The organism is Mesorhizobium sp. M0800, assembly GCF_040320095.1.
GTDB lineage: Bacteria > Pseudomonadota > Alphaproteobacteria > Rhizobiales > Rhizobiaceae > Mesorhizobium.
The window spans coordinates 228,450-283,387 of record NZ_JAMYOZ010000004.1; the positions used below are offsets into that span (position 1 = coordinate 228,450).

Annotated in this window: 58 protein-coding genes, 1 tRNA gene and 2 pseudogenes (2 of these 61 cut by a window edge); 26 read left to right on the top strand and 35 right to left on the bottom strand. The window is 60.4% G+C overall.

The window, feature by feature from the left end; all coding sequences use genetic code 11:
- On the top strand, positions 1 to 1,107 hold the 3' portion of the coding sequence (locus NKI18_RS07665) for an alpha-hydroxy acid oxidase (RefSeq protein WP_352615894.1). 51 nt of this gene lie to the left of the window's left edge; the window shows 1,107 of its 1,158 coding nt (coding positions 52–1,158); its start codon lies off the left edge, out of view; its stop codon occupies positions 1,105 to 1,107.
- Between the two features lie 123 nt (positions 1,108 to 1,230).
- Here the strand turns inward: NKI18_RS07665 and NKI18_RS07670 are convergent, their stop codons facing one another.
- The 10 genes from NKI18_RS07670 to NKI18_RS07715 all read right to left on the bottom strand — a co-directional run bounded on the left by NKI18_RS07670 (position 1,231) and on the right by NKI18_RS07715 (position 11,762).
- Entirely contained in the window at positions 1,231 to 2,604 is a 1,374-nt protein-coding gene (locus NKI18_RS07670; protein WP_352615892.1) for an FAD-binding oxidoreductase, read from the bottom strand.
- Positions 2,601 to 4,247: a 5-guanidino-2-oxopentanoate decarboxylase gene (locus tag NKI18_RS07675; RefSeq protein ID WP_352615890.1), complete on the bottom strand. Its 1,647-nt coding sequence runs from the start codon at positions 4,245 to 4,247 to the stop codon at positions 2,601 to 2,603. The genes NKI18_RS07670 and NKI18_RS07675 overlap by 4 nt, the downstream gene beginning before the upstream one ends.
- Position 4,248: 1 nt before the next feature.
- The gene (locus NKI18_RS07680) at positions 4,249 to 5,445 is read right to left on the bottom strand and encodes a M20 family metallopeptidase (RefSeq protein ID WP_352615888.1); all 1,197 of its coding nucleotides are present in this window, start codon (positions 5,443 to 5,445) and stop codon (positions 4,249 to 4,251) included.
- A 115-nt stretch (positions 5,446 to 5,560) separates the two neighbouring features.
- Positions 5,561 to 6,235, bottom strand: coding sequence for a GntR family transcriptional regulator (locus tag NKI18_RS07685; protein ID WP_352615886.1), 675 nt, complete (start codon positions 6,233 to 6,235; stop codon positions 5,561 to 5,563).
- A 170-nt stretch (positions 6,236 to 6,405) separates the two neighbouring features.
- Complete coding sequence (locus tag NKI18_RS07690) at positions 6,406 to 7,695, bottom strand: class-III pyridoxal-phosphate-dependent aminotransferase (protein WP_353019281.1); 1,290 nt, start codon at positions 7,693 to 7,695, stop codon at positions 6,406 to 6,408.
- A 21-nt stretch (positions 7,696 to 7,716) separates the two neighbouring features.
- On the bottom strand, positions 7,717 to 8,091 hold the full coding sequence (locus NKI18_RS07695; RefSeq protein WP_023741891.1) for a nuclear transport factor 2 family protein: 375 nt from the start codon (positions 8,089 to 8,091) through the stop codon (positions 7,717 to 7,719).
- Positions 8,092 to 8,126: 35 nt separating this feature from the next.
- Positions 8,127 to 9,089, bottom strand: coding sequence for an agmatinase (locus NKI18_RS07700; protein WP_352615882.1), 963 nt, complete (start codon positions 9,087 to 9,089; stop codon positions 8,127 to 8,129).
- 57 nt (positions 9,090 to 9,146) lie between these two features.
- Entirely contained in the window at positions 9,147 to 9,902 is a 756-nt protein-coding gene (locus tag NKI18_RS07705) for an ABC transporter ATP-binding protein (RefSeq protein ID WP_352615880.1), read from the bottom strand.
- 8 nt (positions 9,903 to 9,910) lie between these two features.
- A complete protein-coding gene (locus NKI18_RS07710) occupies positions 9,911 to 10,753 on the bottom strand; it encodes an ABC transporter permease (RefSeq protein ID WP_352615877.1) in 843 nt (280 codons plus the stop codon).
- Positions 10,754 to 10,790: 37 nt separating this feature from the next.
- The gene (locus NKI18_RS07715; protein WP_353019286.1) at positions 10,791 to 11,762 is read right to left on the bottom strand and encodes an aliphatic sulfonate ABC transporter substrate-binding protein; all 972 of its coding nucleotides are present in this window, start codon (positions 11,760 to 11,762) and stop codon (positions 10,791 to 10,793) included.
- A 183-nt stretch (positions 11,763 to 11,945) separates the two neighbouring features.
- Between NKI18_RS07715 and NKI18_RS07720 the strand changes: the two genes are divergently transcribed.
- Positions 11,946 to 12,878: a LysR family transcriptional regulator gene (locus tag NKI18_RS07720; protein ID WP_352615872.1), complete on the top strand. Its 933-nt coding sequence runs from the start codon at positions 11,946 to 11,948 to the stop codon at positions 12,876 to 12,878.
- A gap of 6 nt (positions 12,879 to 12,884) precedes the next feature.
- On the opposite strand, the gene argE is transcribed toward NKI18_RS07720, so the two are convergent.
- Complete coding sequence (gene argE / locus NKI18_RS07725) at positions 12,885 to 14,042, bottom strand: acetylornithine deacetylase (RefSeq protein ID WP_352615869.1); 1,158 nt, start codon at positions 14,040 to 14,042, stop codon at positions 12,885 to 12,887.
- Positions 14,043 to 14,476: 434 nt separating this feature from the next.
- Here argE and NKI18_RS07730 point away from each other — a divergent pair, with 434 nt between their 5' ends.
- The 7 genes and pseudogenes from NKI18_RS07730 to dpdD all read left to right on the top strand — a co-directional run bounded on the left by NKI18_RS07730 (position 14,477) and on the right by dpdD (position 23,235).
- Entirely contained in the window at positions 14,477 to 15,160 is a 684-nt protein-coding gene (locus NKI18_RS07730; protein WP_352615867.1) for an ABC transporter permease, read from the top strand.
- Positions 15,157 to 15,777 (top strand): ABC transporter permease, encoded by a 621-nt coding sequence (locus NKI18_RS07735; RefSeq protein ID WP_352615865.1) that lies wholly within the window; start codon positions 15,157 to 15,159, stop codon positions 15,775 to 15,777. Before NKI18_RS07730 ends, NKI18_RS07735 begins: the two co-directional genes overlap by 4 nt.
- Positions 15,744 to 16,112: a hypothetical protein gene (locus tag NKI18_RS07740; protein ID WP_352615862.1), complete on the top strand. Its 369-nt coding sequence runs from the start codon at positions 15,744 to 15,746 to the stop codon at positions 16,110 to 16,112. The genes NKI18_RS07735 and NKI18_RS07740 overlap by 34 nt, the downstream gene beginning before the upstream one ends.
- A gap of 364 nt (positions 16,113 to 16,476) precedes the next feature.
- Positions 16,477 to 20,421, top strand: coding sequence for a protein DpdJ (gene dpdJ, locus NKI18_RS07745; RefSeq protein ID WP_352615860.1), 3,945 nt, complete (start codon positions 16,477 to 16,479; stop codon positions 20,419 to 20,421).
- Positions 20,418 to 20,957: a phospholipase D-like domain-containing protein DpdK gene (gene dpdK, locus NKI18_RS07750; RefSeq protein WP_352615857.1), complete on the top strand. Its 540-nt coding sequence runs from the start codon at positions 20,418 to 20,420 to the stop codon at positions 20,955 to 20,957. The genes dpdJ and dpdK overlap by 4 nt, the downstream gene beginning before the upstream one ends.
- Positions 20,954 to 21,847: pseudogene (locus NKI18_RS33380) on the top strand (hypothetical protein); the annotation flags it as partial. The gene dpdK and the pseudogene NKI18_RS33380, both read left to right, overlap by 4 nt.
- Positions 21,796 to 23,235, top strand: coding sequence for a protein DpdD (dpdD, locus tag NKI18_RS07755; protein ID WP_352615854.1), 1,440 nt, complete (start codon positions 21,796 to 21,798; stop codon positions 23,233 to 23,235). The pseudogene NKI18_RS33380 and the gene dpdD, both read left to right, overlap by 52 nt.
- 306 nt (positions 23,236 to 23,541) lie before the next feature.
- On the opposite strand, the gene NKI18_RS07760 is transcribed toward dpdD, so the two are convergent.
- Positions 23,542 to 24,723 (bottom strand): site-specific integrase, encoded by a 1,182-nt coding sequence (locus NKI18_RS07760; RefSeq protein WP_352615851.1) that lies wholly within the window; start codon positions 24,721 to 24,723, stop codon positions 23,542 to 23,544.
- 112 nt (positions 24,724 to 24,835) lie between these two features.
- On the opposite strand from NKI18_RS07760, the gene dusA reads away from it, so the two are divergent.
- On the top strand, positions 24,836 to 25,849 hold the full coding sequence (dusA, locus tag NKI18_RS07765) for a tRNA dihydrouridine(20/20a) synthase DusA (RefSeq protein WP_352615850.1): 1,014 nt from the start codon (positions 24,836 to 24,838) through the stop codon (positions 25,847 to 25,849).
- Positions 25,850 to 25,857: 8 nt separating this feature from the next.
- On the opposite strand, the gene NKI18_RS07770 is transcribed toward dusA, so the two are convergent.
- Entirely contained in the window at positions 25,858 to 26,562 is a 705-nt protein-coding gene (locus tag NKI18_RS07770; RefSeq protein ID WP_352448873.1) for a TIGR02281 family clan AA aspartic protease, read from the bottom strand.
- Between the two features lie 13 nt (positions 26,563 to 26,575).
- Positions 26,576 to 26,809, bottom strand: coding sequence for a DUF1289 domain-containing protein (locus NKI18_RS07775; RefSeq protein ID WP_352471906.1), 234 nt, complete (start codon positions 26,807 to 26,809; stop codon positions 26,576 to 26,578).
- A 197-nt stretch (positions 26,810 to 27,006) separates the two neighbouring features.
- Between NKI18_RS07775 and NKI18_RS07780 the strand changes: the two genes are divergently transcribed.
- Positions 27,007 to 28,005 (top strand): nicotinate-nucleotide--dimethylbenzimidazole phosphoribosyltransferase, encoded by a 999-nt coding sequence (locus tag NKI18_RS07780; RefSeq protein ID WP_352616171.1) that lies wholly within the window; start codon positions 27,007 to 27,009, stop codon positions 28,003 to 28,005.
- 4 nt (positions 28,006 to 28,009) lie between these two features.
- Here NKI18_RS07780 and NKI18_RS07785 read toward each other — a convergent pair whose 3' ends face one another.
- On the bottom strand, positions 28,010 to 29,524 hold the full coding sequence (locus NKI18_RS07785) for a sensor histidine kinase (RefSeq protein WP_352615847.1): 1,515 nt from the start codon (positions 29,522 to 29,524) through the stop codon (positions 28,010 to 28,012).
- Positions 29,525 to 29,599: 75 nt separating this feature from the next.
- Here NKI18_RS07785 and NKI18_RS07790 point away from each other — a divergent pair, with 75 nt between their 5' ends.
- From NKI18_RS07790 to NKI18_RS07805, 4 genes are all read left to right on the top strand, one after another.
- Positions 29,600 to 30,223 carry a thermonuclease family protein gene (locus NKI18_RS07790; RefSeq protein ID WP_352615844.1) on the top strand — a complete coding sequence of 208 codons (624 nt, stop codon included), beginning with the start codon at positions 29,600 to 29,602 and terminating at the stop codon, positions 30,221 to 30,223.
- A 41-nt stretch (positions 30,224 to 30,264) separates the two neighbouring features.
- Positions 30,265 to 30,876, top strand: a complete 612-nt coding sequence (locus tag NKI18_RS07795) for a glutathione S-transferase (protein WP_352615842.1) — start codon at positions 30,265 to 30,267, stop codon at positions 30,874 to 30,876.
- Positions 30,877 to 30,889: 13 nt separating this feature from the next.
- On the top strand, positions 30,890 to 31,507 hold the full coding sequence (locus NKI18_RS07800) for a uracil-DNA glycosylase family protein (protein ID WP_502894919.1): 618 nt from the start codon (positions 30,890 to 30,892) through the stop codon (positions 31,505 to 31,507).
- A gap of 201 nt (positions 31,508 to 31,708) precedes the next feature.
- Positions 31,709 to 32,200: an Lrp/AsnC family transcriptional regulator gene (locus NKI18_RS07805; RefSeq protein WP_023675006.1), complete on the top strand. Its 492-nt coding sequence runs from the start codon at positions 31,709 to 31,711 to the stop codon at positions 32,198 to 32,200.
- Between the two features lie 11 nt (positions 32,201 to 32,211).
- Here the strand turns inward: NKI18_RS07805 and NKI18_RS07810 are convergent, their stop codons facing one another.
- The 11 genes and pseudogenes from NKI18_RS07810 to NKI18_RS07860 form a co-directional block, all read right to left on the bottom strand.
- Positions 32,212 to 32,784 carry a DUF3299 domain-containing protein gene (locus tag NKI18_RS07810; RefSeq protein WP_352615840.1) on the bottom strand — a complete coding sequence of 191 codons (573 nt, stop codon included), beginning with the start codon at positions 32,782 to 32,784 and terminating at the stop codon, positions 32,212 to 32,214.
- Positions 32,785 to 32,852: 68 nt separating this feature from the next.
- Complete coding sequence (locus NKI18_RS07815; RefSeq protein ID WP_352615837.1) at positions 32,853 to 33,434, bottom strand: GNAT family N-acetyltransferase; 582 nt, start codon at positions 33,432 to 33,434, stop codon at positions 32,853 to 32,855.
- Entirely contained in the window at positions 33,394 to 34,098 is a 705-nt protein-coding gene (locus NKI18_RS07820) for a DNA alkylation repair protein (RefSeq protein WP_352615835.1), read from the bottom strand. The genes NKI18_RS07815 and NKI18_RS07820 overlap by 41 nt, the downstream gene beginning before the upstream one ends.
- Before the next feature lie 9 nt (positions 34,099 to 34,107).
- Positions 34,108 to 34,983: pseudogene (locus NKI18_RS07825) on the bottom strand (NAD(P)-dependent oxidoreductase); the annotation flags it as partial.
- A gap of 58 nt (positions 34,984 to 35,041) precedes the next feature.
- A complete protein-coding gene (locus tag NKI18_RS07830) occupies positions 35,042 to 35,869 on the bottom strand; it encodes an ABC transporter permease (protein WP_352615834.1) in 828 nt (275 codons plus the stop codon).
- Positions 35,866 to 36,579: an ABC transporter permease gene (locus NKI18_RS07835; protein ID WP_023675013.1), complete on the bottom strand. Its 714-nt coding sequence runs from the start codon at positions 36,577 to 36,579 to the stop codon at positions 35,866 to 35,868. The genes NKI18_RS07830 and NKI18_RS07835 overlap by 4 nt, the downstream gene beginning before the upstream one ends.
- 118 nt (positions 36,580 to 36,697) lie before the next feature.
- Positions 36,698 to 37,480 carry an ABC transporter substrate-binding protein gene (locus NKI18_RS07840; RefSeq protein WP_023717637.1) on the bottom strand — a complete coding sequence of 261 codons (783 nt, stop codon included), beginning with the start codon at positions 37,478 to 37,480 and terminating at the stop codon, positions 36,698 to 36,700.
- Positions 37,481 to 37,693: 213 nt separating this feature from the next.
- Entirely contained in the window at positions 37,694 to 38,203 is a 510-nt protein-coding gene (mobB, locus tag NKI18_RS07845) for a molybdopterin-guanine dinucleotide biosynthesis protein B (RefSeq protein WP_023675015.1), read from the bottom strand.
- Complete coding sequence (mobA, locus tag NKI18_RS07850) at positions 38,200 to 38,829, bottom strand: molybdenum cofactor guanylyltransferase MobA (RefSeq protein ID WP_023675016.1); 630 nt, start codon at positions 38,827 to 38,829, stop codon at positions 38,200 to 38,202. Before mobA ends, mobB begins: the two co-directional genes overlap by 4 nt.
- 58 nt (positions 38,830 to 38,887) lie before the next feature.
- Positions 38,888 to 39,808, bottom strand: a complete 921-nt coding sequence (locus NKI18_RS07855) for a DMT family transporter (protein WP_352615828.1) — start codon at positions 39,806 to 39,808, stop codon at positions 38,888 to 38,890.
- 122 nt (positions 39,809 to 39,930) lie between these two features.
- Positions 39,931 to 40,287, bottom strand: a complete 357-nt coding sequence (locus tag NKI18_RS07860) for a hypothetical protein (RefSeq protein ID WP_352615826.1) — start codon at positions 40,285 to 40,287, stop codon at positions 39,931 to 39,933.
- A gap of 135 nt (positions 40,288 to 40,422) precedes the next feature.
- On the opposite strand from NKI18_RS07860, the gene NKI18_RS07865 reads away from it, so the two are divergent.
- A complete protein-coding gene (locus NKI18_RS07865) occupies positions 40,423 to 41,214 on the top strand; it encodes a DUF1579 family protein (RefSeq protein WP_353019300.1) in 792 nt (263 codons plus the stop codon).
- 50 nt (positions 41,215 to 41,264) lie between these two features.
- On the opposite strand, the gene NKI18_RS07870 is transcribed toward NKI18_RS07865, so the two are convergent.
- Together NKI18_RS07870 and moaA are read right to left on the bottom strand one after the other, a co-directional pair.
- Entirely contained in the window at positions 41,265 to 41,738 is a 474-nt protein-coding gene (locus tag NKI18_RS07870; RefSeq protein ID WP_352615820.1) for a hypothetical protein, read from the bottom strand.
- Positions 41,739 to 41,793: 55 nt separating this feature from the next.
- Positions 41,794 to 42,789, bottom strand: coding sequence for a GTP 3',8-cyclase MoaA (gene moaA / locus NKI18_RS07875; protein WP_352568644.1), 996 nt, complete (start codon positions 42,787 to 42,789; stop codon positions 41,794 to 41,796).
- 199 nt (positions 42,790 to 42,988) lie between these two features.
- Between moaA and NKI18_RS07880 the strand changes: the two genes are divergently transcribed.
- Positions 42,989 to 43,342: a gamma-butyrobetaine hydroxylase family protein gene (locus NKI18_RS07880; protein ID WP_352456745.1), complete on the top strand. Its 354-nt coding sequence runs from the start codon at positions 42,989 to 42,991 to the stop codon at positions 43,340 to 43,342.
- 23 nt (positions 43,343 to 43,365) lie between these two features.
- On the opposite strand, the gene NKI18_RS07885 is transcribed toward NKI18_RS07880, so the two are convergent.
- Entirely contained in the window at positions 43,366 to 43,794 is a 429-nt protein-coding gene (locus NKI18_RS07885) for a nuclear transport factor 2 family protein (protein ID WP_352615818.1), read from the bottom strand.
- A 159-nt stretch (positions 43,795 to 43,953) separates the two neighbouring features.
- On the opposite strand from NKI18_RS07885, the gene NKI18_RS07890 reads away from it, so the two are divergent.
- Complete coding sequence (locus NKI18_RS07890) at positions 43,954 to 44,565, top strand: pyridoxamine 5'-phosphate oxidase family protein (protein ID WP_023675024.1); 612 nt, start codon at positions 43,954 to 43,956, stop codon at positions 44,563 to 44,565.
- A gap of 27 nt (positions 44,566 to 44,592) precedes the next feature.
- Here the strand turns inward: NKI18_RS07890 and NKI18_RS07895 are convergent, their stop codons facing one another.
- The gene (locus tag NKI18_RS07895) at positions 44,593 to 45,045 is read right to left on the bottom strand and encodes a MarR family winged helix-turn-helix transcriptional regulator (RefSeq protein WP_352448891.1); all 453 of its coding nucleotides are present in this window, start codon (positions 45,043 to 45,045) and stop codon (positions 44,593 to 44,595) included.
- A gap of 47 nt (positions 45,046 to 45,092) precedes the next feature.
- On the opposite strand from NKI18_RS07895, the gene NKI18_RS07900 reads away from it, so the two are divergent.
- Positions 45,093 to 46,001, top strand: coding sequence for an alpha/beta hydrolase (locus NKI18_RS07900; protein ID WP_352456749.1), 909 nt, complete (start codon positions 45,093 to 45,095; stop codon positions 45,999 to 46,001).
- A gap of 34 nt (positions 46,002 to 46,035) precedes the next feature.
- Here the strand turns inward: NKI18_RS07900 and NKI18_RS07905 are convergent, their stop codons facing one another.
- Positions 46,036 to 46,650: a TetR/AcrR family transcriptional regulator gene (locus NKI18_RS07905; RefSeq protein ID WP_352615816.1), complete on the bottom strand. Its 615-nt coding sequence runs from the start codon at positions 46,648 to 46,650 to the stop codon at positions 46,036 to 46,038.
- A gap of 98 nt (positions 46,651 to 46,748) precedes the next feature.
- Between NKI18_RS07905 and NKI18_RS07910 the strand changes: the two genes are divergently transcribed.
- Entirely contained in the window at positions 46,749 to 47,495 is a 747-nt protein-coding gene (locus NKI18_RS07910; RefSeq protein WP_352615815.1) for an SDR family NAD(P)-dependent oxidoreductase, read from the top strand.
- Between the two features lie 220 nt (positions 47,496 to 47,715).
- Positions 47,716 to 49,620, top strand: coding sequence for a L,D-transpeptidase family protein (locus NKI18_RS07915; RefSeq protein WP_352615812.1), 1,905 nt, complete (start codon positions 47,716 to 47,718; stop codon positions 49,618 to 49,620).
- Positions 49,621 to 49,631: 11 nt separating this feature from the next.
- Here NKI18_RS07915 and NKI18_RS07920 read toward each other — a convergent pair whose 3' ends face one another.
- On the bottom strand, positions 49,632 to 50,108 hold the full coding sequence (locus NKI18_RS07920; RefSeq protein WP_352615809.1) for a hypothetical protein: 477 nt from the start codon (positions 50,106 to 50,108) through the stop codon (positions 49,632 to 49,634).
- Between the two features lie 125 nt (positions 50,109 to 50,233).
- A complete protein-coding gene (locus NKI18_RS07925; RefSeq protein ID WP_023675031.1) occupies positions 50,234 to 50,485 on the bottom strand; it encodes a PepSY domain-containing protein in 252 nt (83 codons plus the stop codon).
- Positions 50,486 to 50,743: 258 nt separating this feature from the next.
- Between NKI18_RS07925 and NKI18_RS07930 the strand changes: the two genes are divergently transcribed.
- Positions 50,744 to 50,956, top strand: coding sequence for a hypothetical protein (locus tag NKI18_RS07930; RefSeq protein WP_352615808.1), 213 nt, complete (start codon positions 50,744 to 50,746; stop codon positions 50,954 to 50,956).
- A gap of 175 nt (positions 50,957 to 51,131) precedes the next feature.
- The gene (locus NKI18_RS07935) at positions 51,132 to 51,812 is read left to right on the top strand and encodes a hypothetical protein (RefSeq protein WP_353019309.1); all 681 of its coding nucleotides are present in this window, start codon (positions 51,132 to 51,134) and stop codon (positions 51,810 to 51,812) included.
- A 262-nt stretch (positions 51,813 to 52,074) separates the two neighbouring features.
- On the opposite strand, the gene NKI18_RS07940 is transcribed toward NKI18_RS07935, so the two are convergent.
- Both NKI18_RS07940 and NKI18_RS07945 read right to left on the bottom strand, forming a co-directional pair.
- Positions 52,075 to 52,149, bottom strand: a tRNA-Val gene (locus NKI18_RS07940).
- Between the two features lie 103 nt (positions 52,150 to 52,252).
- Positions 52,253 to 52,936, bottom strand: a complete 684-nt coding sequence (locus NKI18_RS07945) for a phosphoglycolate phosphatase (protein WP_352577869.1) — start codon at positions 52,934 to 52,936, stop codon at positions 52,253 to 52,255.
- A gap of 144 nt (positions 52,937 to 53,080) precedes the next feature.
- On the opposite strand from NKI18_RS07945, the gene rpiA reads away from it, so the two are divergent.
- The 3 genes from rpiA to gor all read left to right on the top strand — a co-directional run.
- A complete protein-coding gene (rpiA, locus tag NKI18_RS07950; protein ID WP_352577868.1) occupies positions 53,081 to 53,812 on the top strand; it encodes a ribose-5-phosphate isomerase RpiA in 732 nt (243 codons plus the stop codon).
- On the top strand, positions 53,799 to 54,377 hold the full coding sequence (locus NKI18_RS07955; protein ID WP_352448901.1) for a DUF2059 domain-containing protein: 579 nt from the start codon (positions 53,799 to 53,801) through the stop codon (positions 54,375 to 54,377). Before rpiA ends, NKI18_RS07955 begins: the two co-directional genes overlap by 14 nt.
- Before the next feature lie 117 nt (positions 54,378 to 54,494).
- Positions 54,495 to 54,938, top strand: partial view of a glutathione-disulfide reductase gene (gene gor / locus NKI18_RS07960; RefSeq protein WP_352577867.1) — the beginning only. The gene runs 945 nt beyond the window's last position; only the first 444 of its 1,389 coding nucleotides appear in the window; the start codon lies at positions 54,495 to 54,497; the stop codon falls past the right edge of the window.

The window sequence follows — 54,938 nt, forward strand, 5'->3', positions numbered from 1 at the left end:
AAACGCCGCCTGCCGCGAGGGATTTTCGAATACATTGACCGGGGAACCGAAGACGAGCGGGCGCTTGTTGGGAACAGAGCTGCCTTCGATCGGATCAAGATTACACCGTATGCCTTGCGAAGCAGTTCAAACAGATCGACGACGATTTCGCTCTTCGGTCACGAATACAGCGCGCCACTGGTGGTCACGCCGACGGCTTTCGCAGGATTGGTCTACTTCAATGGCGAGATGGAACTCGCCAAGGCTGCGGCGGAGTTCGGCATTCCGTTCACGGCTGCGACAGAGGCGATAACTTCGATTGGGGTCGTCGCGCGAGCAAGCTCAGTACCGATATGGTTTCAACTCTATTTGTGGGACAAAGAGGAAATCTCGTTCAACCTGATGGAGAAGGCTTGGAGTTCAGGCGTCCGAACGATTGTCGTCACCGTAGATACTCCCGTTCTGCCGAACCGAGAGTTCAATGTTAGAAACGGTTTCGATGTTCCGCTGCGATTTTCGCCTCGCAATGTTTTTGACGGGGCCATGCATCCGCGCTGGGCTCTTGGCGTTTTGGGGCGCTATGTCATTACGGAAGGGATGCCCAGTTTCGCCAACTATCCGGACCAATACCGGAAGAATCTACTCAGGAGAGACCGGGGAGACTCCCTGGACTTTATGCCGAACCTAGGTTGGGATCACATGGCCAGAATTCGCGACCGCTGGAAAGGGACCATGGTGATCAAAGGCCTCCTTCGGCAAGAGGACGCGCTCGAGGCCAAACGCGTCGGCGCCGACGGCATCGTTGTATCGAACCATGGCGGACGTAATCTGGACAGCGCGATTGCGCCAATCGATGTACTCCGCGGAATAGTTGACTGCGTTGGCCCCGGAATGACAGTGCTGGCCGACAGCTCGGTTCAGCGCGGCAGCGATGTCTTCAAGCTGCTGGCTAGTGGTGCGAAGGCGGTCCTACTGGGACGTAGCATGCTGTATGGCACTGCGGCTGGTGGAAAGGCAGGAGCTATTGCGATGATGAGCATTCTTAAGGAAGAACTCGCACGGACAATGGACATGAGCGGCTGCCAAACGATCGCCGACGTCAATCAGGATTTGATCGCGGTGAGCTGAACATGAGGTAGACCGCAGAACCAGAAATACTTGCTTTTACTCTTCCTGCCCATGTGCGACTAGGGAATGCCGCGCCCTCGACTGGGCGGTGCATTCACGATTCGTCACGATGCGCTTTGGGATTCAGGATGCCCGCGCACCAATAGATTTGGGTTCGTACGATATATGCGGATTTAGAATTCCTGCAGGATCGAGAGCCGCGCGGATGCGGTTCATCGCAGCGATTTCGGCGGTTGACCGCGATCGCCAAAGATGCGCCGCCTTCTCTCGGCCGATCCCATGTTCCGCAGAGATCGAAGACGGTTCGTAGTACGCCAAGGGGTCATAGACGCATTCCTCGATAACGCGTGTCGCGTCGGACGAATACCCGTCGTGTCCGATCATGAAATGAATATTGCCGTCAGCGAGATGCCCGAAATAGTAGGCAATGGCGTCTGATACCCGGGCTTTGAGGCGCGCTTCTACCTCTGCGATGTAAGCCGCATACTTATGTGGTCGCATGCTGACGTCAAAGGAAAGCACATGTTTATGGGCTCGCTCGATGACATCGGACCCATCACGGATGGACCAGAGACGGCTCTCCTGGACAGGTGTCGTTGCCAGCGCGCTATCAACAATGTCGTCGATGCTCTCCAAAGCCCCGATCAAACTATCGACTGCCTGTTCGCCATTATCCAAGCCCTCGACCTGCGCGAGCAAATAAATGGGATGGCCCGGTGGAAGCGGGGGCGTTTCTGCCGACAGTGCGGTGCTCACTTTCTCGAAATAGCGGTTCCACATGATTTCCAAGGCCAACAAGGAATGGCCGCAGGCACGCTCTATTGCCTCCATCACCGCGAGGGCGCTGTCCAGGTGGTTGAGCGCCAACAGAACACTCGCCGTGCCGGCCGGGCGTCGGCTGAGCTTCAGCAACGCTTTGGTCACTATACCCAGCGTTCCCTCGGAGCCGATGAATATCTGCTTCAGGTCGTAACCCGCGTTGTTCTTGGGTAAACCCCTCAGATCGGTAAGGATCGACCCATCGGAAAGGACCACTTCAAGCCCGACAACGTTGGATCGTGTCATACCGAAGCGGATGACGGAATTCCCGCCCGCGTTCGTGGCGATGTTTCCACCTATGGTGCAACTGCCCCGAGCGCCGAGATCAACGCCATAACGTAGATCGTGGTCCGCAGCGAAATCATGGACCGCCACCAACTTCGTTCCCGCCCCTACCACAACGAGGCGCGTGTTCGGGTCGAAGCTCTCGAACATATTTAGCCTCTCGGTGGAAATTCCGAAGTAGTGCGATGGCGTGTGGGTACCGTGCACGAGCCCGGTGAGCCCACCCAGCGCAACCACTGGCGCCTGTTGCCCATGAAAGAGCTTCAGGCACTCCGCCACTGCCTCGGTGGTCCCGGGTCTGACAACAAGCGCCGGGCCACCTGGCGGCCCGGCAAGGACATTCGATCCGCCCACGAGCTGCCGAAGGCTAGCCTCAAGGGTCTCGCTGTTCATGACACGCCTGCGCCTGAAAACATTGCCGCGTCATTGTCTATCTGGAGCAGGGTCGGTCTGTTTCTCTTGAAAGCTTCCTTGAGCTCACGGCTGAGTTGTTCGAGTGATTCAATTTGAACGGCATGGCATCCAAACCCCGTCGCAATCATCTGGAAGTCGGGCGTGTAGAGGTCTACGCCCACCGTGGGGATGTCCGACGCAATCATGGCATCTCTGATTTCGCCATATGCTCGGTTGTTCCAGAGAATGATCGGAAGGCTGACTTCATTCTCGACTGCTGAGGTGAGCTCCTCGATCGTGTAGAGGAAGCTGCCGTCGCCGACGATCGCGACCACCTGGCGATTCGGGCAGCCGATCTTCGCTCCGATGGCGGCGGGGAGGGCGCTTCCGAGCGTGCCGTAGCCGTTCGGGAACAGCCATGTGCCGGGCTCTTTAGAGGGGAAGAAATGATTGCCTGTGTATGCAAGTTGAGTGGAGTCGGCGCAGATGACGGCATTCGGATCAAGCGCTGCCGCTATCGCCCTCAAGATCGGCTTGTGCTTGTGGGACTCTGCGGACCAACCCGCGTCTTTTCCCACTGCCGCCCTGATGCCGGTGACGCGTCGCTGAGCGATTTCTCTCTTAGCCGCGTCGGCACCGCCGCACCCTTCGATTATCGCCTGGAGCGCGACCTTCGAGTCGGAGAGCATGGCGATGCGCGGGAGATAGTTCATGGTCAACTGTCGCGGATCGACGTCGATCCTGATCAACGCGCCATTTATCCGGTAGCTCTTGCAGGTGTAGAGCAGGTCCGTCTCACTGAGTTCCGTCCCCACTGCCAGCACTACGTCGGCATCCTCGATCGCGCGGTGCATCGGAGGGAAAGGAAGACTTGAGCCAAGGGAGAGGGGATGGGTTTCCGGTAGGATTCCCTTACCAGTATTCGTCGTCACCACGGGAATGCCAAGTTGCTCCGCGAGCGTCCGGGCTTCTCGGTTCGCGCTGCGAGCTCCTCCGCCGACGATCATGATGGGACGCTTGGCGCCCATTAGCATCGAGGAGACTCGGCTGATCACATCCGGGTGCGGCCCGGGTCTATACAATTGGAGCGCTTGCTCGCCGGGCACCGGCACCTTCGAACTGAGGAGGTCTCTCGGAACTTCGATCAGGGCCGGCCGCGGACGCGACACCTCCATTGACGACATGGCCCGGTGGAAAACCTCCTCGATGTTTGAAGGCTCGAGCAAGGTATGGGTGAAAGCAGCAATCTGCTCCTGGACAGCGGACTGCGACTTGGTCTCGTGCAGGGCGCCGCGGCCCACTCCGATTTCTCCGCGCAAGTTGTTCGCGGCGATAACGAACACCGGAATGGAGTCCGAATAGGCTTCGGCAATACCTGTGGCTGCATTGAGCACACCGGGCCCAGTTATGAGCATGCATGCGGCCGCTCGGCCAGTCGCGAAAGCGTAGCCGTAAGCCATGAACGCTCCACCCTGCTCGTGCCGAGGCGTCACGTGCCTGATCCGTCGTTCGGGAAGAGACTTATAGAAGTCTACGGTGTGGACCCCGGGAATGGAGAAAATCGTGTCGATCCCATAGGATTCCATGAGACGAAGAATGGCGTCCGCCACCGTCGTCTCGCCGATTTGCTTTTTGTCGCCCATATCAGGCCTCCCCGCCTTTGGTCAGAACCATGACGGCCCTGGCAATCTTGCGCGCGGAATTGACGAGGTCTGCCGTCCCGACGTGTTCCTCAGGGGTATGCGCCCACTTCTCGTCACCGGGACCGAGGCCGATCGTGGGGATGCCGGCCGCGTTCATGAACGTGCCGTTCACGCCGAAACGCCAGGCGGAGATGGCCGGGGCGGTGTCGTCGACGTCGAGTGCGGCGACCATGGCAGCCTGAGCCACCAGGCTGGTTTGTGGGGTGAACATCAACGGGTAATGGTTGGTGACTTCGGCGGTCCACTTGACCCCCTCGGATTCCCCGTATGCGGACTTTAGGATTTGACGGATTTCCGACAGGCAGCTCTCTTCATCCTCTCCCCTGATGTAGCGACGGTCGACCCTCATCTTCACGAGGTCCGGTACGACGGCCGTGCCATTGTCCGGGAAGGAATGCATGCCGGTCACGACTACCGTGGCAGGGCCAAGAAGCTCGTCTTCCGGCAGCGTAGACGCGTATTGCTCCAAAGCACCGATGAACGCCGTCGAAAGATAGATCGCATTGATGCCGTTCGACGGCTCCGACGCATGGGAGGTTCGCCCATGGAAGCAGACCTCGAACTCCAGCTTGCCGCGGTGACCGAGATAGACTTGCCCCCTCGTTGATTCCACGGAGATTCCATAGTCCGCGCGAATTCCTCCTTCGATAACCGACTTCACACCCAAGGGAGAGTCCGTCTCTTCCTCGACGTCGGCGACAACGATCACATCGCCGCCCGGCTTCAGCCCGCTGCGCTGCAGGGCACCCACCGCATAGACGGCCGAGATGACGTTGCACTTCATGTCACACGATCCACGGCCGAAAATGGCCTGACCGCTTTCGCCCCAACGGGCGGCGTCCACGAGTTCACCGGAGAACGGATTCTGCATAGCGCCAACCGGGACGTGATCGATGTGGCCGTTGATCATGACGGATGGCCCGGTCCCGTCGCCGAAAACCGTCCCGATAACATTTCCGTTCGCATCGATTTTTACGTCGTCAAAGGAAAGCTCGATCATCTTTTCGGCGACGAATTTCGCGACATTCGCCTCTTGGCCGGTGAGGCTCTCGATGCGTACCACCTCCTGGCAAGCCGCGATAAGCGCAGGAGCGTCGATCGCTTTGTCAATGGCCGCACCAACTGAATTTCTGAGCATGATGAAGTCTCTTCTGTCTACTGTCGACATTTTTGGCCTTTAGAAACGGCCTCATGTCGGGATTGATGGGAAATTTGGTGCTGAGCTCGCGACGCTGCCGTCCGGCCGCGTTGAGCTATTTCGTGGAAGCAAAGGCGTCCAGTGATGTCATTATGTGCTCAGCGAGCGCTTCGGCGGCCTTGTCTGGATCGCCGCTTTCTATCGCTTGCACGAGAGGCTCATGCTCCTGCGCAACGTCCATGAGATTCTTGTAACCTGCATTGTCGATCGTAAGTGCGAGGCGAAGATGGTCGAACAGAAGCCCGGCGACCTTTTCGATGTACGGGTTCTTGGCCATCCGCCAGAGAGCTTCGTGGAATTCAAGTTCTGCGTCGACCAAGCCAGGCAAATCGCCATTCTTCGCAAAATTCGACATCGTTTTGATGAGCTTGCGCAGCTTCTTGACGTCTTCGGCGGTATGGCGCTCGGCCACCGCCCTGATCGCTAACGCCTCGATGGCATTCCTCACGACATACAACTCGCGAATTTTCTCCGCACTCATCTGGATAACCGAGGTCCCGTAATGGGTGCGGCTCTCAAGAAGCCCGGCTTCGGTCAGGCGGTTGACGGCTTCGCGGATTGGCGCGCGGCTGATGCCGAGAGATTTGGCGATGCTCGCTTCGACAATGCGCTCCCCCTGGGCGATCTGTCCTGAAAGAAGTTTGGCACGGAGGTCGAAGTACACCTGATCAGCAACCGAATTACGCTGGATCACCAAGCCGTTGGTTTCATCTTGTTTCACGACACCCATGGCGGGCCTTTCTTCATGGTTGGCGCAGCCTACCGAATTCGGTCCAGCATCAGCGCAGGCAACTTAGCGGAACTTGCGAAAAAAGAATACGAAACCGTGCAACGATACGGATCCGCTCCGTTTTCCAATGTGGAGAACCTCCCCGGCTTTTCGCCGGGGAGTTGGGCGGATTACGCAGCAGGTTTCACAGATTTACGCAGCAAAGAGGTGGCACGGTCAAAAGCTTCAACGATGGTATCGGCTTCCACTTCGGTAAGCACCAGCGGAGGAAAGAACTTCAGACCGGGTGGATCGATTTCCGCGACGCTGTGGCATAAAACGCCATCGGCGAGGATCTCTCTGTAGAGTTCACGCCCGACATCCCGGTTGGCAACTTGAACAGAGACGGCGAGCCCGAAGGATGTGACGCCCCTGAGAACATCGGAATGTTTCGAGCAGAGCGCTTGGAAGCCGTTGTGGAGGTACGCTCCGACTTTGCGGACGTTCTCCAACAAAGCTGGACTTGAGGCGACGTCAAGCACCTTCGCCGCGACAATACAGCTGATCTCGTTGCCGCCGAGGCTGGAGATGTACGCGAACCGATGCTGATTCATGCACTGCTCGTAAATCTCCGCCCGCATCAATACCGCACTCGCTGGGTACAGGCCGCCCGACAAGCCCTTCCCGGTGATCATCATGTCCGGATCGATGTCATACTGCTCCGAAGCCCACAGTGTCCCCGATCGACCCAGACCTGCGCGTGTTTCGTCCACGATGAACAGGACTCCGCGCTCTTTGCAAAGGCGGGACGCCTGGGTGAAGAAGTCGTTGGAAGCCGCCTCGAAGGTCTCGTAATCCATCGGCTCGATGATGAAGGCCGCGATCTCGGAGGTAAGAAGACGGTCGAGTTCCTCGAGATCGCCGAACCGCTCGATAAAGGTCGAGTGCGAAGGTAGATTATAGTGGTCGATGATCCCTTCTTCGGGCGAGCCCGTGACGATAGCCGCGAATCCTGTATGGCCGTGATATCCATGCCTGTAGGCAAGCATCTTCTGGCGCTTGGTAACGCGGAACGCGAACATTGTCGCCAGATCGACCGAAAGAGTGGAGCAAAGAGTAATCACGCTCCGATTCAGATGGGCCTTGGGCGCGAGCGCCGCCAGCTTGTCCTGGAGTTCCAAATATTTGGCATTGGGTACCGACCAAAGCCCAGTGTCCCGGCCATCGTCGAGCGCCTGCCGCAGCACAGCCAAGATCTCTGGATGGCGATGCCCCAACGCATGCACGCCGCCGCCGGTGCCGCAGTCGATCAGTCGCCGCTTGCCCTCGATGTCCCACATGTAAACGCCTTCGCGTTTGCCGATGACGAATTCAGCGCCTTTCGCCTTCTGCCGCTCAGCATTTGACCGCCAGGATCGCTCGATGAAGGCGTCGAAAATTTCGGCACTTGTGTGAAGTGCCTTCTGGTTTTCGGTTGTCATTTTACGATTCCATTCTCGCAGTCACTGCGCATCCAAAGTGAAGTGCCAAACCTTCGAGACGATCTTCCATCCGTCGGCGGTTTTTACGCAGGTCAGTTCATCCACGAAGTTCTTCGGAATAAAAATCTCCTTGACCCGAAGATGGGCTGTCGTGGGGCTGGCGATCTCGATCGCAACGACCTCATCTCTCCTCGGATCGTTGCGAGACGCCGGTGAAACACGGCCCCGCACGATCTCGAGGTACTTGTCGACGCCCATGATTACGGGTTCCGCTTCCGTGAAGCAGTAGAGCATCGCTGCGGGATGAAACACCTCAGCGAAGAGGTCCGCCTTCCCGAAATACAGCGCGTCGAAGTACTTGGTTGCGAGCTCGCGCAACGCGGCTTGGCCTGACATGATGTCCTCCCTTACGTTTGTTCTGTTCGGGCCGATCAAGCCTGTTTCGTCGTGCGGTTCTGGTGGGCTAACGCCGCCAGGCACGTGAGCTCGAACATCAGGTTCGCGGCGTTGATGCAGGTGATCCCGGTCGGATCGAGCGACGGCACGACTTCGCAGATGTCACCGCCGATCAAATCGACGCCATTGAGCGACCGCAGGATCATTTGGGCGTCCCGCATCATGATGCCGCCCGGCTCTGGGACACCCGTGCCGGGTGCGTCCTTCGGGTCCAGACCGTCGATGTCGATCGAGAAGTAAGTCCGGCCGGCGCCGATTACGCGTTTGATCTCCTCGATGACCGCTGCGCGGCCCATCGTCTCGTACTCGTCCATCGTGATCATTCGGATGCCGACCTGACCACCGTAGACGATGTCGTCGTCGCCATAGCGGGTACCCCGCAGACCGATCTGGACGATCCGCTTGGGATCGAGAAGGCCTTCTTCCACCGCACGGCGGACGAAGGTGGCGTGGTTGTACTTCGTTCCCATAAATTCATCAAAGGTATCGGAATGCGAGTCGATCTGGATCAGACCGACGGGGCCGTCCTTGGCTATTGCCCTGAGAATTGGAAGCGGGACTGTGTGGTCCCCGCCCACAGAAATCGGCACGGCACCAGCTTCGTGGACACGCTGGAAAAACTGTTCAATGTGCTCGACGCTTTTCTCGACGCTGAGTGGATGGGTTGGCGCGTCGCCGATATCGGCGATATTCGCGATGCGGTATGGAGCGACGCCGGTGGTCGGATTGACCTGGCGGATCAAGCGAGAGGCCTCACGAACGCCCGCCGGTCCCTGTCGTGCACCGGATCGGTACGTCGCGCCCAAATCCAGGGGAACGCCGACCAGAGCGATGTCGATGGAAGGGGAAATCTCCGACCGAGCGGCGCGCATGAACGTTGCGATCTCGGCGTATCGCGGGGTTACGGATGAATCAACGGGATTGAATTCGTTCGACATTTCATTCCTTTCTTGTCGGCCATTGGGGTCAAGCGGCCGCAAATTTAGATCAGCGCGTCAATGCCTCAGCAGGTGGAGCATGTGTTTGCGGTAACGGGTGAATTCCTCGCTCGCGACGATGTCGGGGACGCGCGGCCTCGGCAGTTCAATTCTGAAGTCTTCGATGATCCTGCCAGGGCGCGCGCTCATGACCAGCACGCGGTCCGCAAGATAGACGGCTTCCTCAATATCATGGGTCACGAAGATCACGGTGGTCCGTTTGCGAGACCAGATATCGAGCAACAGTTCCTGCATCCGAGAACGTGTCTGTGCGTCGAGCGCCCCGAACGGCTCATCCATCAACAGAACGCTAGGCTCCATCGCCAGAGCGCGGGCGATCGCCACGCGTTGCTTCATGCCGCCCGAAAGGACTTTCGGAAACTGGTCCGCGTATTCCTTGAGACCCACAATCTCAATGAGTTCATTGGCGATTTGAGAGACCTTGGCCTTCGGCCAGCGATTCAGTTTCGGGCCGAACTCGATGTTCTGCCTCACCGTAAGCCATGGATAGAGCGAATAGTTCTGGAAGACCATTCCGCGATCCGGGCCTGGTTGCGCAACGGATCGTCCATCGACCTTGATTGACCCAGTCGAAGCTTCCACCAGCCCGCCCACGACGTTGAGCAAAGTTGATTTTCCGCATCCGGATGGCCCCAGAAGACAGACGAACTCACCTTGCTCGATTTCCAGATTGGTATTCGTCAGCGCTATCTTCGGAGCTTCCCGATGCCGGGCGAATTCCACGCTGACGTTGTCGACAAGAACGCGTGTCATGGTGGTCCTCAGTACATGTAGGGAAAAAACTTGCGGTGCGCGTAGCGGAATGCGAGGTCGGTCAAGACGCCCAGGATGCCGACGGCGACGATCCCGGCGATGACCTGGTCCGTCAGAAGGAAGCGCTGGGACTGCAGGATGGCGATACCCATTCCCTTGTCCGCTCCGACGAGTTCCGCGACGATGACATAGGTCCAGGCGATGCCCGCCGTGATGCGGAGCGCGTCCACGATTGCCGGAACGCAGGCGGGCAGCAGAACCTTGAAGAACACCTGTCGCGAGCTCGCTCCAAGCGAGTAGGCACTGTTCATAAGGTCGCTGGAAACGCCTTCCGAAATGCTCGCGATGAACAGGGCGAGCGGGAAGAACGTGCCCATGAAGACGATCGAGATTTTCTGCGATTCGTTGATCCCGAGCCAGATGATCATCAGCGGCACGAAGGCGGTTGCAGGCAAATAGCGCGCGGTGCTGAGCAACGGTTCGAGAAGGGAACGGAAGAACGGGAAATTCCCGATGAGAATGCCTATCGGCACCGCCACTACCGCCGCGACAAAAAATCCGCCGAATACACGGTAAGAGCTCGCCCAGACATCCTCCAAATAGCCACCGCTCACGACCATGTTGGCCAGACGACTGGCGACTGCGATGGGGCTGGGAAGGAAGAAGGGTTGAATCCAACCGGCCTCGGTGACAAGCAGCCACAGCAGAAAAAAGCCCAGTACCCCGACGACGGAAATCGCCATCCGTTCACCAGCAGGCAGGTTTGCCCTGGGCCTCAAATATGTCCGCACCTTGGTGAGGAAGCCTAGGCGTCTCTCAGAGACGCCCGCGGTTTTGACTTCGCTGTTCATCGGAAGCGCTTGGAAAGTCCGCATCGTCCCTCCAGGTTCACTTTGCCAGCTCGCCAGCGATGCCGACGACCTTTGCCGCGTCCGGCGTCGAGCGCAGCACGCCGATTTTCTGATAGAACTCACCTGCCTGGGACACGAGTGCAAAGGCCGGGCTGCGATCACCGGAGAAGAACGCCACGTTGTCCTGTTTGCTGAAGAAGCGAACGTCCTTCAGCGTGCCCTCGAGTGTCTCGGTGCTCATCTTCAGATTACGAGCGATGATCTCATGCGCCTCCGCCGGGTTCGTCCCCATGAAAGCGATGCCTTCGAAGTAGGCGTCGACGAACGCCTTCATCTCCGTCTTGTGCTCGTTGGCATAGTCTGACTTCGCGGCGAGCGCGTCGACGATTAGACCTGGCATCGTGCTGGTGTCGGCCAGGATCTTGCCGAAGTCGGTAGCAGCGGCCTTTGAAAGCCACGGCTGCCACGTCACGGCGGCATCGACGCTGCCGGCAACGAAGGCTGCGCCGGCGTCACCCGACTTCATGTCGATGACATGGACGTCTTCGAGCTTCAATCCGGCCTTGTTGAGCGCCTGCGCGAGAAGGAACTGCGAGACCGAACCCTTCTGAACACCGACTGATTTGCCTTTCAGGTCCGCGACGGTCGCTATCTCCTTCTTCGCGACAATTCCGTCGCCGCCGGCCGACTCGTCGAGCGCGGTCAGAACTTCCAGGTTAGCTCCGTTTCCGGTAAACAGTGCGAAGTTGTCCATCGTCGAGGCGACGATATTGATCTGACCGCCCTGCATGGCGGCGATGGCGTCTGATGATGCCTCGATGATCTGCAGGTTTACATCCAGTCCTGCCTTTTCGAAGAAGCCCTTTTCCTTGGCGATGTAGAGCGCGCCGTAGCCAATCCAGGTCGAGTGCGCGACCGAAATCTTTTCCGCTGCATCAGCGACGTTCCAGGTTGAAGACATGGTGATAGCGATTGTGCCCGCAAGAGCGAGCTTTTTAAGGAGTTTCATTGACGTTCCCCATTGTGTTATTGGCGACTGTCCTCTGTCGACAATGTTTCGTCTCACATAAATCTGATGTAGTCAATGCGAAATGGTCCTCTCGCGATAACTGTGATTTATGGGCTGGCACCACCCCATGAAGTCGTGCGGGATTTATCCTGGAACGGCGGATGCACGGTCGAAAGGCGGAATATGCGTTTAGAAATCCCACCCCTGGACAAGGTCGACATTCGGCTCCTTCGGGTCTTTAAGGCGGTGACCGAATGCAATGGTTTCGCGGCCGCCGAGGAAACGCTCGGTCTGGGCCGATCAACGATCTCAATCCACATATCCGACTTGGAAACGCGCTTCGGCCTGAAGCTTTGCATTCGCGGTCCTAGTGGGTTCTCTCTGACGCCACAGGGACAGGTCGTGTATGAGGCCACCCTGCGGCTCTTTAGCGAGATCAACAGTTTCAGAACGACAGTCGCCGGGTCCAAGGGGCAACTCATGGGCGAACTGACGATATGGCAGATGGAGAACATTGCGAGCGATCCGCTGAACCCTCTGGTAGGCGCGCTTCAGCGATTTCGCGAGCGCTCGAATGGCGTTGAAATAACCATGAATGTGGTGCCATCCAACGATGTTGAGCGGGGGGTTTATGACGGTCGCTGCGATCTTGGTCTTACCGGAAGCCGGAGCCCACTGAATGGCTTGAAGTACCAGGAGGCCTACTCCGAAAGAATAGCGCTTTACTGTGGTTCGAAGCATCCGCTTTTCGGCCGCTCCGAAAGCATGCTGAGCGATGATGACCTGCGTCAGGTGGATTTCGTTCGGCGAGGGTTTGTAACTCAGCAGCAGGAAATGGTCGAAACCAATTGGAACTCTACGGTTGTTTCGATGCACGTCGAGGCGACTCTCCAGTTCATCTTGACGGGTCTCCACATCGGCTATCTTCCTGATCAGTACGCTGCCGCATGGGTTGACCTCGGCATACTTCGAAAAATCAATCCGGAACGATTCAGCGTGAATTGGCCGGTGTACGTCGTGTCTCGCGAGAGCAACGCTCCCTCCGTCCTCGTCTCGACGTTTCGAGATGATCTCCTCAGCGAGTCGCGACGCCTGGCAAGCCAGGAAACGAGTTGAGCCACGTCAGAAGAGGGTTTGGACGATCTGCGCCAGCACCCTTTCTCCCTCCTTGAATTGCGTTTTGTCGATAAACTCGTCGACCTGATGAGCCTGGGATATGCTCCCCGGCCCAAAGACAACCGTAGGAAGCCCCGCCGCCTGGAAGAAGCCGGCCTCAGTCGCATATGACACGGCTTTCACGTTCGGCGAGGAGCTGAAGCGGCTTACGAGCTGTTCCGCAGCACTGGAAACTACTCTGACGAGCGGCGGAATATGGAAACGCTCGGTGATCTTGATCTTACAACCAGGGGCTGTCGCACACATTCTGGGAAGCACGACATCCCGTGCAAGATCTGAAATCCGTGCGAGGATAGCTGCAGCCTGCCCGGGCTCCATTGTTCTGGCCTCCATCTGGAAGCTGCACCGCGCGGGAATTACATTTCCAGCGGTGCCTCCTTCGATGATTCCGACTGTGACAGTGGGATGCGGCACGTCGTAGAGCTCGGCATTCGGCGATGGCTGTTCCTCGAACTCCCGGGCAATATGCTCCACCTCGCAAATCAGGCGAGCGGCCGCATGAATGGCGTTGGCGCCCAGGTGTGGAAGGCTTGAGTGGGCCGCTTTGCCGAAAATTTCGATCGTCCAATCGAGCGCGCCTTTGTGCGCGCCCACGACCTGCATTTCCGTGGGTTCGCCAACGATGACCGCAAGAGGAGTCGGGACGGACTTCTCGATATGGCAGACGATCGGTTTCACACCTTCACAGGAGATCTCTTCGTCATAAGAAAACGCAAGGTGGAGCGGCTTCGTGAGCTCGGCGATGGGAACGGTCGCGGCAAGCGAGAGGGCGAGGGCGAGGAACCCTTTCATGTCCACCGCTCCACGCCCATAGAGGCGCCCATCCGCCTGTCGCAACGCGAATGGATCGGAAGTCCAGGACTGGTTTCCCGCGGGAACGACGTCCATATGACCCGACAGGACAATTCCGCCCGGAGCCATTGGTCCAAAAGTCATGAGCAGGCTGGTTCGGGTGCCATCGGCTGAGGGGAACCTTTGGATCGCTGCTCCCAAGGATTTGGCAAAGGTTTCGACATAGTCCGCGATGTCGAGGTTGGATTGACCAGATAGGGACTTAAATCCCACCAGCTTGGACAGGATTTCGATAGCATCTTTCGATAGCATCTATAGAGGGCATCCTTCATTCGACCTTTGGTTCCTGGCTGGCTGCGACGGCGGTCTAGCCCGAGGGATGAAGCCGCCGTCGCCGTCCGCCGGCAAATGGGAGGATGCCGTTGGTCGCCATGCCAATACTGTGAGTTCGCCGAGTTTGAGAGGGCAGGGCTCTGCTAAGCCGTTATCCGGTTCACCCTCCGAACTGCCGAAGATGATCTGGTCCAGTAGAATCTGCGTCGCTTTCATCGAGAACGTTTCCCAGTCTCGGGCTCCTCATAGCCGCCATTGGAAGGTCGGATGATGTCAAACCTTCAAACGAGGGTTTGGGGCTCTTATGTGCGCCGGAATGCGTAGCGTTCGCCGAGGTAGACTGCAAAATAGTTGTCGACAGTGGACAATAGATTTGTCATGCTCGACCTTGTCAAGGCAGATGAGGTTTCAAATTGGACTGGGCAGGGCAGATCACGTCGGGAACGATTCTAACCGTCGGACTGGCGCTTGCGACGCTTCCGATCGGCCTGTTGTTTGGATTGGCGCTGGCCTTGGCATCGAGGTCGCAAAATCTTTACGTGCGGGTCGTTGCAGCGGTCTACTCGACAGTGTTCCGCGGCTTACCGGAGCTTCTGACGCTGATCGTGATCTATTACGGAGCGCAGGAACTGCTCAATCAGTTCGCTGACGAAATCGGGATCGACGGATTTGGCGAGATCAGCCCGTTTGCAGCCGGCGTATTCTCCTTGGCTCTCGTTTTCGGGGCCTTCTCTGCGGAAGTCTTCCGGTCGGCGCTAAACTCTATTGCGAGCGGCCAGGCCGAGGCCGCTCAGGTGATCGGTCTTACTCGCTTTCAGACGTTCAAGGATGTCATCGCACCTCAGATGCTGCGAGCGGCGATGCCAGGCCTGTCGAATACGTGGATTGTATTGTTGAAAGATACATCATTGGTCTCAATCATCGCGCTCAACGACCTCATGCGGACGACCAGCCTCGCGGTATCGAGCACCAAGCAACCGTTCGAGTTCTACGGGACTGCCTGCCTCATTTATCTCCTGTTGACCACGGTCTCCGAACGCACCGCGGGCGTTCTCGAGGCACGGCTCTCGCGCGGGTATGCCAGGAGCGCGTCTTGAATTTGTTCCTGCCCGACTTTGCTCCTCAACTTCTGGCCGGTTTTGCCGTCACCTTGAAGATCGTGGCAATATCCGCCTTGCTGGGGTTCCTTGCGGCAATTCCGCTGACGCTGGCGCTTCTCAGTGGTCGTGCATCCATTCGTTTCATAGCAAGTTCATACCTGCTCTTTTTCCGCGGTACGCCGCTGCTCGCGCAGCTTTTCCTGGTCTACTACGGAAGCGGTCAGTTCCGCGCAGCCCTAGAGGGTGTCGGCCTCTGGTGGCTATTCGCGGACCCTTTCTTTTGCACGATCTTGACGTTTTCACTGAACACCGCGGCCTATCAGGCCCAGATTTATCGGGGCGCCATAAACTTGGTAGCGCGCGGACAAACTGAGGCGGCACAGACCCTCGGTTTGTCCCGCTACAACACGTTTGTCGACATCTTGATTCCGCAGGCGATGGTCGTCGCAGTGAGACCGCTCGGCAATGAGCTTGTCCTTCTTGTAAAAGCGAGCGCGGTCGCTTCCATCGTCGCCGTCTATGATCTGATGGGCGCCGCCAGATTGGTCTATGCGAGGAGTTTCGAACTAAGCCCATATCTTTGGGCAGGGCTTATCTACATCTGCTGCGTGTAAGCCTACCCATCACGCTCAAAGAGTTCGAACGCAGGCTGACTGAATTTCAGGCCAGCGCGATCAAGGACTTGGTGAGCAAGGTGGCTGTGATAGTCGACGGCGACCTCGACCAGATTCCCAAAGCACTCAATGCTTTAGGAGTGCTTGATCTCGGGCTAATCGCCAGAACCGTTGCCTTTCTCGGCCACGCGACGAGCTTGATAAAAGCGGCTGAGGACAGTGTTGCGCGCGAAGAGGCTAATCGGGGGCAGGCCGATCCCGCCACGCTCGTTGCCGAAATCACCATGATGCTGACTACCATTGCCCAATCTGATGAGCCGGAGGCGACAGCATGAGGACAACCTTGCCTGCACGTGCGTCAGCCCTGCGCGCTCGTCTGAACCGTCTCCACGAGATGAGTTCCAACGTCGCCGAGGCCGCTGACCTGGAAGGCTTGCGGGGCCAACTCGCCCGGCACGTCGAAAAATTTTCGGCCTCAGCCGAGAAGAGACGCCTCCTTACCAAGGCCGGCATCACCATTGTCGACCCCGCAAGCAGCGTTGCGGTCCGAAAGAAGGCGACTACCGTGCTTGAACGCTTTGCAGCGACACCAAAATCCGGAACAATCAAGAAGGGGCAGGTATGGTCGACGATGCTCGAAGAAATCGATTCGGCCGCACGTGATCTTCAGATGGCGATCACTGCCGCTTGGAAGGCTCAATGGACGAGCCTATTCAGCGGCGAGACGCCGGCTGCGATCGATTCGAAGCTTGCCAAGACAAAGCCGAACCAGGAAGCACTCAAAGTCTATCAGGGCCTCTACGGCCAGTTCAGAGCGCTGTTCGACAGCCTGCCTCCCAAGCGCGGCGGCTCGACGCCAGCCTGTTACAGCAGGGCTGTCGCAAGATCCTCATCGGCACCTATTTCGGCCCTACGCCGAAAGACGCCGCCGACGCTGAGACCCGCACGGGGTGGCGTCGCCATGCGGACGGCCTGATCTGCGACTATCTGCGCTGCCCAACCGATGGTTGTGATGGCGATATGCTGTGGCACAACCAGGATCGGGGGGCCGGGGCCGAACGCTTGGTCTGCCAAACTTGCGACGGCTCAATCGAGAGCGACGAGATCATCCTTACGCGTCGCCGGCTCGAACGCGAAAGCCCCGACATCTTATTCACCACGACCGAGATGCTGAACCAGCGGATGGGCGATGACCGTGTTCGCCACCTGTTCGGCCTGGGCGATCGCTGCGAACGGCCCGTCGAACTTATGCTGCTCGACGAAGTCCATACCTATGCCGGTACGTCCGGCGCGCAGGTCGCGTTCCTGCTACGCCGGTGGCGCAGACTGCTGCGCAGGTCGGTCAGTTTCGTCGGCCTCTCAGCGACGATCGCCGATGGCGCGCGCTTCTTTGCGCGACTGACCGGCGTTCACCAACAGGCGTCTCTCGAGATCGCACCCCGAACCCGCGATATGATGGCGGAAGGCGCGGAGTATCTGCTGGCCCTTCGTGGCGACCCGGTGTCCCGTACCGCGCTTTTGTCGACGACGATTCAGTCCGCCATGCTTCTCTCCCGGATGCTCGATGCGCCAGACGTGCGTCGTAGCCAAGGAGTCTTTGGCCAGCGGCTCTTCTTGTTCGCCGACAATCTCGATGTCATCAACCGGATGTTCTTCGCTACGCTCGATGCTGAGGGGCGGCATAGCAGCGGCCGGATCGACATGAACCGTCACCCTAATGGGGGGCTTGCCACCTTGCGTTCGCCGATGGCGAGCGAACACCGCAAGCTTCATGGCCAGGATTGGCAGGCCGCTGTCGACATAGGTCACACTTTGCAATCCAACGATCGCAAGACTGTCGGTCGCGTAATGTCTTTGGACCCGGGTGTCGGCAGTCATCTCGATATCATAGTCGCGACCGCGTCGCTTGAAGTCGGCTACAATGATCCACTCGTGGGCGGGGTGATTCAGCATAAGTCTCCCAACGATGTCGCCCAATTTCTCCAGCGCAAGGGCCGGGCCGGCCGTTCGCGCCGCATGCGTCCTTGGACGGTTGTGGTCTTGTCAGACTATGGTCGTGATCGGACTGCCTATCAGGGTTATGACCTGCTGTTCGACCCCGAGGTCTCCCCCCGGTCTCTGCCGATCAGCAATCGCTACGTCGAACGCATCCAAGCAGTTTACGCGACGCTCGACTACCTCAGCCTTTTGATTGGACCGAACCCGCACGGCAGTGTGTGGATCAACATGTACGGACCCGCCGGCAGTCCCAACCAGCGCTCACGCCAAGCGAAACTTGCCGATCTAGTCCGCCACATTCTCACCAGCGAAGCCGATCTCGAACGCTACGCAGACTATCTCGGGCAGGCCCTCAAGCTTGACCGCGACGAGATCGATGCGCTGCTTTGGGATCATCCGCGGCCGCTACTGGTTGAGGTGCTGCCGACCGCCCTGCGTCGGCTAGAATCACGCTGGTGGGCTTATGGCGACGATGGCGCCGACTATCAGGTCGGCAACTCGCCCTTGCCCGAGTTCGCGCCCGCCAACCTGTTCAGCGAACTCAACCTACCCGAAGTCGAAATTGCGCTCGGCCGATCGGGCAGCGCAACGCCCGAGCGCGTCGTCATGCCGATCTCGCAGGCAATGAAGGAATATGCGGCCGGCCGGGTCTCGCGCCGTTATGGTATCAGCCATGCGCTTGAGCGCCACTGGATTTGCCCGCAACTTGACCAGAATATCGCGCAAAGTGTCGACCTTGCCCCCTTTGTGCGGGCTGACCTTATCGGCGACTGGCAGATTCGCGCGACCAATGGGACGGTCTTGCCAATGCCGGTCTATCGGCCTCGCGAATTTCTGGTCCAGCAGCCTGCCAATACGGTGGTCGACACCTCGAATGCGAGGTTGCGCTGGCGTTCACAGATTGTCGCGCGCGAAGTCGGCCTGGTCCTGCCTCCCCCTACGGGTAGCCCATGGGCGTCTTTCATTGCCGATGCCCGCTTCTACACCCATCAGAACCTTAGTCCGGTTGAAGCGCGTCGCATGGCGATCGGAAGCGACGCCAGCATCCGCTATCGCGACGGGACATCCTATACCAAAAAGTTCAGCTACGAGATGGCCGGGGGCGCTGCGGCGCTTGGTTTCAGCTTTGGGGTCGATGCCTTCTGCCTGCGCCTTCGTTTTCCGCAAGAGCTCTGGTCGAGCCTCGGTCCCGACTCGGATTCTTGCTACCGAGCGATCCGCACCGCGCGTTTCCACGATCAGGCCACCAACGGCCCCTATCTCGACGCCGTAGATAATCACTTCGCTCGCGAGTGGCTCGCCCATCTGCTCCTCGCTGCAATCAGCAATGAGGCGATCGCCAAGACGATCGGACTCGAGGAGGCCGCCGACAATTTGGAGCAGGGCAGGGCGGAATTAAGTCTCGATCAGACGCTCAGCATCCTGTTCCAGTCGCCTATCGTCGATGATCCCACCGGTCAGGGCAATCTGCAGGACAAGCTCCGCCAGGATCTCGCTCTGCTCATCGCCAACCCACAGGTCCGAACCAGTTTGTTCAGTCTCGCGAAGATCCTGTGGCAACCTATAGCCGCCCATTGGGAACCTTGGCTGCGCGAGGTTTTCGCGGCGACTACCGCGGCAGCAGCCCTCAACGCGATAATGAGCCTTTGTCCGGAGGTCGACGCCGACGGCCTCGTTGTCGACATCGACGCCGGTCCGCGTGAGCCCGACGACGTTCTCGCCGATCAACCAGCAGCCCAAATCTGGATCAGCGAAACCGCCCCTGGCGGCAACGGCCAGATCGAAGAGGCGCTTCGGCAATATGCCGAGGATCCGCGCCGCTTTTATAGTGTCATGACCGCGGCGCTGCGGGACAATGACTTTGCGCTCAGCGACTATCAATTGCAGCGCTTCCTGGGTTTGGTCGTCGAGGAAGACCCCGAAGGCGATCTGGCGATGGCAACGGACGGCATGCGTGGCGCCTATGGCGCAGCCGAGAGCCACCAGGCTTTTTCAGCATTGCGCGAAACGCTCGCGGCAGAGGGTTTCGTGACCTTCCACGCTTTCATGGTCGCGCTCGCCAACCGTGTCCTTCGGCCCGGCTCGACGCGCGAAAGCGACACCTTCTTCCTCGATGCCATCCGGCGATGGTCGGCTGAAGAAGAGCGGCTTGGAGTTGAACTGGATGCGCGTGTTGTCGCATATAGGCTGTCGCGACGCGACGATATCGACACTGCGCTCAGCTTCGCAGACATCGACACGCCTACGGTCAATCCCGACCAATGGCGCTTCGGTGTGATCTATGGCCTGTTGTGGCCGCGCGGGGCGCAGATTCGCCAGGCCGGATTGCACCTCTACTCCCAATTTGCGGATCTGCCGGCGCCCGAACCCTTGCTGTTGATGTCGTTCCTCGCCCAGGAAAATGCGCTCATCGATCTCGAGGAAGACCATTGGCATGCCGAATGCCTGGCACGGCTAGCTGATGCCGGATCGGCAACGCTCATCTGTCCGATGAACCAAGCTGGTCGCCTCGCGGACGCCTTCAATTTCCTCGCCACAAACCCGGTGCAGACCGGTTATCTCTCCGTCTTTGCCCGCGTGCAGGCAGTCCGGTGCTCGGACAGCGCCTATCATGTCGATGTCGATATCGCGGAGGCAGTGCAATGACCTTCGAGACACGTCGAATCTTCAAGAGTGCGGTCACGAGCCAGAATCTAATTCGTGAACTGCTGCAACTGATGCTCCTCGGCGAACTTCTCGCACCCGGCGGCGAGCGGGCTTGGCTGGTCAGCCCATGGATCAGCAATATTTTGATACTCGACAATCGCGCGGGTGGCTTCGGTTCGGTCAATCCTGAATGGGGTGGCCGCGAAGTCCGTCTTGTTGAGGTCGCGATCAACCTGATGGCACGCGGTACGCCGCTCAGCATCGCGACCAGTTTCGACGCGCATAACGACGCTTTCATCGGGACCGTCAGTGAGGCTGCCGAAGAAGCAGGACTTTCCGATCGGCTGCTGATCATCCAGCGCCAGCACCTTCACACCAAAGGGGTGTTGCTAAAGCGGGGTTTGCTCACCGGCTCAATGAATTTGACCTACAATGGCCTTGAGTTGAACGACGAAATGGTCGTCTACGACACCAATGCAAAAACGCTCGCCGAGGCGCGGCTAAATTTCGAATCCTATATCGAGGTTGAAAAATGATCGCCGATCTCGAGCCTTCCGAGGTCGCTTGGCTCCGTGTCTTCTTCAACGCGCCAAATGGGCTCGACTGGAATAGTATCGAGAAACGCGCGGCGCCGCAGGGGCTTATCGATCATGTCTCTACCTGGCTACAATTAGTCAGCAGCGGCCCTCCGCAATCGCCGATCGTGCTGCCCTTTGTGCGCTCTGGCGAGATTGTCGCGTGGTACGCGACTACGCGCGGACCGACCGGCGCATTCGAACTCAAGAAGGAACTGATGGGCTGGCTCGGGCCGACCTATCTTGACCATATCCAAGCTATGCCCGCGGACAGTCCCGATCCAATGGCAGCCGCGATGCGGCAACGCTACGACGGGATCGTTTACCGCTTTTCTGGTGCGGCCGGTACAACGACCGCGCGGATGACCGATCGTCTGACGGCCCTTGCCAACCTCGCCCGGCGCCGCCCGCTGACCAATCGCATGCCCATGCGTCCGGTAGGGGCTATCCGCTCGGACTTCGAACGGGCGCTGCTAGTTCAGGACGCCGAGCGGGCTGAAACCTTGGTCGCCGAGTTGCGTGAGACAGGGCGTCTGAACGAGGAGAACCTCAGATATCTGGATGTGCGGCTGAAGGCCGGCCTTGGTCTTTGGCCCCAGATCGCCCGCGATCACTGGTTGATCAAGACGCTTTCCGATTTGTCGATGCCGGTGCAGATACTCACCGACATCATCGAGGCACTCTATCGCACGTATCTCGAGGATTTGGAGACCGCGCTTGATGGACCGGCGCTGCTGGACGCCTTCAAGCAACATCTCGGCACACCCTATCCGCGTCTTTTTGCAACCCGGCGCGGCATTTGTACGCCGCGGGTGATAAAGGCCTTTCTACTGTTCGAGCGCTCGCTCGACAGGCCAAACAACGTGCTCCTGATAGGTCTGGCCTCCTGTTGCCGACCGATGATCCAAGACTCATGTTGTTCGCAGGGCTTGCTGCGCCTGTTCCCGCACGAATGCCAATACCCGTCGCGGAAGAATCGGTTTCGGTCTCGAATGAAGACGAGGCTGGAGAGGCGTTTGATGACGGCCAATATGACCGTGCCTTCGCGCTTTATCGCGACCTGCCGCTGAGCAAGCGTTCGGTGCAGCGCCTGCTCGCGTGTGTCCTTTTCGTGGATACCAACGATGCGCGTCAAAGTTTGCTTGCCAGGATCGATCAGGCAAATCCGGCATTCTTTGCGAGCCTGGCAGAGCCCGTCCGCAAAAAGATCGACGATCTGCGGGGCGCGTCGCAGCTAGACGCGACCGACGAGGCAACGAAAACCGCGGTCGATGGCTGGTTCGACTGGGCCGAAGGCCTGGCCTCTGGCCGCGACATTGGCACTCTTACGCGTTCCCTCGACAACGCTCTCACTTGGGACGTCGCCCAGATAACACGGAATGACGCTGCATCGAGTCGATTTGCCAGCCTGCTGGGCAGGCTCTCCGGCGCGGCTGCTGAGGCTGCGCGTCGTGCGGTGCCGGCGATCTTCAATGCGGTATTCCCCGACCGCGCGCCGACGAATGAAGCGGCAAGGCCGGTCGCGATTCTGCTGTTCGACTTGATCGCGCTCGACGACGTTCTGACCCCAACGGATCTCGAACTGCTCCAATTGCTCGTAGGGCAGTTGCTGACGATTGGTATGTCCCCGACCGATTACGGCAACCTGGTGAGCGGACTTGAAGATGTCCAGCAGCGCATTGGTTCCTATGCGCACCTCGCTTGGAGCCTCGACATATGCGAGGCACTTGCCGTCGCAGCTGCACCTGGTGACGCGGCGCGTGCGGCCCGCCGGCAGTTATTTCTTCTGCTGGTGGGGCAGGCCCAACCCTTTGCGTATCGCCTCGAGCGCCAGGATGTTCTGCCCTTTACCCTGCTATGCACCGACTATGGCCTCGATCCTGAGGTGCTTGGTGCCATCGCGCTGCCCAAGCAGACGGAAGTGGAGGTGGAAACGCACGACCTGTCAGGCAAGATGATCGCGATCTATACCTTGGTGGAAGCTGCAGGGAACCGAGCCAAGGTAGCACTAATTGAAATGTTTCCCGGCGTTCGCGTTGAAACTAACGCTGACACAGTCGCAACAACGCGACTCACCAGTCTCGCCAAGGCTGCGGACATCTTTGTGTTTGCATGGAAAAGCAGCAGCCATCAGGCCTACTATTGTGTGAAGGACGCCATGGGGGCACGTGAACCTGTAATGGTGTCAGGGAAAGGAACAGCGAGCCTGCTTCGCGCGGTTCTTGATAGTCTGCGCTGAATTTTTAGGGGCCTCACCGAGAGTCGAAATTCCGTGGCCAGGGCCGGGTGCAGGGCGTGCCCACGCGGCCAACTGCTACTTGGACCTTAACGGAGCGGTTGCTAGCGGCTTCAACGCGCCTTGGGCTCCAACATCGAGTACATACCGCCAAACCTTGGAATCGAGCAGGACCCGTGAAGTTCCTCCGCTCTGCTGACTCGTGTTGCGCTCCACCGTCCTCGACATCCTTCTTGCTCGGCAAGGTTGCCGCCATGGCGCCAGGCTGCAAGCTGAGCCTGGATCGGCCGTCTGTGAGGTTTGCCTTCATCATTGATGCCGAGCGCTACCATTGTTCCGGTCAGAACGCCGTCGGCGTGGGAATTGGCCGTGCCGCACGAGTTTCAGGGTGGGGTCCTTCAAAGTCACCTCTGTGAGCCATTTCCAACCGTCGTATTTGTCTCCTGTTTGGCGCAAGTGCGTGTAGCGCTTGAGGGATGTCCAGGATCGGTGTCCGGAATTTGAGGCGACCCTTGGGATGTTAAGGCCAAGCTCGAACAATCTCGAAACGCCATCGTGCCGCAAATCATGAAAACGAAGGTCCTCGATCCCCAGGAGCTTGCAGGCTCGCGTGAAGGACGCGCCAATCGCATCAGTCGTGTACGGGAAGATTTGTTCCGCAACCTTGGGCATGGCTTCGACTATCGCCAATGCTTCCTCCTGCAGGTCGCACCACACATCGTTCCCAATCTTCTGGCCCGGGTTCTTCATCTCGCGTACGAGCACGCGCCCGCCTTCCTTGTCCAGGTCTTTCCAAGCGATCCGGATGATCTCTTCCTGCCGACGGGTTGAGAAGATGGCGAAGGCAATGATCCGATGCATAGGAATGGAGGACGGAGTGGCGGATGACCGGTCCTTGAAATGCTTCATGAGTTTATCGAGTTCGACGAGTGTTGGGCGACGGTCGCGTTCTCGGCTTTTTGTCGTCAGCCCGAGCCTGTCCGCAACGATCCCGGCGTCCTGCATGGCCTGCCGATCAAGCGGGTAATTCCAGGCAGGACGCGCTATGGCGAATACCGCGCCCAGATGGGCAAGGTAGTTGGAGACGGTCTGCGGCTGAACGCCCGTGTCGAGCTTCTCGCGCGCGAAGGCGACAATGTCGGTGCTCGTGATCGAGGCACATGGCTTGCCGGCGATATCGAAGTCCTTGATGGTCTTGAGCACTTGGGTCTTCGTGCGCCCGATCTTTTTGTTGCTCTCGCGAACGTAGCGATCTATCGCGTCGGCCAGTGTTGGGACCCGGTTGTCGTTCGACTTGGTCTGCAGCGCAGATTCCAAGGCTTCGGGCTCTCCAAGATGCTCTTCTCGTTGGGTGAGCCAAGCGGAAGCGGTTAATCGGCGTTCGAAGGTTTTGTTCTCACGCAGAATGATCTTGCCGCCGCGCTTTATGACAATCTGTGCGAGCCATGCTACAGAGCCATCCTTGCGTGAGCGCTTCACAATGGTGCCCATGTCGGTACAACATGCCCTTTGACGGTACAACATTTGTTGTACCTTTCGCGAGAAACGATACAAAATCGGATGAAACGCGACAAGCGTAAAAATGATTGAGAAGGCCTAAGTAGTGGAAAAAGAAAGGAAATCGCAGATTAGCGTATCTCGGCGCTTCGCTATTGCGCCGATGATGGATTGGACGGACCGGCACTGCCGGTTCTTCCATCGCCAGCTGACGCGCGAGGCGCTGCTCTATACCGAGATGGTGGTGGCCGATGCGGTCATCCACGGCGCACGCGAGCGGCTGCTCGGCTTCGACGACAGCGAACATCCGGTGGCGCTGCAACTCGGCGGCGCCGATCCGGGAAAGCTGACCGAGGCGGCGCGCATCGGCGAAGCCTTCGGCTATGATGAAATCAACCTCAATGTCGGCTGCCCGTCCGACCGCGTCCAGTCGGGCACCTTCGGCGCCTGCCTGATGAAGACGCCCGTGCTCGTCGCGGATTGCGTCGCGGCAATGAAGGCGGCGGTGAAAATACCGGTTACCGTCAAGTGCCGCATCGGCGTCGATGAGCAGGATCCGGAACCGGCACTCGATGCGTTGGCCGATGGTGTTTTCGCGGCCGGCGCCGACGTGCTGTGGGTGCACGCCCGCAAGGCCTGGCTGGAAGGACTGAGCCCAAAGGAAAATCGTGACATCCCACCGCTCGACTATGGCCGCGTCTATCGGCTGAAAGCCAGAAAGAAAAACAAATTCATCGGCATCAATGGCGGCATTCAATCTCTCGCAGAGGCGCTGACGCATCTCGACCATGTCGATGGCGCCATGCTCGGCCGCGCCGCCTATCACACGCCAGGGATACTGACCGGCATCGATGCCGCGTTTTACGGCAGCACGGCTGAGTCGTTCGATTTTGCCGCACTGATCGATGCCATGGCGGATTACGCGTCACGCCATATCGAGCAGGGCGGACGCCTCGGGCATGTCACCCGGCACATGGTCGGGCTGTTTCACGGCCTGCCCGGTGCACGCCGCTACCGGCAGATCCTGTCCACCGAGGCGACAAAGCCGGGTGCCGGAGCGGAGGTCCTCAAGGCAGCGTTCGCAGAGGTCGATTTCGGCAGGACCGCAGAGGCGGCCTGAGGAAAAACTTAATCCCGCAAAATCATGCGATCGCCACGGACGTCGAAGCCCGATAGCGAGCCGATGAAATTCATGCCGAGAAGGCTCTGGCCGAGCGTGCCGGGTGCGGCGATCATGATGGGCATGTCCTTGCGCACGATGCCGCCGATCGATAGTTCGTCGGTTCGCACCGCCGCGGCGCGAGTCATGCCGTTGGCGGTAGAGATCGGTATGGTGAAGCGGAGAGCCGCCGAATTGAACCCGACCGCCAGAGCGTCCTCGGCGGTCAGCACGGTACTGGTCGCGCCGGTATCGACAACCGTCAGGATCGGCGTGCCGTTGATCGTGACGCGCGCTTCGAAATGGCCGCTGCCGGCCTTGTCCAGGGTGACGGTGGCATGGCCTTCTTCCACGCCCAGCGCCAGCGGACTGCCGGGAACAAGGCCGGCGGTGACGCGGCTGGCGAAATCCTGCAACTCATAGCGGTACTGATAGCCGGCGATCAGCGCCAGCACGATGGCACCCCAGGCGCCGAGGCTGCGGGCCATGGTGCCCAACGGCCTGCCCGATCTGAGCAGGCCGGCGCCGACGAGCGCCGCTAAAGCGCCAAGCCAGATCAGCTGGCTGAAATCGTAATTCTCAATGCCGAACGTACTGCCGGCGGAATCGTTGAGCATGAGCAGGAGTACACCCGCCCCGATCGCGACGATCAGAATCCACAACAGTCGGTTCATCTCTGCGGCCGGTTCACGAGAGGGCGTCGCGTTCGCGTGCCATGCGGCTGCGACGGGTTTCCCGGCGGGGGCGTCGCTCGACCGTTTCCAGCCTTGCCGGCAGCTCGGCCATGACGCTGCGGCGGGTTTGCGGGGTCATGTCGATCCAGGCAGCGATTTCCGCGCGCGTGCGCCCGCAACCGAAACAGAAGCCGGTTTTCATATCGATCGAGCAGACCAGGATGCACGGGGATTCAATTGCCGTCATAAGGATTTCCTTGGCTAGCCTCCACATGGTGCAACGACAAAGTCAATGCAAGCCCTCCGGGAAACGCCGCCGATGGGTGCTTTCGCGTCAATACCTCGAAGTTGTGCCAGGCTTGGAGGTTGTGCCGGCTTGAGGTTGTGCCGGCTGGCCAAGGCGGCTATGCCGCTCACCAATTCACACGGACGATCGCCATCGACATGACCAGCGCGCTGCCTTTCGACGATTTTCGCGACCTCCTGGTGAGCCTGCCGCCGGGAGATATGGCGGCCAAGGCCCGCGTGCGCCAGTTGTTTGCCAAGGCAGACAAGCCCAAAGGCTCGCTTGGCCGCATCGAGGACATCGCCGCCTGGCTCGCCGGCTGGAGCGGCCGCGCGCCGCCGGCGGTGACGCGGCCATTGGTGGCGATCTTTGCCGGCAATCATGGCGTCACCCGCCACGGCATTTCGCCGCGCCCCGCCGCCGCCACGGCAAATGCAGTCGAGCTCTGCGCCGCCGGCGGTGCAGCAATCAACCAGATCTGCATCGCCAACGATCTCGGCTTGAAGGTGTTCGATCTGGCTCTGCACATTCCGACAGCCGACATTACCGAGGATGCGGCACTGGACGAGCGCGGTTGTGCCGCTACCATGGCCTTCGGCATGGAAGCGATTGCCGGCGGCACCGACCTGCTTTGCCTTGGCGACCTCGGCGTCGGCAATTCGACTGTCGCCGCGGCCCTTTGCACGGCACTGTTCGGCGGCACCAGCGCCGACTGGGTCGGCCCTGGATCAGGGGCGGACGCGGCGATGCAGAAGCGCAAGGCGGAGGTGGTCGATGCCGCGGTCGCGTTTCACGGCGCGAGCCTCAAGGACCCGCTGGAAGCGCTGCGCCGGGTCGGCGGGCGGGAATTCGCCGCGATCTGCGGCGCCATTCTGGCGGCGCGGATGCAGAAGATCCCGGTGCTGCTCGATGGGTTTGCGGTGACTGCCGCCGCTGGTGTCCTACATACCGCCAACCCCGCGGCGCTCGATCATTGTCTCCTCGCAAGCCTGTCGCCGGAGTCTGGCCATGCCAAGGCCGCCGAGCGCCTCGGCCTTCGCCCGCTGCTCGATCTGGGCGTCAGTCAAGGCGAGGCGGTAGGGGCGGCTCTTGCCGCCGGCCTGGTCAAGGCCGCCGCGCTGACCAGCTCCGGCATGGCAGCCGCGGTCCGCGGTTAAGCATTCAGCGCCGGCGCGAGGCAACCGCCTTGGTCGGCAGCGCCGGCAGTTCCTCCATCACCCGGCTCAGCGGGAAAATGGCGATCGCCTCGGTGCCTTCGCGCAGCCTGGAATGGAGCTGGAATTCGCCGCCATGCATGGCCAGCAAGCCTTGCACGATCGGCAGGCCAAGCCCGGTGCCCTGTTCGGCGCTCTTGATTGCGATCGACCCCTGGCCGAAGGCCGAAAGCACGATCGGAATCTCGTCTTCCGGTATGCCCGGCCCATTGTCCTTGACAGAGAGATATTGCCCGCCGCCCGCCGTCCAGCCGACGCGCACGCGGATTTCGCCGCCGGTGGCGGTGAACTTGATGGCATTGGACAACAGGTTGAGCGCAATCTGCCGCACCGCGCGTTCGTCGGCGAACAAGCGCGGCAAGGCGTTTTCGAAATCCTGGACGATGCGGATGTCCTTGTTGCGCGCCTTCAGCTCCATCATGTGGCAGCAATCCTCGACGACGGAGAGCAGCATCATCGGCTCCTCGTTGAGCTGGTAGCGGCCCGCTTCGATGCGCGACAAATCGAGAATTTCGTTGATCAGGTCGAGCAGATGCTGTCCGGAGTCGTGCACGTCACGGGCATAGTCGCGATAGGTCGGGTTGCTCATCGGGCCGAGCACCTCGTTGGCCATCACTTCGGAAAAGCCGAGAATGGCGTTGAGCGGTGTGCGCAGTTCGTGGCTCATCGAGGCCAGGAAACGCGATTTCGCCAGATTGGCGTCTTCCGCCCGCCGCCGTGCCTCGTCCGACATCGATTTTGCCGTCTCCAGTTCGGCGATCAGCGCATCCTTTTCGGAGCGGAACGACAGCAGCATCAGCGAGGAACGGTTGAGCTGGCGCGCTACATAGGCGAAGAAAGGCAACGAGGCGATCAGCAAGCCTGCCATGATCGCCTCGACCGGCATCCATAATTTCGCACTGGCATAAGCATAGATGGCGACCGGGAGGGCGAAGGTCGCCAACAGCGCACCGCGCAGGGACGAGGCCAGGATCGCGGTTGCCGACATGGCGAGCAGCAGCACGACCGCCTTGGCGACCTGGAACTGATCCATTTGGCAAGTTTCGCAGCCGAGCCATGCGAACCAGGCCCAGCCAAGCCCGCACAGAAAATGGCCGATCAGGAAATCCCTATGCGTTTCCAGCGGGTTGAGTTCGGACGCTTGAGTGACGCGTCTGGCCATGAATGCAACGATGGTATAGCAGATGAATGTGAACAGCGCCCAGACGCCGATCTCCTTGCCGATGCCCGCGAGCAAGCCTGCCGCGGCCGTTGCCAGAACGAGCAGCGGAATGACGATCACGCCGCCGGTCATCGAAAGCGCGTGGAGCTTCAACAGCTCGCGGTCGAAGTCGGGATTTCCGGCTTGCTGCGAAAGACGGTCGCGCGTCTTGCGGACCGCGCGCGCGACATCGCTGTTGCGATGGCGTTTCCTGCGGTCCACAATAAACTTGTCCGCCGTGGTCGAGCGTTGCAGGGGCATGAAGTCTTCAATTTACGCGGGCAGCAATTTCAAATCGTTAAGCTACGTTCGAATGATTAACCAACGGTTTGCCATATGAGCCGTTCGTGGTCGCGATGGCCGCGCCAGCGATACTATGCGCCGCGTCCGCGAAGCCTGTGGCGCCGACTGATGGACTATGGGCTGACACTCATCGTGCTCGGCCTGCTGATCCTCCTGGCGGCGCGCCTCGACCGGATCGAGACGCGCAAGACGGAGGGCGCGGCCACCGTCAATGACGGCGATAGCATCACGCTCGGCGGCGAGCGTATCCGCATGCGTGGCATCGACGCGCCGGAATATTCGCAAATCTGCCGCAAGGACGGTGCCGACTATCCTTGCGGCAAGCTCGCGCGGCAGTCCCTGGTGCGGTTGATCGCCGGCAAAGCCGTCTCCTGCAGCGGCTGGCAGCGCGACCGCTACGGCAGGCTGCTCGGCGACTGCAAGGCCGGCGGCAAGGATCTCAACCGTGCGCAGGTCGAGGCCGGCTGGGCGGTCGCCTTTGGCGATTTCGAGACCGAGGAAGCTGCTGCGCGCGCGGGCAAAGCCGGCATCTGGGGCGGAACTTTCGACGAGCCGAAGAACTGGCGCGAGAGCCACGGCCACGAGCTGGTCGAAAGAAAGCACGGCACCTTGGCGTCGATCGGCGATGCCTTGCGTGAAATTTTTCGCTTCTGGTGAGTTGTGCCTATAGTTCGTCGGGACGGACGAGGAGGATGGAGATGAAGCTGTTCGACGGCGGGCGCGCGCCCAATCCACGTCGGGTTCGGATTTTTCTGGCCGAAAAGGGACTTCAGGTTCCGCTGGTGCCCGTCGACATGGGCGCGCTGGAGCACAAAGAGCAGCCGGTCAGCTCGCGCAATCCGCTGAAGCGTCTGCCGGTGCTCGAGCTCGACGATGGCACCGTCATCACCGAATCCGTCGCAATCTGTCGTTACTTCGAGGAACTGCACCCCGAGCCGGCTTTGTTCGGGCGTGGCGCACTCGGCAAGGCGATCGTCGAGATGTGGCAAAGACGTGTGGAGTTCAATCTGTTCGGTTGCGTCGCCGCGGCGTTCCGGCACATCCACCCCGCAATGAGGGAATGGGAGATCCCGCAAATCCCGGAATGGGGCGAGGCCAACAAGCCGAAGGCGATCGAATTCCTGAGGTTTCTGGACACTGAGCTCGCCGGCAGGGAATTCGTCGCCGGCGATGCCTATTCGATCGCCGACATCACCGGGCTGGTCGCCATCGACTTCATGAAGCCGGCTCGCATCAAGGTACCCGAAGAGTGCACCAACGTGCTGCGCTGGTATCGAGAAATCTCCAGCCGGCCGAGTGCCGCCGCCTGACAATGAGTTCCGAATGACCGAAGAGTTGGAAGCCCTGGCGGCGAGGGTACGCGCCTGCCGCATCTGCGTCGATAAGCCGGCCGCCAGGCCGCTGCCGCACCAACCGCGGCCCGTGCTCAGGCCATCTTCGAGTGCGCGTATCCTGATCGCCAGCCAGGCGCCGGGTACCAAGGTTCACATCACAGGCATGCCGTTCACCGACGCCTCCGGCGACCGGCTGCGAAGCTGGCTGGGCGTCGGCAGCGAGGAATTCTATGACACGGACAAGTTTGCCATCGTGCCGATGGGCTTTTGCTTTCCCGGTCAGGACGCCAAGGGCGCCGACCTGCCGCCGCGCCGCGAATGTGCGCCGGCATGGCGCACATCGCTGATGGCGCTGATGCCGCAAGTCGATATGGTGCTGACGATCGGCATCTACGCGCAAAGCTGGCATATGGGCGCGGCGCGCCGTCCCTCGCTGACGGAAACGGTCATGGATTGGCGTGCCATCTGGGCGGCGGCGACCGACCCGAAAGTCCTGCCGCTGCCGCACCCGTCCTGGCGCAACACCGGCTGGCTGAAGCGCAATCCATGGTTTGAAATGGATTTGCTGCCCTTTCTGAGATCGGAAATCCGCTATCGCCTCGGCTAGGCATTCAGCAAGAAATCACTCGCTTTCGTACTGTGCGGCAGAATTTCTTTCTTGTAATAGGCTCGAACAAGAGGGATTATGGTAATCCATTCCTCGAAGCGCGTCGCGCATGAGGGGACGCGCGTTAAATTCTTGTTTTTATGCATGTCGTTGTGCCAAGGCCGCTGCGCACTTGGACGACTTGCATCAGGGGAGCACCCAATGGACCGCCTTGATAGAAAAATTCTCCGCCTCCTGCAGGAGGATGCGACGCTTGCAGTCGCCGACGTCGCCAAGAAGGTCGGCCTGTCGACGACGCCGTGCTGGCGGCGCATCCAGAAGCTCGAGGAAGAGGGCGTCATCAAGCGGCGCGTCGCCATCCTCGACCATGAAAAGGTCAATGTGCGGGTCACGGTGTTCGTCTCGATCCGCACCAATTCGCACAGCCATGAATGGCTGCGGCGCTTTTCGGAGGTCATCCAGGAATTCCCGGAAGTGGTCGAATTCTATCGCATGAGCGGCGACGTCGACTATCTCTTGCGCGTCGTGGTGCCCGATATCGCCGCCTACGACGCCTTCTACAAGCGGCTGATCGCCAAGATCGAGATCCGCGACGTGTCGTCTTCCTTCGCCATGGAGCAGATCAAATACACGACCGAGATGCCGCTGGATTACATGATGCTCGACAAGGAGTCCGGCGCCAACGCCGCCTGAGATTCTTCTGTTTAGTTCTTCTTTTTGTTGAGGAAACTCCAGGGCGAGTTGACCGGCAGCGTGATCGTGTCCGGCACGGTGTCGACATTGACCATCTCGGCCTTGCGCACGGTGTAGCCCGACTGGATGACGCTGACGCCGTCAAGGATGAAAAGCTGGCTCTTCTCCATGCCCGGCCGTAATGCGCCGGTCACCGAAACCGGCTGGTAGGCCTCGGACATCCTGTAAGGGTGGGCAGGCGTGACGAGGACCATCTGGTTGGGCGGCGGCGTCGGCATATGGCTGCAGGCTCCCGTCCACGGCACCAGCAGGAACTGGTAGACGAGATCGCCGTCGCGATCGACCGGCAGCGCATAGCCCGCGAGCTGCACGATCTTGTCCTGCAGATTGAGAGACAGCGTCTCGCCATGATCGGGCATTTTGGCCGCGATCATCGGCAGTCCGACGCTTTCGGCGGCTGCCTGGGTCGCCGGGCGCAGATCCTTCCAGAAAATATGCATCGTCCCGGCGCAAGCGCTGTCTGCCACAATGGACACGAACACCGCGGCCGCCAGGATCGCTCCTGATTTGAGACGGTTTTTCATTGCTGCTCCATTGTTGAGCCTTGATCTGCGGCCTATGTCAGCAAGTAAAGCTGCCGCTGTCGCCAAGGTCAACGTTCAAGCCGCATCACATGCCGACGCGAGCCGGTCATGCCGATCTCGCGAAAGCCGCGGGCGGCGAACGTGTCCCGAAAACCCATAAAGCTGTAGCTCGGCGACGCCTGGTCGACCGGATAGGCTTCGATCGTCCTGGCGCCTTTGGCAAAGGCGTGATCGATGGCCGCGTCGAGCAATGCGCTTGCCAGCCCGCCGCCGCGCAGCGCTCTCGGTACATAGAAGCAGACGATCGACCAGATGCCCATCTCGCTATCGTCCTGCTGCCGTGACAGCTTGCGGTAGGTCTCGCGCGGCGCAATCGAGCACCAGCCCACGGTCCGGCCATCGATCTGGGCGACAATGCCGACCGGCGTGCCGGCGTCGATCAGTGTCATCATCGCGCGTTTCTTCTCGTCGTTCTCGACATGCTCGCGGCGGTCGAGATTGCGCCAAGCCATACACCAGCAGTGTTTCGGCCCGCCGGGTTGCTCGAACAGGTTTTCGAAATCGGCGCGCGTCGATTGCGTCACCTCCGTGAAGCGCACTTCGCTCAGGTCAAGCTTTTCTGGCGGCGAGCCGTTCGAGCGTCTTGTCATCGGAAAGTTCCTTCACGGCATCCTTGCCGATCCAGCGTGCGGTCCTGTCTGTCGAGGCCGCCAGTTTTAGCGCCACGGCAAGGGCAGGGCCGTGCAAATTCATCGATCGCTTGCCGATCGAACGAAGCGCCCAGTTCACGGCCTTCTTCATAAAATTGCGGCCGTCGGTCGCATGCGCCTCGATGATCGACAGGAATTCGAGGAAGGTCGTCTCGGGTTCCTTCTTCCGGTGGACTACCGACCAGGCCATCATCGCAAAAGCCGTGCGTCGAACGAATTCCCGTTCGTCGACCGCGAATTCGGCGATCAATTCGTTCCAGCAATCCGTATCGACAAAGAGATCGGAGACCCCGTCGACGATATCCCACGAGTCGAAAGTCGCCGCCCATCGTCTTGCATCCGCGGCGGAGAACCGCTCCGGATCGGCTGTCACGGAAGCGATGAACTGCGCCTCCATGATGCCTGTCTGCCAAAGCTCAAAGGCACGCTCATGGTTGCGCTTGATTTTCTTGGCAATCTGCCGCTGCACGCCATGCGAGATACCGAGCGCACGTTCGATCTTGATGCCGTAGCGCAGCATGCCAAGTCGATTTTCCTCCGAGGCGATCGAGCGCAGATGAGCGACAATTTCATCGGCGCTGGATTGAGGCGAAAGCTCGGCCACGGTGAAATCCTATTTCTCCAGCCTTGCCAGCAGCGAGGACGTGTCCCAGCGCTTGCCGCCCATCGCCTGCACGTCCTTGTAGAACTGGTCGACGAGTGCCGTCACCGGCAGTTTGGCGCCGTTGCGATCGGCCTCGGCGAGGCAGATGCCAAGATCCTTGCGCATCCAGTCGACGGCGAAGCCGAAATCATATTTGCCGGCATTCATCGTCTTGTGCCGGTTCTCCATCTGCCAGGAGCCGGCCGCACCCTTGGAAATCACCTCTATGACCTTTTCGATGTCGAGCCCAGCCTTCTTGCCGAAATGGATGCCCTCGGCCAGGCCCTGAACGAGGCCGGCGATGCAGATCTGGTTGATCATCTTGGTGAGCTGGCCAGCCCCGGCCGGTCCCATCAATCCGACCATGCGGGCATAAGCATCTATGACTGGCTTGGCCCTGTCGAAGGCGTCGGGCTCGCCGCCGACCATCACGGTCAGCATGCCGCTCTCGGCGCCTGCCTGACCGCCGGAGACCGGGGCGTCGAGGAACGAAAACCCGAGCGCTTGCGCCTGCTGCGCCAGTTCGCGCGCGACCTCCGCCGATGCCGTGGTGTTGTCGATGAAGATGGCGCCTTTCTTCATGGAATTGAAGGCGCCTTCGGCACCGGTCGTCACCGAGCGCAGATCGTCGTCATTGCCGACGCAGGAAAAGACGAAGTCCTTGCCCGCGGCCGCCTCGGCTGGTGTCGCGGCGAAGCTGCCGCCATGCTGGGCAACCCACTGCTCGGCCTTGGCCCTGGTGCGGTTGTAGACGGTGACGTCGTGACCGCCCTTGTTCTTGAGATGTCCGGCCATCGAATAGCCCATGACGCCAAGACCAAGAAATGCCACCGAAGCCATGTTTTCGAATCCCTTAGAAGCCTGCTTTGCGGTCTTCTTACCGGATCAGGCAAGGCGATGGGAGTCAGCGGTGCAGATGGATGGTGATGCGCCGTTCGATCCACTCGACGCCGTGGCGCAATGTTTCCACGATGATCAGATAGATGATCGCCGCCCAGATGTACGACTGAAAGTCGAAGGTGCGCGCATAGGTGAGCCGGGTGATGCCCATCAAATCGTAGACCGTGATGATGGCGACGATTGCCGAGCCCTTGATCATCAGGATGATCTCGTTGCCATACGGGCGCAACGCGACGATCAGCGCCTGCGGCAGGATGATCTTCCACATCGTCTGCAGTTTGTGCAGGCCGAGCGAGGCGGCACCTTCCCACTGGCCCCTCGGCACGCTCTCGATTGCGCCACGCAAAATCTCGGCCTGGTACGCGGCCGTATTCAGCGAAAAGGCGAAGATCGCGCAGTTGAACGCTTCGCGGAAGAAGCCCCACAGTCCGACCATCTCGAGCTCCGGCCGGAAGGAGCCGACCCCGTAGTAGACCAGGAAGGTCTGCGCCAACAGCGGCGTGCCGCGAAAGAAATAGACATAGGCATAAGCGAACCCCGAAAGGATCGGGTTCTTCGACATGCGTGCATAGGCGATCGGCACCGACAGGATCGCGCCAAGCACAATCGAGATGGCAACCAGCAGCAGCGTGACGCCGAGGCCGGATATGTAGCCGGGTGCATATTTCTGGAAGAACTCCGAGTTCCACGCAGCGACCAGGTAGACGACCATGCCAATGCCGAGAGCGATCCACAGGCCGACCAGGACATGGCCGAGGATGCGTTGACGCGACCAGCCGCGTGCGGGCGGCGGCGGCCGGTCGACTTTCAGCGTGTCGGTGGCAAGGCTCATCTCTTGACCTCGCTGCCGCCGACCGCTCGTTCGATCGCGTTGATGCCGAAGGAGGAGACGATCGCCAGCAGGAGATAGATTAGGCCGGCAAAACCGTAAAACAGGAAGGCATGCTTGGTGACGCGCGCGGCAACCCCGCTCTGCCTGAGGATCTCGTTGAGACCAACGGCCGAGACGAGCGCGGTGTCCTTGAGCAGGATAAGCCAGAGATTGGCAAGTCCGGGCAACGCGATGCGGATCAACTGCGGCAACACGATCAGCCGCATCGTCTGGCCGCTGGACAGGCCAACCGAATAGCCTCCCTCATATTGCCCTTTTGGAATCGCGCGGAACGCGGATAAAAACACCTCGCTGGAATAAGAGGAGAAAATGAAGCACAGCGCGATCATGCCGGCGACGAAGCTGTTGACGTCGGCGGAGGTGCCAGGGCTCACCAGCCGGACAATGTACTGCAGGATCAATGGGATGCCGAAGAAGATGAGAAATAGGGTGAGCAGCTCGGGTATTCCGCGAAAAATCGTGGTGTAGATGTTCCCGGCCAGTCTCAGCGACGGCTCTTCCGATTGTTTGGCCAGCGCCACGAAAAAGCCGAGCGTCAGCCCGAAGGGCAGAGTGGCCAGCGCAAGACATACTGTGACAAACACACCCGCGGCGATGTCGTCGAGCCAGCCTTCGGGTCCCCAACTGAGAAGCGTCAGTGCGCTCTGCATCCGCCTGCCTGTTCTCCTTAAGGCTCTTTGAGACCCGTGCCGCGTCACCCCTCGTGCGCGGCATCCTTATAAGAACGGCGGGAATCTCCCGCCGTTCAAGTCCTCGTATGTCGGTCGATCAGGACTCGCCGCCATAAACATCATATTTGAAGTATTTGTCGTTGATTTCCTTGTACTTTCCGTTTGCGCGAATGGCGTCGATCGCCGCATTGAACTGGTTGACCAGGTCGGTCTCGCCCTTGCGCACGGCAATGCCGGCGCCCGGACCGTGGATTTCGATGACCGGCTTGATTGTGCCGACCAGCTTGCAGCAGGCGCCGTCCGGCGAATCCAGCCATTGCTGCAGCACGACGATGTCGTCATTGGCGGCATCGAGCCGGCCATTGGCCAGATCGAGCTGGTATTCCTGTGCGGTCGGGTACGGCTTGACGGTGCTGTCGGTATAAGTCTTGGTCGAATAGTTGAAATGCGTGGTGGACGCCTGCACGCCGATCGTCTTGCCGGCCAAATCTTCCTTGGTGACACCCTTGATGTCGGTGTCCTTGGGCGCGGCAATCGCCGGCGGCGTATTGTAATATTTGTGGGTGAAGTCGACCTTCTCGGCGCGTTCCGGCGTGATCGACATCGACGCGACGATGGCGTCGAACTTGCCTGCCTGAAGGGCGGGAATGATGCCGTCCCAGTCCTGCGCGACAAAGGTGCACTTCACTTTCATCTCGTCGCAGAGCGCCTTGGCAATGTCGATATCGAAGCCTACGAGCTGGCCGTCGGCTGTCAGATTGTTGAATGGGGGATAGGCTCCCTCGGTGCCGATCCTCAAGGTCTTTTCCTGGGCCTGGGCAACGCCAAGCGTCAGCAGCGCAGCCGAAGCGGCAAGCGCGATACGCAGTGCAATACGCATAATGGTCCTCTCTGTTGGTCCCGGCCGTCGTTCCCGAACGGCTCTGTGGGCGGTGCTTTTGACCGCCCGCTGATGCGATACTCCCATTCTTTCCCAAGAAAAAGCAACTGCAAAACCGTCGCTTGAGGGAAGGTCATGTTTAGAAAGCGATGACGCTGGGTCAGACGCCTAAATTGGAAAGCAAGTGGGCGGAAACTGTCTTCTGCCGCATTTTCAGCGCGACAGGCTTGTGGCGCGCTCGATGAAGTCAGCTATCGAATTCGTGTCGTCGAGATCGAAGGCCGGCAGGTCTTCGCCGACAATGGGGAAGTCGGAGGCGATGGCGACAATGTGTGGATCGCCTGCCGAGAGCGGTGTCCGGTCCTTGGCCTCGAGCCGTCTCGTCTCGATTTTCTTGTGCGCTTCGCGCTTGTAACCCTCGACCAACACGATGTCGCACGGTGCCAGCCGTGACAGGATCGCGTCTAGCGTCGGCTCGTCCTCGCCGCGCAATTCGTGCATCAGCGCCCAGCGCCTGCCCGACACGACCGCGACCTCCATCGCTCCCGCCTGCCGGTGGCGAAAGCTGTCCGCTCCGGGTTTGTCGATGTCGAAATCATGATGGGCGTGTTTTACCGTCGACACTTTCCAGCCGCGCCGGACGAGTTCGGCTACCAGCTTTTCGGTCAATGTCGTCTTGCCGGAGTTCTTCCAGCCGGTGATGCCGAAAATACGTCTTTTCATGGCTCGATGCTCTGCAACAGATGCACGGCCTGGGCAAGGTCGTCGGGAGTGTTGATGTTGAAGAACGGATCGATCTCGGCCCCGCCGGATTTCAGGATGGGAAATTCCACCTCGACAAAACCGTGCCGGTCGATGAACGCCGCAACGCGCCGGTTGTCTTCCTCGACGAGAAATTGTCGCAAGACCTGATCTAACCCTAGCGGCCAGAGTGCAAAGGTCGGATGCCGTTTGCCGCCGGAACAGGCGACCGCAATCGAGCCGGGGCGTTCGTCGGCTGCCGCGAGCAGCCGCTCGACCATATCCCTGGGCAGGAAAGGCGTATCGCCGGCAGCCGTGACCAGCGCCTGGCAGGTCGTGTCGGAAGCCCATTCGAGGCCGGTCAGGATCCCGGCAAGCGGCCCGGCATAACCTTTGACAGTGTCGGCAAGCACCGGAAGCCCCGTCGCGGCAAACCGTGTCGGATCGCCATTGGCGTTTAGCGCAAGCGGTCCGACCTGCGGGCCAAGGCGCGAAACGACACGGTCGAGCAGGGTACCGTCGCCAAGCGCAAGCAGCGTCTTGTCGCCGCCACCCATCCGACTCGATCGGCCGCCGGCCAGAATGATCCCTGCAATATGTCGGCCCATGGTTTGCTGCCTAGACCCAAAATCCAGTTTTCAAATCAGACAGTCGTCGACAGTCACTCTATATGCCGTCCGGCGCCATGTCCGGTCCAGCGCTTTCGGCGGCTGTTTTTCGCCGGCCGACGATCCGTTCGCGGTAGAGTGCATAGAGGCCTGACGCGATGATGATCGTGGCACCGAGGATCATCGGCAGATCGGGGACATCGCCGAAGATCGTGAAGCCAAGCAGGATCGACCAGAGCAGGGCGGTGTAGCGAAACGGCGCGATGAAGGAGATATCGCCCACCCGCATCGCCGTGATGATGAAGTGATAGCCGATGAGCACGAGCACCGCCGCCAGCGCCAGGAACGCCGTGCTTTGTCCTGTCATCGGTGTCCAGCCGCCCATCGGCGAAAGCAATGCCGCGCCCAGAACTGTCATGGCAAGGGCGGTGGCGCTCGACACCAGCAATGTCGGAATTGCCTGCGGGATTCGCTTGGTAGCGAGATCGCGCACCGCGCAGCATGCGACGCTGGCCAGCGCCAACAGAGAAAAGACGCTGAACCCTTCGAAGCCCGGCCGCACGATGATCAGCACGCCGGCAAAACCGACGGCAATAGCCAGCCAGCGCCGCCAGCCGACGCCCTCGTTGAACACAAGCGCGGCGCCCATCGTCACCGCCAGCGGCAGCGCCTGCAGCACGGCGGAGACATTGGCAATCGGAAGATGTGCCAGAGCAACCAGGAACGACACGGTGGCGCCGGCCTCGCCGGCGACGCGCAGCGCAACGGTCGGCTGCAGCATCGAACCTGGCCGGGCAAGCGCGCCCCGTTGCCACGCAAGCAGGCTAACGAAAAGCGAAGCGAAGGCGCCGCGGATCAGCATGACCTGCGCCATGCTCATCGATTCCGATGAGAATTTGGTGATCGCGTCGTTGAGAGTGAAACCAGCCATGGCCACCATCATGAACAACGCGCCGCGGAGGTTTGGCGAAAGAGGCAAGGCGATTACCGGGTGAGTCCTGCAGCAAGCGTCTAGCAGGCACCCACAAGACAGCAACGTCAAAGGGCTGGGCCACAGCCTTTCTGTGGCCCGTGACATCTGCCGCGCAAGAGCGGCAGGGCTTATTTGGGCGTCAGTACCTCGGTGCCGTTGCCTTCCTTGCCGGCAATCGTCCACAGGCCATGCAGCGAGCCGTCTTCCTGCACCTTGTAGACGACTAGACCGACCGCCTTGCCCATGACATAGCCGGCGGAGAAGGCATCGTCGTTGCGCATGCAGATACCGTCCGAGGACGAGCCGCCTGTCTCCCAATGGATCGTGCAGGTCGTCTCGCTGGTCAGCGTGATCGTGGCGTCGCCACGATAGGACGACCCATCGAAATTGGTGCCGGCCACGGCATAGGTGCCGCCGATCGACTGAGCCGCCGCGGGCAGGGCCGCGAGGCTGAGCAATGCAAGAGAAAGAATGAGTTTGCGCATATCGTATTCCCCCACTGGGCGAAGAACCGCTCCAGAGCAGAGGCTAGGCCCGAATGGGCTTGCGGTAAATCCGGTGACCGTTTGCGGACAAGACCTTTTCTGGGTGTGACCCCAAAAAAGGTGCCGTTCTAAAGGATGGGTTCGGAGGGCAAATTTATCACACTGCGGCTCGAGGAAAATTTTTCGACGAGATCAAATTTGCTCGGCAAGATTCACCAAATTGGTCATTGTAAGCTTCTGATCGTGTTGGGGAGATGGTCCATGATGAATGCACGAGGCAATGCGGACTGGCTTGGCACAGGCAGCAGGCGGCATGTTTCGTCGGCTTTCCGGTTCTCTTCTGCCCTGGCGGTTATCCTCATGGCGATAGCGCCTGCGTTCGCCGAGAACGGCGCTTCGGCGTCGGCAGTCGAACGGATGTCCACGCCGGGTCACGAAGCGGATGAGCTCGCTCGCCGCGTCGGGAAATGGTCCGTCGTCAACACGATCTGGCCAACGCCCGGCGCCCAGCCGATCGTGATGACGGGGCTGGTGGCCGAGCGCACGATGATCGGTTCCTTCATGCAGGAGGTGATGCGCCCGGCGCCCGGGTCGAAAATGCCGGACTTCCAGCGGATAGCCTATTTGAGCTATGACCGGGTGGAGGGCCGCTGGAAGTATGTCTCCATGGACACCCGTTTCCCGGCAGGGATCATGCCCGCCTGGAGTTTTGGTGGCGAGGAGGACGGCAAGATTTCACTGCTGTTCCAGCCGCTTGGTTTCGTCGGCTTCGGCCCGGAGGTCGAAGGGCGGTTCACGGCCTCCGATTTCGTCATTTCCAGGGACGGCGACAATCACGAAGTGGCCGAGCAACATTTCCTCCAGGCCAATGGCAGCGGCAAAAAATGGCTTGCCGTACGATATGACTACACGCGCCAACAACCGTGACTCGCTAGCAAAAACAATAGGCTGCCAATAAGTTCTGACGTCGCCGGCGCTCACGGTCCCCTGAGGCTGCCGGCGATCGCATCGACGAGCGGGTCGTATTTCGATTTCAGGGCTGGCGGGTAGTCGATCCAGACCGTGCGGATGACACCGTCTTTTCCGAACAGGCGGCGTTCATAGAAGATGTTCCCGCCTTTGATGCCCGACAGCACCGCCCAGTTCTTGCCGGTCTTGCTGTAGGTGATCCTGTAGCCAGGTTCCTTGCTGGCCCTCTCGGCGGAGACGAAGGCTGTCGGGGTGTCATCATCGATGTTGAGGATACCCGAACAGATCAGGCTGGCGCCATCGGCAGTGAGCCATTGTTGTCCATCGCCATTGTCCGGCTCAGGCTGGCGAAGAGTGAAGATTTCATCCGGAAAGGTGCAGATGGTACCGAAGCGCTCGTTCGTGTAGGTAAATGGCGCGGCAACTGCCGTGGTCCCCGCCATCACTCCGAAAAACGTCAGGACTGCAAAAAACCGCTGCACGCCTTGCCTCGCGCCGATACCAAGGCGATTATTCTTGCACGAAATCGGCGAAAAATCAGCCGCCGGTGACGCTCATATGCCGCGACACCGACGGACGGTTGGTGCGGCGATCGATGATGAAGTCGTGGCCCTTGGGCTTGCGGCCGATTGCTTCGTCGATGGCATCGGCGACCAGCTCGTTGCCTTCCGACGCACGCAGCGGCGCGCGCAGGTCGGCCGCATCTTCCTGGCCGAGGCACATATAAAGGGTGCCGGTGCAGGTCAGCCGGACCCGGTTGCAGCTTTCGCAGAAATTATGCGTCATCGGCGTGATGAAGCCCAGCCGTCCGCCGGTCTCGGCGACTTGGACATAGCGGGCCGGGCCACCGGTCTTGTAGGGAATGTCGCTTAGCGTGAACTGGCGTTCGAGAGCCGCGCGCAGCAGCGACAGCGGCAAATACTGGTCGGTGCGGTCGGCGTCGATCTCGCCCATCGGCATGGTTTCAATGACCGTCAGATCCATGCCGCGGCCATGCGCCCAGCGCAGCATTTCCGGCAATTCGGCGTCATTGAAGTCCTTCAACGCCACGGCGTTGAGCTTTACCTTTAGCCCGGCCGCCTGCGCGGCGTCGATGCCGTCCATGACCTTGTCCAGATTGCCCCAGCGGGTGATCTGGCGGAATTTGTCGGCATCGAGGGTATCGAGCGAGACGTTAATGCGCTTGACGCCGCAGTCGGCGAGCTCGGCGGCAAAGCGGGAAAGCTGCGATCCGTTGGTGGTCAGCGTCAGCTCTTCCAGTGCACCACTCTCGAGATGCCGTGAAAGCTGGCGTACCAGGTGCATGATGTTCTTGCGTACCAGCGGCTCACCGCCGGTGAGGCGGAGCTTGCGCACACCCTTTTCGATGAAGACCGTGCAGAGCCGGTCGAGCTCTTCCAGCGACAGCAGGTCCTTCTTCGGCAGGAACGTCATGTCCTCGGCCATGCAATAGGTGCAGCGGAAATCGCAGCGGTCGGTGACCGACACGCGCAGGTAGGTGATCGTGCGACCGAAAGGATCGATCATATCCATGCTTGTGCGCTTCCCGTGGCCGTGAACGGCTTCGTTATATATGGCTATGTGATACGAGCCAACGTGGCATTCAAGATAGAAGCTCGCGATCTTCGGTAACATTCCGACGCCGACAGGTCATGTCGGAACTTTCCATGCGGCCTTTTCCCTTGACGCGAAGCGGCGTAGGGAAGGGCAGTTCTCCGCAGGATCCACCACCATGACAGCGCCAAAAGAACTCAGGGTCTCGAAGGACCGCAAGCTGCTTTCCGTCACCTTTCCGGGCCATCAGCCGTTCGAATTGTCGGCCGAGCTGCTGCGTGTCGCCTCGCCATCGGCCGAGGTACAGGGCCATTCGCCCGAACAGCGCGTCACCGTTCCCGGCAAGCGCAATGTAGCGATTCTGAAGATCGAGCCGGTCGGCAATTATGCCGTGCGCATCACCTTCGACGATTTCCACGACACCGGCATCTTCACCTGGAATTACCTGCATACGCTGGGTCATGAGAAGGATGCACGCTGGGCCGCCTATCTCGCCGAACTGGAAGAGAAGGGGCTGAGCCGCGACCGTTGAATGGATCCCGCAGGACTCTCAGGTCAACGCAGGATCGCCAGTATCTCGCTGGTGTCGTGATAAAACGGCGTGCCTTCGATCAGCCGGTCATCCTTGAAGCGCAAGACTTCGGCAAACGGCTGTTTGATGGTTGCACCATTGGCCCGCGATGTCAGCGAAAGCGAGCAGCTCATGAACACCGTGTCATCGTTTTGGGCGACCTGAAGGTCCTCCACCGCCACGTCGCTCCAGATTTCCCGCATTTTGCGGAAAAGGGCGCCAACGCCGTCGAGGCCGCTCCAGTCACCGGCATAGGGCAGGGAGCGCGGCTCATGCACGACAATCTCGGCATGAAATGCGCCGGCAAGCACATCGAGGCTGTCCGGCCCTGATTGCAGGAAACGCATTTCAACATTGAACATGTTTTCAATAAGTTCCATGGCGGTGCGTCGCCGGTCGAGCGGTTTATCCATTTTTGACCTCCGTATCCGTTGGCACGATCATGCAGGTAAAGCGGTTTGCCCTTGTTTGCGTTGCCTCGACACCCGTTTCCTGATGACCGGCAAACGGGCACTTGTCGTGAAAACGTCATCCATCTGGAGTAGCGCCGGCAAAGCTTTGGAGACGAAAACATGTCCATGATCACCAGCATCGAACAGCTTGAAGCGCTCTATGGCCTGCCCGGCGAGGCGTCGGTGGTCAAGGAACTCGACCAGCTGATTCGCGAATACGCAGCTATCATCGAGGCTTCGCCGTTTGCCGCGCTCGCAACCTGCGGGCCAGAAGGGCTGGACTGCTCGCCGCGCGGCGATCTCGCCGGCTTCGTCCGCATCCACGATCCGAAAACGCTGATGATGCCGGACCGGCGCGGCAACAACCGTGCCGATTCGCTAAGGAACATCCTTCGCGATCCGCGCGTCGCGCTTCTGTTCCTCGTGCCGGGTTCCGGCACGACGCTGCGCGTCAATGGCCGCGCCCACATCACCACCGACACCGGGCTCTGCGCCTCGTTCGCCGTCGAGGGCAAGCCGGCGCGCTCGGTGACGATCATCGAGATCGATGCGGTTTATTTCCAGTGCGCCCGCGCCATCCACCGATCGGAACTGTGGAATCCGGCAAGGCATGTCGACCCGAGATCGCTGCCGACTCCCGGCCAAATCCTGGAAATCACCAGCCGCAAGAACATTGACGGCGAGGTCTACGACAAGGAATGGCCCGAGCGCGCGAAAAAATCGATGTGGTGAAGCATTTGGTGGTGGAGCACTGGGCTGTCAGGCGGTCTTCAAAACCTCGGCAATCCTACGCATCTGTTCGCCGATCATGTCACATTGTTCCGGCGTCGACTGGCTCATCGCCTTCTCGATCAGCGCCATATGGACCTTCAGCGCCTGCATCAGCAGTGCCTCGCCGGCCTCTGTCAACGTCAGCCTCAGCACGCGCTTGTCCTTCTCGTCGCCCTCGCGGCGCAGCAGGCCACGGGTCTCCAGCTGAGGCAAAAGCATGGTGATGTTGGAGCGGCCGACCAGCAGCCGACGAGCAAGGTCGTGCTGCGACATGCCGGGATGACGGTAGAGGTTCATCAGCACGTCGAGCTGCGCCGGCTTCAGGTCGAGCGGCGCAAGCTTCACCGCCAGGGTGCGTTCCACCACATGGCAGGCGCGCGCCACCGCGACCCAGTTGCGAAAACGCGGGTTGTCCCAGGGCAGGTCTTGCTTAATGTTCATGTTTGAACTATTATGTTCATGCTTGAACCAATGAATGGATCGCCACTATGGCATCATTTGGACTGAAGGTCATCCGCGGCACGTTCGGCGTGGCTGAGCATGTGGCACCGCGACTCACCGGGCGTGCTGCATTCGAGCTGTTCTGCCGCACGCCGCACGAGAAGAGCTTGAGCAAAGGCGAGCGCCGCGCAATTGATCGCGCCGCCGATTTCATGACCCAGGCACGCCATCACCGGCTAAAGACCAGAACCGGCTGCGTCATGGTGCATGAATTCCGGCCCGAGCCGGGCAGGGCGACTGCCGGCACCGTGCTCGTCATCCATGGTTGGCGTTCGCGCACCGAATACATGCGCACGCTGATCGAAGCCTATCGCGATGCCGGCTACAAGGTGGTCTCGCTCGATCTGCCGGGCCACGGCCAGTCGCAGGGCCGCCGGCTTACCCTGGTCAGTGCGGTCGATGCGGCACGGGTTGCCGGCGAATGGTTCGGGCCGTTCGCGGCCATTGTCGGCCATTCCTTCGGTGGTGCCGTTGCCGCCAACGCCGTCGCCGGTTCGATCAGGAACATCCCGCGATTGGCGGCCGGGCGGCTGGTGCTTATCGCCGCGCCGAGCTCGCTGCCGGCGATCTTCGCTGATTTCAGCCGCATGCTGAATGTCGGCTCGCGCTCGCAGGCCGCCATGGCCGACCGGGTCGAGCGCATCGCCGGCCGGCCGTTGCACGAGTTCACCGGTGACCGCCAGCTCGCAAGCACGCCGCTGCCGACGCTGGTGATCCACGCGCCGGACGACCGCGAAGTGTCGGCCGAGCATGCAAGGCTCTACACGCGCGCCGGCGACCATGTGCGGCTTTACTGGGCCGACGGGCTCGGCCACCGCCGCATTCTCGCCGACAGGGGTGTGGTGGAGCGTGCCGTTGGCTTCGTTGCCGGCAGGCTGGAGCCGTCTCTGCAGTGACCTGAATATCGTTCTCGTCAGCCGGGTTCGACCGTCACGCTGCCCCGGTGCTGGCCATCGCTATCCAAGCTGCCATTGCCCCGGCCACTGTCGCCAGAAGAGCCGAGCGCGACGCGCCGTCGCGCGCCTGGATCGACATGCCGTGCTGCACGGTCGCGTAGAAGGTCGCGGCCGTACCGCAGTCGAAATCGACCGGCAACTCCCCCTCGGCCACGCCACGCTCGAGCCGTCTCAGCAAGGCTTCGCGGTTTTCGGCGCGGCGACGGCGCAGATCATCGCAGATGGCGCCGCGGCTTGAGTCCTGGTGCAATGCGCCGAGCGCGATCAGGCAGCCTTGCGGGCGACCGGTCTGTGAATAGGCCCTGGCCGTCTGCCGCAGGAACCGCTCGACCGCCTGACGCGCGGTCGGCGCCTTTTCCAGCGCGGACCAGATCTCGGTTCCCTCGACCCGCGTGTAAAGCTCGGTTGCCTCGAGAAACAGCGCTTCCTTGCTGCCGAAGGCGGCATAGAGGCTGGGAGAGTTGATGCCCATTGCGGCGGTCAGGTCGCTTATCGACGCGCCCTCATAACCCTTGGCCCAAAACACTTCCATTGCCCGCCGCAAGGCGGCGGCTCGATCGAAGGTGCGGGGGCGGCCTCGTTCCGGCATGGCATCCTTTCTGTATTGATCGATACATAATTTGGTTGACGCGGTTCAGCAAGGCTGGCAGATATTTATGTATCAATCACTACAAAATGGAGAAGCAGGTGTCATCCAGAAGATTGAACGGCAAGGCCGCCCTCGTCACCGGCGGCAGCCGCGGCATTGGTGCGGCGATCGCAAGAAGGCTCGCGGCTGACGGCGCAGGCGTGGCGATCACCTATGTGAATGGCGAGGAAGGGGCGCGTGCGGTGGTCAGGGAAATCGAGGCGGGCGGCGGCCGGGCCTTTGCCATCAAGGCCGACAATCGCGATGCTGGGGCGATCGAGGCGGCAGTCGATGAGGCAGCAACAGCCTTCGGACGGCTCGACATCCTGGTCAACAGCGCCGGCATCTGGCGCGCTGCGCCGATCGATGCCCTGTCGCTTGCCGATTTCGACGAGACGATGGAGGTCAACCTCAGAGCCCCGTTCGTCGCCGCCAAGGCGGCAGCAGCGCATATGGGCGAGGGTGGCCGGATCATCTCGATCGGCAGCAATCTGGCCGAGCGTGCCACGGACGCCGGCCTGAGCGCCTACTCGGCCAGCAAGGCTGCCTTGGTTGGCCTGACCAAGGCCTTTGCACGCGATCTCGGTCCGCGCGGAATCACCGCCAATGTCGTCCATCCGGGGTCGACCGATACCGACATGAATCCGGCAGCCGGCCCCCACGCCGAGCATCAGCGCCAGAAGATGGCGATGCCTCGCTTCGGCACCGCCGACGAGATCGCCGGCATGGTCGCCTGGCTTGCCGGTCCCGAAGGACGCTTCGTGACAGGCACGGCATTGACCATCGACGGCGGCGCCAACGCTTGAGGTTTGGCTCACGGGCACTACCATTGGTCGGGAGCGACGGCGGATTCGCTCCCCCCGTCACGACGTTGTGAAACCGTTCTGCAACAGACGTTCCGAAATTTATGAAAGCTTAACGAAATCAGTATGAATCAGTGTAGTCACGCCTTACATCCGCCATGGGGTGGGCGAGACCGTGAAAGCGGTGCGGAACGGGATCCGGTTCAACCGGAGCGGGTGATCCATGAAATTCCTTGGAAACAAAGCAACCGTGCTGCCGTTTGCGGTGGCCGCGGCAATGCTGGCCTTCGGGGCGCCGAAGGCTGAAGCGCAAGGGTTCTTCGACATGCTTTTCGGCGGCGGCGTCAAACACGCACCGCCGAAAGGTAACTTTCCGCCGCCACCGTCAAAATACAAGCCGAAGCCCAAGGCGCCAGCCGCTTCCGGTGGTGGGGGCGGTGGTGGTGCGCAAATCAGCGGCCCGTCCTATTATACCTACAAGAGCGATCCGCTGGTGCGCGTCGATTTTTCGGCACTGTCGGCAGCGCCTGAACCAGCAACGCCTCAGGACGCTGCCTTCGAGCCGGCGGCCACCGGGGCTGCATTCCGCGAAGCCATTGCCGGCCTCGACGGCTATGATCTCTACGCCGAGAAGGACATCGCCAAGGCGCTGATCGCCTATTACTCGGCCAATCCGGATTTCATCTGGGTGACGGGAACCAGTCCCAGCAGCCGTGCCCAGGATGCCGTGCGGGTGCTGGGCGAGGCCGCGAGCTACGGCCTGACGCCCGCCGACTACACCGTCGAAGTTCCGGCAGCAGGCACATCGGCGGGCAATGTCGATGAACGCCTGAAAGAGCTGGTCCGCTTCGAGATGGCGCTGTCGGCGCGTGTCCTGCGCTACGCCCGTGACGCACAAAGCGGCCGCGTCGATCCCAACCGCATGACCGGCTACTACGATTTTCCGCCGAAGCCGCTCGACATGGAAGGGGTGCTGAAGACGCTGGCCCATACCCAGCAAGTGCGCACTTATCTCGAGTCACGGCATCCACAGAATTCCGAGTATCAGGCGCTGCGCGTCGAACTGGAAGCGCTCCAGGCCAGCGCCGAAGACGAAATCACCATCGATCCCAATCTGCTGTTGAAGCCGGGGCAGACCAGCCCCGAGCTGCCGAAGCTTTTGACAAAGATCGCGCGCAATCTCGATGACGAGATGGGCGGCGCCTATGGCGAGGTCCTGGCGAGGCTCGCTACCAGCGAGGTCTACGATCCGGAGCTGGTGCCGGTGATCCAGGCGGTGCAGAAACGGGCCGGCATGAAAGGCGACGGCGTCATCGGCCCGCGTACTGTTGCATCGTTGGCCGGAACGTCCAAGGCCGACAAAATTCAGAAGGTTCGGGTTGCGCTCGAAGAGTTGCGCTGGTTGCCTTCCGACCTTGGCAGCCCGCGCGTCTTCATCAACCAGCCGGCTTTCACCGCGAGCTATATCGATGATGGCGAGGAGAAGCTGAAGACCCGCGCCGTGGTTGGCAGGCCCACCAACCAGACTGCTTTCTTCTATGACCAGATAGAGCAGGTCGACTTCCATCCCTATTGGGGCGTGCCGCAGTCGATCCTGGTCAACGAGATGCTGCCGCGGCTGCGGCGGGATCCTGGCTATCTCGACCGCGCCGGCTACGAGGTGGTCAATGCCCGCGGCAAGCGCATTCCCTCGTCCTCGGTCAATTGGGGCGCCTACGGCGCAAAGATACCCTACGGCGTGCGCCAGCTGCCGAGCGAGGCCAATGCGCTGGGCGAGCTGAAGATACTGTTCCCCAACAAGCATGCAATCTACATGCACGATACGCCGCAGAAGTCGTTTTTCCAGCGCGACATGCGTGCGCTCAGCCATGGCTGCGTTCGCTTGCAGGATCCGCGCGGCATGGCCGCTGCCGTGCTCGGCACCTCGGTCGACTACATCGAGGACAAACTGAAACACGGACATTCGACCGAGGACCTGACACGCAAGATCCCGGTCTATGTCGCCTATTTCACCGCATGGCCGGACCTGTCCGGCAAGGTCGAATACTTCAACGACGTCTACGGCCGCGATACAAGGCTGCAGCAGGCGCTCGACGGCACGGAAGCGGTGCGTTCGCCGGCAAGCTGACGAATGCGGTTCTAGCGCTGAAACAATGGACGCCGGACACCGGCATCGCGTCCGGCGATGAGCCAATAGACCAAGCCCGCGACAACGCCTGCGGCGGCAATGATGCCGATGTCGGCCCAACGCTCCGGGTTCGTGTCATCCGGTACGCTGGGCCAGATCAAGGCGAAGCCGCCAACCGCGGCCGCCGCGCCGAAGACCATGTGCAGCCAAAAACTGCGCAGCGAGAAAAACTCGGCAATCAGTGCGAAGATCAGCGTCTGCAGGCCGGTCAGCACGATCCTCAGAAAATAGATGAACATGCCGAGCGGCGGCAACAGCAGCACCGCAACGGGGGTGACACCCATGACGTCGAAATAATTCGGCGCATTTGGCAGCGAACTCAGCCCGCCATAGATCGCCGCCACCGCGATCAGCCCAACCAGTACCGCTATGAAATAACCCGCGAGCATCATCAGAAAGCGTTTCAATACGTGCTTTACCGTCGCCATGCCCACCCCCGCGCGCAATGATAGCACCGCAGTCAGCCATCAAAGTCATATCTGCGCAAGTGCATGCCCAAGGCCGGGTGCCTCCGGGCGCGCCTTTTTCGAATGCTGACCTTTGCAGGCAGCGACTATTTCGGCGCGGCTGTCACCGGATCGTAGGTGATTTCGACTTTCGCCTTGTCGCTCGTGTAATAAATGACGGTGTAGCCATCGCTGTCCCAATCGATTTCCTTGATGTAGCGGAAGTCGTCGCGCTGCTCGACCTTGGCGATGATTTCCGACAGCTTCTTGGCATTCTGCGGCGGCACCGGATTTTCGTCCGCGGCAAAGGCCGATCCGCCGACAAGCAGCACGGCGGCCGCCAAAACAAGTCTGGACATGGCTTTCCCTCACATCTCGATCAGCAGAAACTCGTTTCTATGTAGGTTTGTTCCGGGATAGCGGAGCGTTGCGCTACAAGGAGGCGCCGTCCGTACCTGATTTATGGCTGCCGAAAGAACACGGCGACTGCTTAAAATCATGATGCGTCGCCTCAACATCGCGGCCGTAATAGTGCCGGTGGTCATTCGGGGTTTTACATGCAAATGCGTCATGTCATCATATTTGTACTTTTCACATTTTCCATTCCGGCCATTTCGATGCCTGTCCAGAAAGCCGAGGCGCTAGAACCTGAACGCTATACGGTCTATTGCGCCGACGACCGCATCGAGGTTTCGTTCTGGGATATCGAGCAGATGAAGGTGCGGGCCGGCTCCAACGTTTTCCAGTTCCAGAGCTATACGAGCTACAGCAGCGCCTTGAATTTCGCCCAAAAGAATTTTGGCGGCGAGGGGGCTACCTGCAGCTGCTAGTGGTAAAAATCTGACGCTTGGTGCCCGATGCGGTTTATCTGTTCCGACCCTTTCCGGTCGTACAGACGTGGCAATGCTACGGCGTCAGTTGACCCGTTCCGATCATTGGCCATCTTGCAACCGTTTGAAATCTGGCGCTAGATGGGACATGGGACCATTACTGCGCGAGGTCTCTATGGCAAACACAGAAGAAGGAACGCGCGTAGCAGGAGTTTGGCTTGCGATCGCCTCTATCCTGCTGGCAGGCGCGCTGGTCGGCCATGGTCCGATCGATCCCGATATGGGTCGCCAGATGGGAGTCATCACCGACGACCCTGTCCGATGGGCGATCATCCATTGGGTTTCCGCGGTAGCGCTATCACTGTTCGTCCTGACAGGTCTGATCGTGCTGGCGGCCAGATCGCGCCTCACCGAGGCGTGGTGGACGTTGTCTGCCTGGGGTGTGCTGACTGTCGGCGCCCTCTGGACCATGACGACCGCGGTGGCCGAGGCCACCGTGGTCTCCGCCGCTGCTGCCGCCGGGGACACGGCAACTTTCGAGGCCTGGTGGGCATTTTCCGAAGGAAAGGCTAACGGCTTCATGTTTTTGGCGTTGGCCGTTGCCGTGATCGCTGGCAACGAGGCGCAGACCACTCACCGAGCCACGCCGGTCTGGGCATCGTACATCGCAGTCGTGGCCGGAATTGGAGCCTTCCTCGGTTGGCCCCTGGGCATGTGGCTCGGAGTCACCCTGGGCAGCTTCGTCTGGGTCGTGGCATCACTGGTGATGTCCCTGTGGACACTTTGGTTCGGGTTGGGTTTAGCGCCGACCGTGATTCGGGCTGCGGCCTCACAATGGGTGACATCGAGTCCGTAGCGGGAGCGTAGCGAGCGACCGCTTGATGACCGCGACGGGCGCTCCAGCCGCTCCGAGGCGGCGGGGATTGCTTCGCGCCGCTGAAAACGGCCTCGACGCGCGAGTTTGCCGAATGGGCAATATGCTTGCAGTAGGCGCGATAAAGCCGCTTCAGCAGCCGGAGCGAAAGGCAGGTTTACCCAGAGCGGGCCTACTGCTTCGGCACCAAGCGTCAGATTTTGACCACTAGCCGCTCTGACTTGGAATTGATTCAGGAAGCAGATGGTGGGCGATGCAGGGATTGAACCTGCGACCCCACCCGTGTGAAGGGTGTGCTCTCCCGCTGAGCTAATCGCCCGCTCGTTGCCCGAAGGCCAAGCGCGCCGCGATATAAGGGAGGCCGGCCTGCGAAGTCAACCACTTGTCGGTCGGCATCTGGCGGTCCGCCCGATGGGCAGCTTTCAGCCTTCTGCCGCGGCCATCAGCCCTTGTACCAGATCGAGCGTCAGCGAATCGAAATGCGAGATCACCGCCGACGGTTCGAACTCTCGCACATGACGGTCGGTGTAGCCGAAATCGACTGCCACTACCGGAATCCCGGCGGCTTTCGCCGTGTCGATGTCGGTCTGCGAATCACCGACCATCAGTGCACGGTGCGGGTCGCCACCGGCGCGCGCGATGGTCTGCGTGAGATGGCGCGGGTCGGGCTTGCGGAACGGAAAACTATCCTGACCGCAAATCGCCGCGAAATGCCTGGTCATACCGAGCGCCTGGATCAGCGCCACCGAATTGGCCTCGTATTTATTGGTGCAGATGGCCAGCAGGTAACCGGCTGCCTCGAACCGTGCGATCGCCTCGGGGACGCCGGGGTAGGGGCGCGATTTGCCGGGGATGTTAACGGTGTAATGGTCCAGAAACAGCTTGAGCAGGCGGTCGTGCTCCTCCACTGCCAGCGACCTGTGCTGTGCTGCGTGAGCGCGCTCGATCATCACCCGGCCGCCATGGCCGACGAAGCGCCTGAAGCCGGCTTCGTCGACGGCCGCGAGCTGGCTGGCGGCAAGGCTGTGGTTGAGACTGTCGAGCAGGTCCGGCGCCGTGTCGATCAGCGTCCCGTCGAGGTCGAACACGATGATCGGTCGGGTCATGGCCTGTCCTGTGACGATTTGATTGCCGGCAGGCGATAACCGCTGCGGCCCGTTCAGGCAAGCCGGCTTATCCACCGCGGGCAAGGTCCTTTGACCAGCCCGGCAAAAATGCTACGAGCGCCGAAACAAATCTCGGGACCCGGCATGGATGCTAGGCAATTGAAGGTTGAGGCCGCGCGGGCAGCGCTTGCCCATGTCACGGATGGCATGCGGCTCGGCATCGGCACCGGCACCACAGCGGACGAGTTCGTGCGGCTGCTCGCCGACAAGGTCGCCACCGGCCTGACTGTCATCGGCGTTCCGACCTCGGAGCGCACCGCCGTCCTTTGCAGCGAGCTTGGTGTGCCGCTATCGACCCTCGAGGAAACCCCCGAGCTCGACCTCACCATCGACGGCGCCGACGAGATCGATCCGGCGCTGACATTGATCAAGGGCGGCGGCGGCGCGCTGCTGCGTGAAAAGATCGTCGCGGCGGCCTCCGCCCGCATGATCGTCATCGCCGACAGCTCCAAGATGGTCGAGATGATCGGCCGTTTTCCGCTGCCCATCGAAGTCAACCGGTTTGGCCTGCGCGCCACCGAAATTGCGGTCGGCGCGGCGGCTGCAAACCTTGGCCTTTCCGGCCCCGTTACATTGAGGATGACGGGGAGCCAGCCATTTGTTACAGACGGCGGCCATTTTATCCTCGATGCATCTTTTGGCCGCATTCCGGATACAAGAGCGCTTTCGAATGCTCTCCACGCCATTCCGGGCGTGGTCGAGCATGGTCTTTTCATCGGGCTGGCATCAACGGCCATCATAGCCGGCGGCGACGGCATCCAAACCGTCCATGCCGCCCGAAAATCAGGGAGTTTTACCGATCATGATGTTGCATAACCGGGTTGGCCGCTTTTTTGCCATTCTGGCGGCCTCGGCCGTTTTCGCGTTTTCGTCGCCTGCGTTTTCGCAGGACGTCACCGATGCGCATTTGAAGGCGGCGCGCGCCGCCGTCGCGGCGATCCATGCGACGGATACGTTCGACAGCATCCTGCCGCAAGCGGCCGCGGCACTGGAGCAGCAGCTGATCCAGAAGAACCCGGACATGCAGGAACTGATCGCCAAGACCATCAACGAGAAGGCGATGGCCTTGGCATCGCGCCGCGCCGACCTGGAAAAGGAAGCGGCGCTCGCCTATGCAAAAGTATTCTCGGAAAAGGAACTCAATGAAATCGCCGCGTTCTACAATTCCGATTCCGGCAAGAAGCTGCTCGACAACGGCCCGATCGTGACGCGCGAACTGGTGAAGGCTGCCGAGATCTGGCAGAACGGCCTGGCTCGCGATCTCGCCCAGCAGGTCGGCGAGACCCTGGGTGCAGCGGCGAATGCCAAGGCGCCGGCTGCACCTGCCGACGGTACCGCTCCGGCCGATGGCGCAGCTCCCGCGGACGCTACACCGAATTGATTGCGGACTTCCGAGCCGCCTGACCGCCACTGGACCAAAAGCCCGGCAAATCCGGGCTTTTCTTTTGATAGTCGGCAGCCTACCTGTCTCGGGGTTTGAGGGGCAAGGAGTTCAGCCATGGCCGGTTACGACTACGATCTTTTCGTCATCGGCGGCGGCTCCGGCGGGGTGAGGGCGGCGCGCGTCGCGGCCGCACTCGGCAAGCGTGTCGGCATTGCCGAGGAATATCGCTATGGCGGCACGTGCGTGATCCGTGGCTGCGTGCCGAAGAAGCTCTATGTCTACGCCTCGCAATTCCCCGAGCATTTCGCCGATGCCGCCGGTTATGGCTGGACGGTGCCTGAGGCGCGTTTCGACTGGCAGACGCTGGTCGCCAACAAGGACCGCGAAATCAGCCGGCTGGAGGCCATCTACCAGAACAATGTGCAGGGCGCCGGCGGCGAGGTCTTTCATTCGCGCGCCACCCTGGTCGATCGGCATGTGGTGCATCTTCTTGGTGAGGATCGCACCGTTACCGCCGACCAGATCCTGATCTCTACCGGCGGGCGACCGGCGCCGCAT

Bases quoted from the DNA above. Each gene is read 5' to 3' on its own strand.
- NKI18_RS07670 (WP_352615892.1), bottom strand. From the start codon at position 2,604: ATGAACAGCGAGACCCTTGAGGCTAGCCTTCGGCAGCTCGTGGGCGGA.
- NKI18_RS07675 (WP_352615890.1), bottom strand. From the start codon at position 4,247: ATGGGCGACAAAAAGCAAATCGGCGAGACGACGGTGGCGGACGCCATT.
- NKI18_RS07680 (WP_352615888.1), bottom strand. From the start codon at position 5,445: ATGCTCAGAAATTCAGTTGGTGCGGCCATTGACAAAGCGATCGACGCT.
- NKI18_RS07685 (WP_352615886.1), bottom strand. From the start codon at position 6,235: ATGGGTGTCGTGAAACAAGATGAAACCAACGGCTTGGTGATCCAGCGT.
- NKI18_RS07690 (WP_353019281.1), bottom strand. From the start codon at position 7,695: ATGACAACCGAAAACCAGAAGGCACTTCACACAAGTGCCGAAATTTTC.
- NKI18_RS07695 (WP_023741891.1), bottom strand. From the start codon at position 8,091: ATGTCAGGCCAAGCCGCGTTGCGCGAGCTCGCAACCAAGTACTTCGAC.
- NKI18_RS07700 (WP_352615882.1), bottom strand. From the start codon at position 9,089: ATGTCGAACGAATTCAATCCCGTTGATTCATCCGTAACCCCGCGATAC.
- NKI18_RS07705 (WP_352615880.1), bottom strand. From the start codon at position 9,902: ATGACACGCGTTCTTGTCGACAACGTCAGCGTGGAATTCGCCCGGCAT.
- NKI18_RS07710 (WP_352615877.1), bottom strand. From the start codon at position 10,753: ATGAACAGCGAAGTCAAAACCGCGGGCGTCTCTGAGAGACGCCTAGGC.
- NKI18_RS07715 (WP_353019286.1), bottom strand. From the start codon at position 11,762: ATGAAACTCCTTAAAAAGCTCGCTCTTGCGGGCACAATCGCTATCACC.
- NKI18_RS07720 (WP_352615872.1), top strand. From the start codon at position 11,946: ATGCGTTTAGAAATCCCACCCCTGGACAAGGTCGACATTCGGCTCCTT.
- argE (WP_352615869.1), bottom strand. From the start codon at position 14,042: ATGCTATCGAAAGATGCTATCGAAATCCTGTCCAAGCTGGTGGGATTT.
- dpdJ (WP_352615860.1), top strand. From the start codon at position 16,477: ATGGACGAGCCTATTCAGCGGCGAGACGCCGGCTGCGATCGATTCGAA.
- dpdK (WP_352615857.1), top strand. From the start codon at position 20,418: ATGACCTTCGAGACACGTCGAATCTTCAAGAGTGCGGTCACGAGCCAG.
- NKI18_RS07760 (WP_352615851.1), bottom strand. From the start codon at position 24,723: ATGGGCACCATTGTGAAGCGCTCACGCAAGGATGGCTCTGTAGCATGG.
- NKI18_RS07770 (WP_352448873.1), bottom strand. From the start codon at position 26,562: ATGAACCGACTGTTGTGGATTCTGATCGTCGCGATCGGGGCGGGTGTA.
- NKI18_RS07775 (WP_352471906.1), bottom strand. From the start codon at position 26,809: ATGACGGCAATTGAATCCCCGTGCATCCTGGTCTGCTCGATCGATATG.
- NKI18_RS07780 (WP_352616171.1), top strand. From the start codon at position 27,007: ATGACCAGCGCGCTGCCTTTCGACGATTTTCGCGACCTCCTGGTGAGC.
- NKI18_RS07785 (WP_352615847.1), bottom strand. From the start codon at position 29,524: ATGCCCCTGCAACGCTCGACCACGGCGGACAAGTTTATTGTGGACCGC.
- NKI18_RS07790 (WP_352615844.1), top strand. From the start codon at position 29,600: ATGAGCCGTTCGTGGTCGCGATGGCCGCGCCAGCGATACTATGCGCCG.
- NKI18_RS07795 (WP_352615842.1), top strand. From the start codon at position 30,265: ATGAAGCTGTTCGACGGCGGGCGCGCGCCCAATCCACGTCGGGTTCGG.
- NKI18_RS07800 (WP_502894919.1), top strand. From the start codon at position 30,890: ATGACCGAAGAGTTGGAAGCCCTGGCGGCGAGGGTACGCGCCTGCCGC.
- NKI18_RS07805 (WP_023675006.1), top strand. From the start codon at position 31,709: ATGGACCGCCTTGATAGAAAAATTCTCCGCCTCCTGCAGGAGGATGCG.
- NKI18_RS07810 (WP_352615840.1), bottom strand. From the start codon at position 32,784: ATGAAAAACCGTCTCAAATCAGGAGCGATCCTGGCGGCCGCGGTGTTC.
- NKI18_RS07815 (WP_352615837.1), bottom strand. From the start codon at position 33,434: ATGACAAGACGCTCGAACGGCTCGCCGCCAGAAAAGCTTGACCTGAGC.
- NKI18_RS07830 (WP_352615834.1), bottom strand. From the start codon at position 35,869: ATGAGCCTTGCCACCGACACGCTGAAAGTCGACCGGCCGCCGCCGCCC.
- NKI18_RS07835 (WP_023675013.1), bottom strand. From the start codon at position 36,579: ATGCAGAGCGCACTGACGCTTCTCAGTTGGGGACCCGAAGGCTGGCTC.
- NKI18_RS07840 (WP_023717637.1), bottom strand. From the start codon at position 37,480: ATGCGTATTGCACTGCGTATCGCGCTTGCCGCTTCGGCTGCGCTGCTG.
- mobB (WP_023675015.1), bottom strand. From the start codon at position 38,203: ATGAAAAGACGTATTTTCGGCATCACCGGCTGGAAGAACTCCGGCAAG.
- mobA (WP_023675016.1), bottom strand. From the start codon at position 38,829: ATGGGCCGACATATTGCAGGGATCATTCTGGCCGGCGGCCGATCGAGT.
- NKI18_RS07860 (WP_352615826.1), bottom strand. From the start codon at position 40,287: ATGCGCAAACTCATTCTTTCTCTTGCATTGCTCAGCCTCGCGGCCCTG.
- NKI18_RS07865 (WP_353019300.1), top strand. From the start codon at position 40,423: ATGGGTTCGGAGGGCAAATTTATCACACTGCGGCTCGAGGAAAATTTT.
- moaA (WP_352568644.1), bottom strand. From the start codon at position 42,789: ATGGATATGATCGATCCTTTCGGTCGCACGATCACCTACCTGCGCGTG.
- NKI18_RS07880 (WP_352456745.1), top strand. From the start codon at position 42,989: ATGACAGCGCCAAAAGAACTCAGGGTCTCGAAGGACCGCAAGCTGCTT.
- NKI18_RS07885 (WP_352615818.1), bottom strand. From the start codon at position 43,794: ATGGATAAACCGCTCGACCGGCGACGCACCGCCATGGAACTTATTGAA.
- NKI18_RS07890 (WP_023675024.1), top strand. From the start codon at position 43,954: ATGTCCATGATCACCAGCATCGAACAGCTTGAAGCGCTCTATGGCCTG.
- NKI18_RS07895 (WP_352448891.1), bottom strand. From the start codon at position 45,045: ATGAACATTAAGCAAGACCTGCCCTGGGACAACCCGCGTTTTCGCAAC.
- NKI18_RS07900 (WP_352456749.1), top strand. From the start codon at position 45,093: ATGGCATCATTTGGACTGAAGGTCATCCGCGGCACGTTCGGCGTGGCT.
- NKI18_RS07905 (WP_352615816.1), bottom strand. From the start codon at position 46,650: ATGCCGGAACGAGGCCGCCCCCGCACCTTCGATCGAGCCGCCGCCTTG.
- NKI18_RS07915 (WP_352615812.1), top strand. From the start codon at position 47,716: ATGAAATTCCTTGGAAACAAAGCAACCGTGCTGCCGTTTGCGGTGGCC.
- NKI18_RS07920 (WP_352615809.1), bottom strand. From the start codon at position 50,108: ATGGCGACGGTAAAGCACGTATTGAAACGCTTTCTGATGATGCTCGCG.
- NKI18_RS07925 (WP_023675031.1), bottom strand. From the start codon at position 50,485: ATGTCCAGACTTGTTTTGGCGGCCGCCGTGCTGCTTGTCGGCGGATCG.
- NKI18_RS07930 (WP_352615808.1), top strand. From the start codon at position 50,744: ATGCCTGTCCAGAAAGCCGAGGCGCTAGAACCTGAACGCTATACGGTC.
- NKI18_RS07935 (WP_353019309.1), top strand. From the start codon at position 51,132: ATGGCAAACACAGAAGAAGGAACGCGCGTAGCAGGAGTTTGGCTTGCG.
- NKI18_RS07945 (WP_352577869.1), bottom strand. From the start codon at position 52,936: ATGACCCGACCGATCATCGTGTTCGACCTCGACGGGACGCTGATCGAC.
- rpiA (WP_352577868.1), top strand. From the start codon at position 53,081: ATGGATGCTAGGCAATTGAAGGTTGAGGCCGCGCGGGCAGCGCTTGCC.
- NKI18_RS07955 (WP_352448901.1), top strand. From the start codon at position 53,799: ATGATGTTGCATAACCGGGTTGGCCGCTTTTTTGCCATTCTGGCGGCC.